The following is a 57,671-nucleotide window of genomic DNA, read 5'->3' on the forward strand; positions in this document are numbered from 1 at the left end:
TTCGTGAGTGAAAGTCACCTGCCGTCATATCTCAAAACTGACTTGCGAGTCACGTTTGAGATATTTGCTCTTTAAAAATCTGGATCAAGCTGAAAATTGAAACGACACATCTTAAATGGTGTGTTCGAGTCTCTCAAATTTTCGCAATCAGAAGTGAAACATCTTCGGTTGTGAGGTTAAGCGACTAAGCGTACACGGTGGATGCCCTGGCAGTCAGAGGCGATGAAGGACGTGCTAATCTGCGAAAAGCGCCGGCGAGGTGATATGAACCTTTGACCCGGCGATGTCCGAATGGGGAAACCCAGTGTGATTCGTCACACTATCGTTAACTGAATACATAGGTTAACGAGGCGAACCGGGGGAACTGAAACATCTAAGTACCCCGAGGAAAAGAAATCAACCGAGATTCCCCCAGTAGCGGCGAGCGAACGGGGAGCAGCCCCAGAGTCTGAATCAGCTTGTGTGTTAGTGGAAGCGTCTGGAAAGTCGCACGGTACAGGGTGACAGTCCCGTACACGAAAGCACACAGGTTGTGAACTCGAAGAGTAGGGCGGGACACGTGGTATCCTGTCTGAATATGGGGGGACCATCCTCCAAGGCTAAATACTCCTGACTGACCGATAGTGAACCAGTACCGTGAGGGAAAGGCGAAAAGAACCCCGGCGAGGGGAGTGAAAATAGAACCTGAAACCGTGTACGTACAAGCAGTGGGAGCACCTTCGTGGTGTGACTGCGTACCTTTTGTATAATGGGTCAGCGACTTATATTCTGTAGCAAGGTTAACCGTATAGGGGAGCCGAAGGGAAACCGAGTCTTAACTGGGCGTTAAGTTGCAGGGTATAGACCCGAAACCCGGTGATCTAGCCATGGGCAGGTTGAAGGTTGGGTAACACTAACTGGAGGACCGAACCGACTAATGTTGAAAAATTAGCGGATGACTTGTGGCTGGGGGTGAAAGGCCAATCAAACCGGGAGATAGCTGGTTCTCCCCGAAAGCTATTTAGGTAGCGCCTCGTGAACTCATCTTCGGGGGTAGAGCACTGTTTCGGCTAGGGGGCCATCCCGGCTTACCAACCCGATGCAAACTACGAATACCGAAGAATGTTATCACGGGAGACACACGGCGGGTGCTAACGTCCGTCGTGAAGAGGGAAACAACCCAGACCGCCAGCTAAGGTCCCAAAGTCATGGTTAAGTGGGAAACGATGTGGGAAGGCACAGACAGCCAGGATGTTGGCTTAGAAGCAGCCATCATTTAAAGAAAGCGTAATAGCTCACTGGTCGAGTCGGCCTGCGCGGAAGATGTAACGGGGCTAAACCATGCACCGAAGCTGCGGCAGCGACACTATGTGTTGTTGGGTAGGGGAGCGTTCTGTAAGCCGTTGAAGGTGGCCTGTGAGGGTTGCTGGAGGTATCAGAAGTGCGAATGCTGACATAAGTAACGATAAAGCGGGTGAAAAGCCCGCTCGCCGGAAGACCAAGGGTTCCTGTCCAACGTTAATCGGGGCAGGGTGAGTCGACCCCTAAGGCGAGGCCGAAAGGCGTAGTCGATGGGAAACAGGTTAATATTCCTGTACTTGGTGTTACTGCGAAGGGGGGACGGAGAAGGCTATGTTAGCCGGGCGACGGTTGTCCCGGTTTAAGCATGTAGGCGGAACGATTAGGTAAATCCGGTCGTTTATTAACGCTGAGGTGTGATGACGAGGCACTACGGTGCTGAAGTAACAAATGCCCTGCTTCCAGGAAAAGCCTCTAAGCATCAGGTAACATCAAATCGTACCCCAAACCGACACAGGTGGTCAGGTAGAGAATACCAAGGCGCTTGAGAGAACTCGGGTGAAGGAACTAGGCAAAATGGTGCCGTAACTTCGGGAGAAGGCACGCTGATATGTAGGTGAAGCCCCTGCGGGTGGAGCTGAAATCAGTCGAAGATACCAGCTGGCTGCAACTGTTTATTAAAAACACAGCACTGTGCAAACACGAAAGTGGACGTATACGGTGTGACGCCTGCCCGGTGCCGGAAGGTTAATTGATGGGGTTAGCGGCAACGCGAAGCTCTTGATCGAAGCCCCGGTAAACGGCGGCCGTAACTATAACGGTCCTAAGGTAGCGAAATTCCTTGTCGGGTAAGTTCCGACCTGCACGAATGGCGTAATGATGGCCAGGCTGTCTCCACCCGAGACTCAGTGAAATTGAACTCGCTGTGAAGATGCAGTGTACCCGCGGCAAGACGGAAAGACCCCGTGAACCTTTACTATAGCTTGACACTGAACACTGGTCCTTGATGTGTAGGATAGGTGGGAGGCTTTGAAGTGTGGACGCCAGTCTGCATGGAGCCGTCCTTGAAATACCACCCTTTAATGGCTGGTGTTCTAACGTAGACCCGTGATCCGGGTTGCGGACAGTGTCTGGTGGGTAGTTTGACTGGGGCGGTCTCCTCCCAAAGAGTAACGGAGGAGCACGAAGGTTAGCTAATCCTGGTCGGACATCAGGAGGTTAGTGCAATGGCATAAGCTAGCTTGACTGCGAGAGTGACGGCTCGAGCAGGTGCGAAAGCAGGTCATAGTGATCCGGTGGTTCTGAATGGAAGGGCCATCGCTCAACGGATAAAAGGTACTCCGGGGATAACAGGCTGATACCGCCCAAGAGTTCATATCGACGGCGGTGTTTGGCACCTCGATGTCGGCTCATCACATCCTGGGGCTGAAGTAGGTCCCAAGGGTATGGCTGTTCGCCATTTAAAGTGGTACGCGAGCTGGGTTTAGAACGTCGTGAGACAGTTCGGTCCCTATCTGCCGTGGGCGCTGGAGAATTGAGGGGGGCTGCTCCTAGTACGAGAGGACCGGAGTGGACGCATCACTGGTGTTCGGGTTGTCATGCCAATGGCACTGCCCGGTAGCTAAATGCGGAAAAGATAAGTGCTGAAAGCATCTAAGCACGAAACTTGCCCCGAGATGAGTTCTCCCTGAGACTTTAAGTCTCCTGAAGGAACGTTGAAGACGACGACGTTGATAGGTCGGGTGTGTAAGCGCAGCGATGCGTTGAGCTAACCGATACTAATGAACCGTGAGGCTTAACCTTACAACGCCGAAGATGTTTTGGCGAAGAGACAGATTTTCAGCCTGATACAGATTAACAGAATTTGCCTGGCGGCTTTAGCGCGGTGGTCCCACCTGACCCCATGCCGAACTCAGAAGTGAAACGCCGTAGCGCCGATGGTAGTGTGGGGTCTCCCCATGTGAGAGTAGGGAACTGCCAGGCATCAAACAAGTGAAGAGGCCATCCGGAAGGATGGCCTTTTTGCGTTTCTGCGCCAAAAAACGGTAGGCCGGGTAAGGCAAAGCCGCCACCCGGCAAGTCAGACCGCACTCCACGCCACAATAAACTGCGCAATCCCGTCCACATCATTTAAATCCAGCACCGGAACCTCAAGTTCCACTGCCACATCGCTGGCCACCGCAATCACATGCTCATCCAGCGTTAACTCGCTCAAATCATGCCCGGCATCGCTTCTGAAAAGTAGGATCTTAGGCACGGCCTCATGCTTAAATCCCTCAACCAGCACCAGATCCAGCGTGGAGTGATCCATCCGGCTAACGAGATAAGCGAGATTCAGCGGCGCCTCATCCGGCGTTTCTGTCATTAACGCCCAGCGCTGAGGACTTGCTACCATCGTTTGTGCTGCTCCGGCCTTACGCAGCTCATAGCTGTCTTTTCCGGGCGTATCAATGTCCATGTTGTGATGACTATGCTTAATCAAACCAGGGCGAAGCCCTCTGGCACAAAGCGCAGGAATGAGCTTTTTCAACAGCGTGGTTTTCCCGGTCCCACTCCAGGCGGAAATGGCTACAACAGGTATCATCTTTTCTCCTGCATCATCTGCAAATCTTCACTCGTATTTACGTTCACAAACGCTGATTTCACATCGCTAAAATCAACGGAATGGCCTCCAGACTCACGCATAAAGACCATCACTCTGCGCTCTCCCGCGGCCAGGTAGGCCTGCAGAGCAGGCGCTAGCGATCGATGCATCAACGCGATAGCAGGATGGTCACGCTCGCCGTCATGCACCCAAACCACAGGAGCCGTACCACGAAGCAGGAACAGACGCTCGACAAGACAGGACGGAATAAACGGGGTATCGCAGGGGCAGAAGATGAACCACTCTCCGTGCGACTGTTGCATGACTGAAAGCATACCGGCAAGCGGGCCCGGGTAATTCTCAAGGCTATCCTGATAAACGGCGTACCCGCTTTGCCGGTAAGTGTCGATATGTCTGTTCGCGCTGATGGCCATTGCCGTCACCTGGCCGGCGAGCGTATCGGCGACATGCTGCCACAAGGGTTTTCCATTAAGAAGCTGAAGCCCCTTATCTTTACCGCCCATTCGTGTTGCTCTGCCGCCTGCCAGAACGACCCCGATGATTTCCTGGCTAACATTCACGAATATCGCCTCTTTTATTGTGGGATTGACCCTGCTAACGTGTCACTCTAAATGAAAGGAGCACCACCATGAAATGTAAACGTCTGAATGAAGTTATTGAACTCCTCCAGCCCGCCTGGCAAAAAGAGCCAGAGCTCAATCTGATGCAATTTTTACAGAAACTGGCAAAAGAGTCAGGTTTTGACGGCGATCTGGCAAACCTTTCTGACGACATCCTGATCTACCACCTTAAAATGCGCGACTCCGCCAAAGATGCTGTTATTCCTGGTATTCAGAAAGATTATGAGGAAGATTTTAAGACCGCATTGCTGCGCGCCCGAGGCGTAATTAAAGAGTAAAAGCTTGTAAGCGGCGGCACCGAAATCGCCACAAGATGATATCCTGAATCATTCGTATAATTTCCGGATGATCGGATGAACGACCAGGCTTTTACTTTCCAGACATTACACCCGGACACCATTATGGATGCCCTGTTTGAACAGGGTATTCGGGTGGATTCCGGGCTAACACCGTTAAACAGCTACGAAAACCGCGTCTATCAATTTCAGGACGAGGATCGTCAGCGCTATGTCGTAAAATTCTATCGTCCTGAACGCTGGTCCGCTGAACAAATTCAGGAAGAGCATCAGTTCGCTCACGATCTGCTGGATGACGATGTCCCCGTTGCCGCACCGCTAAAATTCAATAACCAAACGCTCCTTACGCACGAAGGGTATTACTACGCAGTATTCCCAAGTCTGGGTGGCCGTCAGTTTGAAGCGGATAATATCGATCAGATGGAGTGGGTTGCCCGCTATCTTGGGCGTATACACCAGACGGGACGCAAAAAAGCCTTTATTGCCCGCCCGACTATGGGGATTCAGGAATACCTTCTTGAACCGCGCACATTATTCGAAACGTCTGCAATGATCCCCGCAGCGCTAAAGGATGATTTCCTCAACGCCACCGATAAGCTTATTGCTGCAGTGAAAACCTGCTGGCGCGATGATATTTCCGTCCTGCGCCTGCATGGCGATTGTCACGCCGGGAATATTCTCTGGCGTGACGGCCCGCTGTTTGTCGATCTCGATGATGCGCGTATGGGGCCAGCGGTTCAGGACCTGTGGATGCTGCTGAATGGCGACAAAGCCGAGCAACGCATGCAGCTTGAAACCATTATTGAAGCTTATGAAGAATTTAGCCCGTTTAATTCAGACGAAATTGCCCTGATTGAGCCTTTACGTGCGATGCGTTTTGTTTATTATCTCGCATGGTTAATCAGGCGTTGGGACGATCCGGCATTTCCTCGCAATTTCCCGTGGCTTACCGAAGAGGATTACTGGCGTAGCCAGATATCTACATTTACTGAGCAGGTTAAGGTTCTTCAGGAGCCCCCTCTGCAATTAACGCCGATGTATTAATGGACACACCCAGGAGAGAGTTAATCATGAAAAAAATTTGGCTGGCGCTGGCAGGTATGATTCTGGCATTTAGCGCTTCTGCTGCACAGTTTACCGACGGCAAACAGTACATCACGCTGGAGAAGCCGGTCGCTGGCGAGCCACAGGTTCTGGAGTTCTTCTCGTTCTATTGCCCACACTGTTACCAGTTCGAGCAGGTGCTGCATGTCTCTGACAACGTGAAGAAAAAGCTGCCGGAAGGCACAAAAATGACCAAGTACCACGTCGAGTTCCTGGGCCCATTGGGTAAAGACCTGACTCAGGCATGGGCGGTGGCGATGGCACTGGGCGTAGAAGATAAGATCACTTCGCCAATGTTTGAAGCCGTACAGAAAACCCAGACCGTTCAGACCACTGCGGATATCCGTAAAGTGTTCGTTGATGCCGGCGTGAAAGGTGAAGAGTACGATGCCGCATGGAACAGCTTCGTGGTGAAATCACTGGTTGCCCAGCAGGAAAAAGCGGCTGCTGACCTCCAGCTTCAGGGCGTTCCGGCGATGTTTGTTAACGGCAAATATCAGCTGAACATGCAGGGCATGGACACCAGCAGCATGGATATTTTCGTTCAGCAGTATGCAGATACCGTGAAATACCTGGTTGAGAAGAAGTAATTTCGTTGATGTAAAAACGCCGGTCACTGACCGGCGTTTTTGTATGAAGATTTTATCTTGTCTATCTGTTCGTCTTTCTCTTTCCAGAGCGTATTAAGCCACTGCTGGAAACGACGTTTGAAGTTCTTATCGTTTACGTAATCACCGTGCAGTTCAGCGTCAATCGGAACCAGGTCGACGTGCACGACAATACGCGTCAGTTTGCCGCTGAGCATATCGAAGAACGGCGTCTTATCGTTTTCCGGATAGCAGAGCGTGACGTTAAGAAGTTTATCGAACTGTGCTCCCAGCACGTTAAGCGCCATCGCAATCCCCGCTGCCTTTGGCGGCAACAGATGCTGATACGGAGAGCGAGTTTGCTGGCGCTTCTCTTCCGTAAACCGGGAGCCTTCAACAAAGTTCACGATGGTCGTTGGATGCGCACGAAACTTTTCACAGGAGCGGCGCGTGGTCTCCACATCCTTACCGCGACGTTCCGGATGACGAATCAAATAGCTGCGCGAATAGCGTTTCATAAACGGCATATCGAGCGCCCAGCAGGCCAGCCCGATAAAAGGCACCCAGGCGAGCTGTTGTTTCAGGAAATATTTGTTCATCGGGATGTGTTTGCGAAAAAGCACGCATAACACCACGATGTCCGCCCAGCTGTGGTGATTGCAGATCAGCAGGTACCAGTTCTTTTTGTTAAGGTTCTCCAGCCCTTTGACATCCCACTTCAGGTGCGAGTTAAGGCGCAACAGGATCGCCAGTCCTTCGCACCAGCAATACATCATGAAATTACAAAATGCGGACACGGCTCGCCACACCACGGATACAGGCAGCAGCAGTTTAATGATCCCGGCGAGAATGATCGGTACGGAACAGGCGATCGTCACCAGGATAGTTAAAATGATGCTTAGCAGTAATGTTATTGCAGCGAGAAATCTCGACATGATGAGCTTTTTCAGGTAGTTAGCTGTAAGTGAGCGACCGGCTAGTCGACGCTGGGCGCTGATTTTACCAGAAAACAGACAAATGAATGGCGCTTTCACAGGGTGATTTGGCGGCTTTTACCCCGGCGCAGAAGATTTCGCTGTCGTTCTGCGTAAATCAAGGCTTATATCCACATAGACTAAATTGCCATCAGTTGGCCATATAGAGGCGATCTCATAACATAACAATCTGATAATTAAGATCTAAATATTGCCTTATATGTATTTTTTACGTCTGTTATTCATATGAAGTGAAAATACTCACAAACTTATCCACAGTTTGATTTTTACGAGCGATCCTCACGATCGCAAAATCTTTTCCTGTATCGGGCCTGAATAACTGATGTTTTCATCCTTCTGTGGCATCCTTTACGCATAAATTGATTAAAGGCACGGACATTATGGTTCAGATCCCAGAAAACCCTCTTATTCTCGTCGATGGCTCTTCTTACCTGTATCGGGCGTACCATGCGTTTCCTCCTCTGACCAACAGCGCAGGGGAACCTACCGGCGCAATGTATGGCGTGCTGAATATGCTGCGCAGCCTGCTCCTTCAGTATCAGCCAACCCATGCGGCCGTCGTGTTTGATGCGAAAGGCAAAACGTTCCGCGACGAGTTGTTTGAACATTACAAATCCCACCGTCCGCCAATGCCTGACGATCTGCGTGCGCAGATAGAGCCGCTGCATGCGATGGTGAAAGCGATGGGTCTGCCGCTGCTGGCCGTTTCTGGGGTTGAAGCGGATGACGTCATCGGTACGCTGGCGCGTGAAGCCGAAAAGATGGGTCGTCCGGTACTGATTAGCACCGGTGATAAAGATATGGCGCAGCTGGTGACGCCAGGGATTACCCTGATTAACACTATGACCAACACCATTCTTGGGCCGGAAGAGGTGGTTGCAAAATATGGCGTGCCGCCAGAGTTGATTATCGATTTCCTCGCGTTGATGGGCGACTCCTCGGATAACATTCCTGGTGTCCCTGGCGTCGGTGAGAAAACCGCGCAGGCGCTGCTTCAGGGGCTGGGCGGGCTGGATACGCTCTACGCGGAATCAGACAAAATCGCCGGTCTCTCCTTCCGTGGTGCCAAAACCATGGCTGGGAAGCTGGAAGAGAACAAAGAGGTGGCTTATCTCTCTTATAAGCTGGCCACAATCAAAACCGATGTCGAGCTCGAACTGGGCTGTGAACAGCTGGAAGTGCAGCAGCCTTCTGCGGACGAGCTTCTAAGCCTGTTTAAGAAATACGAATTTAAGCGCTGGACCACTGACGTGGAAGCCGGTAAATGGCTGCAGGCAAAAGGGGCAAAACCTTCCACAAAGCCGAAGGAGACGATTGTCGTTGATGCAGAAGAGCAGGCGGAAGAAGAAGCCGTGGCGCTTTCCTTCGACAATTATGAAACTCTTCTTGAAGAGTCACAGCTCATTGCCTGGATCGAGAAACTGAAAAAGGCGCCGGTCTTTGCCTTTGACACCGAAACGGACAGTCTCGATAACATCTCTGCCAATATGGTAGGCCTGTCATTTGCGACAGAGCCAGGTCATGCGGCCTATGTTCCCGTGGCGCACGATTACCTGGACGCGCCGGAACAGATCTCCCGTGAACGCGTGCTTGAACTGCTGAAGCCGATTCTGGAAGATGAAAAGGCGCTCAAGGTTGGGCAAAACCTCAAGTACGACCGCGGCATTCTGCAAAACTACGGCATTGAACTGCGCGGGATCGCCTTCGACACCATGCTTGAATCTTACATTCTGGACAGCGTCGCGGGCCGCCATGATATGGATTCCTTATCTGACCGCTGGCTCAAGCATAAAACCATCACCTTCGAAGAGATTGCCGGCAAAGGGAAAAATCAGCTCACCTTTAACCAGATTGCTCTTGAAGAGGCAGGACGCTACGCGGCGGAAGACGCTGACGTTACGCTGCAGCTCCACCTGAAGATGTGGCCAAAACTGCAAAAGCACGAAGGTCCGCTGAATGTGTTCCAGCATATTGAGATGCCGCTGGTACCCGTGCTGTCCCGCATTGAACGCAACGGCGTGAAAATCGATCCAACGGTGCTGCATAACCACTCCGGGGAGCTGGCGCAGCGCCTGACCGAGCTGGAGCAAAAAGCGCATGAGCTTGCAGGCGAGCCGTTTAACCTCTCTTCACCGAAGCAGCTGCAAACCATTTTGTTTGAAAAGCAGGGCATCAAGCCGCTGAAGAAAACCCCTGGCGGTGCGCCTTCAACCTCTGAAGAGGTGCTGGAAGAGCTGGCGCTGGACTACCCGCTGCCAAAAGTGATTCTGCAGTACCGTGGTCTCGCGAAGCTGAAGTCTACCTACACTGATAAGCTTCCGCTGATGATCAACCCGAAAACGGGCCGCGTGCACACCTCATATCATCAGGCTGTCGCGGCGACCGGTCGTCTCTCGTCAACCGATCCCAACCTGCAGAACATCCCGGTACGTAACGAAGAGGGCCGCCGTATTCGCCAGGCTTTCATCGCACCAGAGGATTATCTGATTGTCTCTGCTGACTACTCGCAAATTGAGCTGCGCATTATGGCGCATCTGTCCCGCGACAAAGGCCTGCTGACCGCGTTTGCCGAAGGGAAGGATATCCACCGGGCAACCGCGGCGGAAGTCTTCGGCTTGCCGCTGGACAGCGTGACCAACGAACAGCGCCGCAGCGCTAAAGCGATCAACTTCGGTCTGATCTACGGCATGAGCGCGTTCGGCCTTTCACGCCAGCTCAATATTCCACGTAAAGAGTCGCAGAAGTATATGGATCTCTACTTCGAGCGCTACCCGGGCGTGCTGGAATATATGGAACGTACCCGCGCGCAGGCGAAAGAGAAAGGCTACGTTGAAACGCTGGACGGCCGCCGTCTCTACCTCCCGGACATCAAATCCAGCAACGCGGCGCGCCGCGCGGGCGCAGAGCGTGCCGCGATCAACGCCCCGATGCAGGGGACCGCGGCGGACATTATTAAGCGTGCAATGATCGCCGTGGATGCCTGGCTCGAGAAAGAGAAACCGCGTGTGAAAATGATCATGCAGGTACACGATGAACTGGTATTTGAAGTGCACAAGGACGACCTCGACGCCGTGTCGAAGAAGATCCACGAACTGATGGAAAGCAGCATGAAGCTGGACGTGCCGTTGCTGGTGGAAGTGGGAAGTGGTGAAAACTGGGATCAGGCTCACTAAGGGTTCTTCGCATAACGCGCTTTTTATGTAAGTTTGCAACATGGCAACGCGAGTTTTGTGACGATCATTAGAATTCCCTATGTAAAGAATGAAAAAAAACTACAAAAAGTGCTTTTTCTGCAACACAAAAAGGGGTAGAGTTATCGGCGTAGGGTACAGAGGTAAGATGTTCTATCTTTCAGACCTTTTACTTCACGTAATCGGATTTGGCTGAATATTTTAGCCGCCCCAGTCAGTAATGACTGGGGCGTTTTTTATTGCGGCAAAGAAATGTTCAGGCAAAAAAAAGCGCGGCCATTGCCGCGCTCGGTATTACTCTTCTTCCGCTTCCGTCGCGGGTTCCAGCTCGCTAAACCAGGTGTCGAGCTTCTGACGCAGCTTGTCCACGCCCTGCTTTTTCAGCGAGGAGAACGGCTCAACCTGCACATCGCCGTTGAACGCCAGCACCGCTTCGCGAACCATATTCACCTGCGCTTTACGCGCGCCGCTTGCCAGCTTATCGGCTTTCGTCAGCAGCACCAGCACGGCGATATCGCTTGCCACCGCCCAGTCGATCATCTGCTGATCGAGATCTTTCAGCGGGTGGCGAATATCCATCAATACCACCAGACCTTTCAGGCACATGCGTTTTTCGAGGTATTCACCCAGCGCACGCTGCCATTTGATTTTCATCTCTTCGGGTACCTGCGCATAACCGTACCCCGGTAAGTCGACCAGGCGTTTGCCCTCTGCGACTTCAAACAGGTTGATCAGCTGGGTACGGCCAGGTGTTTTTGAGGTACGCGCCAGGTTCTTCTGATTGGTCAGCGTATTCAGGGCGCTGGATTTCCCCGCATTAGAGCGGCCAGCAAAGGCCACTTCAATACCGGTATCAGAGGGGAGGTGGCGAATATCGGGCGCACTGGTGACAAAATGCGTCTGTTGGTAGTTCCAGGTAGTCACGTGGTCGTCTCCAAAAATCGTAATCTGAGGGGGATTATACCTGAATGCGGGCAAAAGACTTTTTTCATTGCACTCAGCCTGTAGGCTTAAGCCCTGGCCGCTGTGAGAGATTGGCTATACGTACTATGGGAGATTTCAGAGAAATCGCAGGAGCAAGAAAAAGGCAAACTGTTTTAAATCATCATCTTATTTCCAGGTAATTATCTGAAAATCCGTTTTTGTACCGTTTCGTTGCTTGTTAGTTTAAGCGAACACGGTAAAGTATGCGGCAAGGCGAGGAAGCCAACAGGATGATGACTTAAGGATAAGGGTCAGGAGCGCCAGGAGGCGAAGACGCAGGATTGTCAGGACGACCAGCGCCTGGAGGCGTTTTAACAGGAAATGGAACCGTATCACGGACGGTATTAGCCAAGGGATAAACAGGGTTTGTTGTTGGCAAACATGGAATGTCTGACCCGTTAAGGGTTGTGAGTCAGGAAAAAAGGCGACAGATTGCTCTGTCGCCTTTTTTCTTTGCTTGCTTTCTGCTAGATTTCGCCGCAATTCTATACTGAAGAAAACGACTTAAAGATAAAACATCATGAAAAAACCAACCTCCGCTGCGGGCGCGAAACGCCCTGCAAAAGCACGCCGCAAAACGCGCGAAGAACTGAACCAGGAAGCGCGCGACCGCAAACGCGACAAAAAACATCGCGGTCATGCTGCGGGTAGCCGTGCCAACGGTGGTGGTGCAGCGGGCGCTTCTGCAAAAAGCAAGCAGCAGAAAGATCCTCGTATCGGCAGTAAAACTCCCATTCCACTGGGCGTGACAGACACCCCGGTCACTAAGCAGCACAAACCAAAGAGCGAGAAACCTATGCTTTCACCGCAGGCTGAGCTGGATTTGCTGGAGAACGATGAGCGCCTGGACGCGCTGCTGGAACGTCTTGAAGAGGGTGAAACCCTGACCGCCGAAGAGCAGTCATGGGTGGATGCCAAACTGGATCGCATCGACGAGCTGATGCAGAAGCTGGGTCTGTCTTACGATGACGAAGACGACGAAGAAGAAGACGAAAAGCAGGAAGATATGATGCGTCTTCTGAAGGGTGGAAACTAACATTTGCACCCGGCAGGCTCGATAGTCCTGCTTATAACCCTTCCGGTTATATGTTATCTGGTGTGGTTATTCGTTAAACTACGGCGGTTGTCGCGGCGACAGAAGTGGCTGCGCACCCGAATGATGGCCCGCAATGGGGTCAGAACGGGCCGCCGTATACGAACGCGACACCAACGGAAGGAGTGAGCATGTCAGCACCAACTATCGACTGGGATTTGGCCCTAATCCAGAAATATAACTATTCCGGGCCGCGTTATACGTCATACCCCACCGCGCTGGAGTTCTCCGATGCCTTCGGCGAGGAGGATTTTCAGCAGGCTGTCGCGCGCTATCCTGAGCGTCCGCTGTCGCTCTATGTCCATATTCCGTTCTGCCACAAGCTTTGCTACTTCTGCGGCTGCAATAAAATCGTGACCCGCCAGCAGCATAAAGCCGACCAGTATCTTGACGCGCTCGAACAGGAAATTGTGCATCGCGCGCCGCTGTTTAAAGGCCGTCACGTCAGCCAGCTTCACTGGGGCGGCGGTACGCCAACCTATCTGAACAAAGCGCAGATAAGCCGCCTGATGACCCTGCTGCGCGGCAATTTCGGTTTTAACGACGATGCTGAAATCTCGATCGAAGTCGATCCGCGCGAAATTGAGCTGGATGTGCTGGATCACTTACGCGCAGAAGGCTTCAACCGCCTGAGCATGGGCGTGCAGGACTTCAATAAAGAGGTTCAGCGTCTGGTGAACCGCGAGCAGGACGAAGACTTTATTTTTGCCTTACTCAACCATGCGCGTGACATCGGTTTTACCTCGACCAACATCGACCTGATTTACGGTCTGCCAAAGCAGACGCCGGAAAGCTTCGCCTTTACGCTGAAGCGCGTGGCTGAACTCAGTCCGGACCGCCTGAGCGTCTTTAACTACGCGCATCTGCCGACGCTCTTTGCCGCCCAGCGCAAAATCAAAGATGCCGATCTGCCTTCTGCCCAGCAGAAGCTGGATATCCTGCAGGAAACCATCACCTCGCTGACCGAAACCGGCTATCAGTTTATCGGCATGGATCACTTTGCCCGTCCTGATGACGAGCTGGCCGTTGCTCAGCGCGAAGGGGTACTGCACCGCAACTTCCAGGGCTACACGACCCAGGGCGATACCGATCTGCTCGGCATGGGCGTCTCCGCCATCAGCATGATCGGCGACTGCTACGCGCAGAACCAGAAAGAGCTAAAGCTGTATTACCAGCAGGTGGATGAGACCGGCAACGCGCTGTGGCGCGGCATCGCATTAACCCGTGACGACTGCATCCGTCGCGATGTGATTAAGGCGCTTATCTGCAACTTCCGTCTCGATTTCAGGGACGTGGAAGCGCAGTGGGCGCTGAACTTCAGCGATTATTTCGCGGAAGATCTGAAGCTTCTGGCGCCGCTGGCGAAAGACGGGCTGGTGGATGTGTCGGAGGGCGCGATTGAGGTCACGCCGAAAGGGCGTCTGTTGATCCGCAATATCTGCATGTGCTTCGACGCATATCTGCGTCAGAAAGCGCGTATGCAGCAGTTCTCGCGGGTGATTTAAACGGTAATGCCGGGTAAGCGAAGCGCCACCCGGCTTTTCATCGCCAACTCGCTAGCTAAACAGCCCAACCAGCGCCGCACACAGCACCGCCGCAACGGCGGTTTGTGGCGTGTGGCTTTCAGCGGCTCCGCTAGAGAGCATATTCACGAATGTTTCCAGCATGATGTTCACCCCCAATTTCCGGGCACGATCATACAAAACTCATCGGAACAGTAAAGCGCAAAATAACGGCAATTTGCGCTCAATTAATAACCTTTACACAAGCGCGGATATTACTCCATTCCCAGCTCTTTCAGCTTGCGCGTCAGGGTATTGCGTCCCCATCCTAACAGGCGAGCGGCTTCCTGCTTATGACCCTGGGTATGACGAAGCGCGGTGGTCAACAGCGTACGCTCCATCTCAGGCTGAGCCTCAGACAGCAGGTTTTGATGACCGGAACGCAGCGCGCGGTCGGCCCACTGCGCCAGCAGCGTCGCCCAGCTGTCCGGCAGCGCGTGTCCGCTACTGCTTTCCGGCGCGGTCGCCTCAAACAGCTCGGCCGGTAAATCCTGAATCAGCACTTCCTGACCGGCAGCCATCACGGTTAACCAGCGGCAGGTGTTTTCCAGCTGACGCACGTTGCCCGGCCACGCCAGACGCGTCAGAGCGGCATCGGTTTCGGGATGAAGCTGCTTAGCTTCCACACCCAGCTCGCGGGCAGCCACCTGCAGGAAATGACGCGCCAGGCGGGGAATATCTTCCCGGCGTCCACGCAGCGGCGGCAGATGAACGCGAATGACATTCAGGCGATGGAATAAATCCTCACGGAATTTGCCTTCCTGCACGCGCTGCTCCAGGTTCTGGTGGGTCGCGGCGATAATACGCACGTCCACCTTCACCGGCGCATAACCGCCCACGCGGTAAAACTGCCCGTCGGCCAGCACGCGCAGCAGACGGGTCTGTACGTCCAGCGGCATATCGCCGATCTCATCCAGGAACAGCGTGCCGCCGTCAGCCTGTTCGAAGCGCCCCTGGCGAATGGTATTTGCGCCGGTAAACGCCCCTTTTTCGTGCCCGAAAAGCTCGGATTCAATCAAGTCCTTTGGGATCGCCGCCATATTCAGGGCGATAAACGGCGCTTTTGCCCGCGGGCTGTGGCGATGCAGGGCATGGGCCACAAGCTCTTTACCGGTCCCCGATTCGCCGTTGATCAAGACGCTGATGGAGGAGCGGGACAGACGGCCAATAATGCGAAACACGTCCTGCATCGCCGGCGCTTCGCCGATGATGTCGGTGGTTGGCCCAAAATCGGGCGCGTGGCGCGGCTGTTGCTGCTCCTGATAATGGCTAATCGCGCGCTCAACCAGCGCCACCGCTTCGTCGATATCAAACGGTTTGGGCAGATAATCGAATGCCCCTTGCTGGTAAGCGCTCACCGCGGCATCCAGATCGGAATGAGCCGTCATTATGATGACCGGAAGCATAGGGTGGCGTTGTTTGATCTGCTTTAACAGCGCCAGCCCGTCCATGCCCGGCATACGGATATCCGACAGCAGAACATCGGGCGTTTTAGTGGTGAGTGCGTCGAGCACTTCGCTGCCGCTCTCAAACGTCGTGCAGCTTAATCCAGCCCCTGTGAGCGCGCGTTCAAGCACCCAACGGATGGAGCTATCGTCATCGACTACCCAGACTATCCCTCGTTGCATAAACGTCACCTTTATTTTTTAATCGGCAGGAAAACCGAAAACTCGGTATGTCCCGGCCAACTGGTAAATTCAATTTTTCCAGAGTGTTGGTCGATCAAACTGCGGGCAATGGATAAGCCCAGGCCGGTTCCGCCTTCGCGGCCGCTGACCATCGGGTAGAACAGAGTGTCCTGAAGATGCGATGGAATACCGGGGCCGTTATCCTCGACGTCGATACGGGCCGCAAGCCGATAGCGCACGCCGTGTAACGTGAGCTGGAAGGCGGTTCGGGTGCGCAAAATAATCTCGCCCCCTTCCGGTCCCAGCGCCTGCAGGGCATTGCGCACTATATTCAACAGGACCTGCTCAATCTGATCCGGGTCATGGGCCAGTTCCGGCAGGCTTGGGTCGTAATCACGCACCAGCGTGACGTTCTCCGGCAGCTCCATCGAGACGAGCTTCACCACCCGCTCGGCCACTTTATGGATGCTTTCTGTGACGTGCATTCCCGGCTGCTGTGGCCCGAGAAGACGGTCAACCAGATTCCGCAGGCGGTCCGCCTGCTCGATGATGACGTTGGTATACTCCGCCAGCGCAGGGTCGGGCAGCGCCTTGGTCAGAAGCTGCGCCGCGCCGCGTAATCCGCCCAGCGGGTTTTTGATTTCATGCGCCAGGCCGCGCACCAGGTCTCGGGCGGCAATTTGCTGCGCATGCTGAAGCTGCTCCTGGCTCAGGCGACGCTGATTATCCATCGGCGCCATTTCCAGCAGGATCAAGCCTTCGGGAAGACGTTGCGCGGTCAGCGACAGAATGTGCGAGCGCCCGTCGATCACCAGCGTCACTTCGTTATCGGTGAAACCCTGGCCCGCCTGTAAACTTTCCTGCATCAGGCCAATATTCAGCGAAAAATAGCTCAGAAGTTCCGGAAGCGGGGTGCCGAACAGTTTGCGTGCGCTTTGGGCGAGCAGCTGCTGTGCCGCCGGGTTGGCGTAATGAACGGCCAGCTCGTCATCCACCAGCAAAATGCTGTTAATCAAAGAATTGAGGATCTGCCCAGCATCGGGCAGCGTGCCAGTTGCCATTCAGCAGTCTCCTGGAGTCGTTTGCACTAATTTAGTGCAGTATAGCGTTTTCGGCGTCAAAAGCGCGTGAGATCAGGTTGTTGGTGGAGAAAAAAGCCCATCCGGAGATGGGCTAAAAGTTTCCACGGCAACTACTCCCGGCGCTTGTCACGCCGGGTAAAACAACTTAATTAAACGCTGTAGTACAGTTCGAACTCAACCGGATGCGGCGTCATACGCACGCGGTCGTTCTCTTCAGTACGCAGGGCGATGTAAGCATCGATAGCGTCGTCAGTGAATACGCCACCTGCGGTCAGGAACTCGCGGTCTGCGTCCAGCGCCTGCAGGGCTTCTTCCAGAGAGCCAGCAACCTGTGGGATCTCTTTCGCTTCTTCTGGCGGCAGGTCGTACAGGTTTTTGTCCATCGCTTCGCCTGGGTGGATCTTGTTCTTGATACCGTCCAGACCGGCCATCAGCAGTGCTGCGAAGCACAGGTATGGGTTAGCCGCTGGATCCGGGAAGCGAACTTCGATACGACGGGCTTTAGGAGACGCCACCACCGGGATACGGATAGAAGCAGAACGGTTACGCGCAGAGTAGGCCAGCATCACTGGCGCTTCGTAGCCCGGGACCAGACGCTTGTAGGAGTTGGTGGTTGGGTTCGCCAGGGCGTTGATCGCTTTAGCGTGTTTGATTACGCCGCCAATGTAGTACAGCGCCTGCTCGGACAGACCGGCATATTTGTCACCAGAGAACAGGTTGGTACCGTTCTTGGACAGAGACATGTGGCAGTGCATACCGGAACCGTTGTCGCCAAACATTGGTTTTGGCATGAAAGTCGCAGTTTTACCGAAACGGTGCGCAACGTTGTGCACAACGTATTTGTAGATCTGAATTTCGTCCGCTTTTTTGGTCATGGTGTTGAAGCGGGTAGCCACTTCGTTCTGACCCGCAGTCGCCACTTCGTGGTGGTGAGCTTCAACAACCAGGCCCATCTCTTCCATCACCAGACACATGGTAGAACGAATGTCCTGTGCAGAGTCGACCGGAGGAACCGGGAAGTAACCGCCTTTCACGCCTGGACGGTGACCTTTGTTACCACCTTCGTATTTGGTGGAGGAGTTCCATGCGCCTTCGATGTCGTCGATAGCCACGTGGGAGCCAGAGATAGAGGCACCAAAACGGATGTCATCAAACAGGAAGAACTCTGGCTCTGGCCCGAACAGAACGGTGTCCGCGATGCCGGTAGAACGCAGGTACTCTTCAGCGCGTTTCGCGATAGAACGTGGGTCGCGGTCGTAGCCCTGCAGCGTGCCTGGCTCGAGGATGTCGCAACGGATGATCAGGGTAGGTTCTTCGAAGAACGGATCAATGACCGCAGTGGTTGCATCTGGCATCAGAACCATGTCGGATTCGTTAATGCCTTTCCAGCCACCAATGGAGGAGCCGTCAAACATTTTGCCTTCTTCAAAGAATTCGGCGTTCACCTGATGAGCAGGGATTGTGACGTGCTGTTCTTTACCTTTGGTGTCGGTGAAGCGGAGATCAACAAACTTCACTTCATGTTCGTTCAGCATCGTCAAAACGTGTTCAGCGGACATACTTAACTCTCCAGATTGGTCATTGTCGTCGTGGTAACGAGGTCTTCAGTTTCTGTTTGTACTGGCTGTTGCCATGTAATTTTTATAAAGCGAAATCTGTGCCAACTTTTAAAACACCCCAAAAAGGCGTTATCATGCGCACCATAGTGCAAAAGGGCTGCACCACAATGGTAATGTTGCACCAGTATAGTGCTTCAGTGTGAACACCGAGCACCATATTGGTGCAATTTTCGTTAAAGTGCCCTTTTTCGCTCCGTGAAAGCGATCACAAAGCATCTCTGCGATACTTGTTTGCGGAGGATGTTTGTGATCCTGTTTTGTAGTGCGATTAATCCGTGTACAATAACGCGCTATTTCTAATGCCTGAGGCAAAGTTGTGATCGAAAATTTGCGTAACATCGCCATCATCGCGCACGTTGACCATGGTAAAACTACCCTGGTTGATAAGCTGCTGCAGCAATCCGGTACGTTTGATGCACGTGCCGAAACTCAAGAGCGTGTGATGGACTCCAACGATTTGGAGAAAGAGCGTGGGATTACTATCCTCGCGAAAAACACCGCTATTAAATGGAATGACTACCGTATCAACATCGTTGATACCCCAGGGCACGCCGACTTCGGTGGTGAAGTTGAGCGCGTGATGTCCATGGTGGATTCCGTGCTGCTGGTGGTTGACGCATTTGACGGCCCAATGCCGCAAACGCGCTTCGTGACCAAAAAAGCATTTGCCCATGGCCTGAAACCAATTGTTGTTATCAACAAGGTTGACCGTCCTGGCGCACGTCCTGACTGGGTTGTTGATCAGGTATTCGACCTGTTCGTTAACCTCGACGCGACCGACGAACAGCTGGACTTCCCTATCATTTACGCTTCGGCGCTGAATGGTATCGCGGGTCTGGACCACGAAGATATGGCGGAAGACATGACCCCGCTGTATCAGGCGATTGTCGATCACGTACCGGCACCGGATGTTGATCTGGATGGTCCACTGCAGATGCAGATCTCCCAGCTGGACTACAACAACTACGTTGGCGTCATCGGTATCGGTCGTATCAAACGCGGTAAAGTGAAGCCAAACCAGCAGGTTACTATCATCGATAGCGAAGGCAAAACCCGCAACGGTAAAGTTGGCAAAGTGCTGACTCACCTGGGTCTGGAGCGTATCGACAGCGATCTGGCTGAAGCGGGCGACATCATCGCTATCACCGGTCTGGGCGAGCTGAACATCTCTGACACCATCTGCGACCCGCAGAATGTGGAAGCGCTGCCAGCCCTGTCTGTTGATGAACCAACCGTTACCATGTTCTTCAACGTCAACACCTCTCCGTTCTGTGGTAAAGAAGGTAAGTTCGTTACCTCTCGTCAGATCCTTGACCGCCTGAACAAAGAGCTGGTGCACAACGTTGCGCTGCGCGTTGAAGAAACCGAAGACGCTGATGCCTTCCGCGTTTCGGGTCGTGGTGAGCTGCACCTGTCTGTTCTGATCGAAAACATGCGTCGTGAAGGTTTCGAGATGGCGGTTTCCCGTCCGAAAGTTATCTTCCGCGAAATCGACGGCCGTAAACAAGAGCCGTTCGAAAACGTGACGCTGGACGTTGAAGAGCAGCACCAGGGTTCTGTGATGCAGGCGCTGGGCGAGCGTAAAGGCGACCTGAAAAACATGAATCCAGACGGCAAAGGCCGCGTACGTCTCGACTACGTGATCCCAAGCCGTGGCCTGATCGGCTTCCGTTCGGAGTTCATGACCATGACCTCTGGTACCGGTCTGCTGTACTCCACCTTCAGCCACTACGACGACGTGCGTCCGGGCGAAGTGGGCCAGCGTAACAACGGCGTACTGATCTCCAACGGTCAGGGTAAAGCGGTTGCGTTTGCGCTGTTCGGTCTGCAGGATCGCGGTAAGCTGTTCCTGGGTCACGGTGCTGAAGTTTACGAAGGCCAGATCATCGGTATTCACAGCCGTTCTAACGACCTGACCGTAAACTGCCTGACCGGTAAGAAACTGACCAACATGCGTGCGTCCGGTACTGACGAAGCAACGGTTCTGGTTCCACCGATCAAGATGACCCTGGAGCAGGCTCTGGAATTCATCGATGACGACGAACTGGTAGAAGTGACTCCGCTGTCTATCCGTATCCGTAAACGTCACCTGACCGAGAACGATCGTAAACGTGCTATGCGCGGTGCGAAAGAAGAGTAATTCGGTTATGCCGTAGGCCGGGTATGCGCATGCGCCACCCGGCAACGAAAAAGCCGCTGAGCGATCAGCGGCTTTTTTTATTAGAACGAATACCGTAGCCCTAAACGGATCCGGTACTGCTCCCGGTTGTAATCATTCCATCGGTCCAGCCACTGCAGTTCGAGGTACGGCAGCCAGTTTCTGTCGATCCTGTAACTGAATTTATTGGTAATTTCCCAGTGATGGTCTTTGCCATTTTTGCTGTGATAATCATTCACCCGCTGGAAAAAGTGCGGTTCAAAGGTGTAGAAAAATGCATCCGTTACTTTGAAATTCCAGTAGTTGGCAAATTCGTGCGTGTCGTTCTTATCCATCTGCCCGTTATAGTCCGGCGTATCGTAATTGTTATGGTTATAGCGATAGCGGAACGTCAGGTTGAACCAGTCCGTAAATTTATAATTGGTATCCAAATAAACCGCGCCACCCGAACCTGCGCTGCTGTCGTTAATCAACCCGCCGGGCTGGAAGGTGAGTTTATCGGTCGGCTTAAAGAGCGGATACCACCCCTCGATTTCGTTATAGCTGTGCTTAAGTTCATCCCATTTACCCACGTTATAGGCGTTGGTGAACATCAGTCCCGAGCCCATATCGAAGTTATAGCCCGCACGCAGGATTACCTCGTGCATCTCTGAGGCCGTATTGTAGGCTTCACGCGTTTCGACATAGGCTCCGGCAAATACCGGGCAGGACACAGACGACACGATCAGTACAGTGATGATTCTTTTCATAATTTGTCCATGTATCAGGTACAGAAAGGCCTCCCTCCTGATAAACAGGAAGGACATAGTGGCCGGATTTATTGTTATAAAGTGACTGCTGACGCTTTATTGTTGGTGGTTATCTCAGGGGTATTCGCGGTTTGTTTCTTCCGTTTTCCAATCTCCTCGATAATAAAGGCGAAGCGCGCTTCGTTGAGTTTATAAAACAGCCCCATGGTCACGGCAGCAACAATCGCCAGGCCGCACGGCCAGAGGAAAATCAGCTGACGCAACCCAAGCAGCGTGCCCGCGCTCTGCACGGCATGGGGAACGTAGCCAATCTGGGTCAGCATAATGCCAGGCAGGAAACCGGCGAGCGCGGCGGAGATTTTGCGCGAGAAGGTATAGCCGGTATACACCGACCCTTCGGCGCGAATGCCGGTTTTCCACTCGCCGTAATCGACGGTATCCGGCACCAGCGCCCAGTTCAGGCTGTTCACAAACGCCGTGCCGAAGAAGGCCATGCAGGAAAACAGCACGAACAGCAGGGAGCTGGTCCCCCAGAAGAAATTCAGCACGTCGCCCACCGCCCACAGCGCCAGCCCGCCCAGATAGACCGGTTTCTTGCCAAAGCGCTTTACCGCGCCGGGCACCAGAAACACGCCAATCAGAATGCAGCCCATGCTGAAAAAGCCCATCCACGACAGCAGATGCAGATCGTTCAGCACGTACTGGGTGTAATAGACCTGAATCGCCAGCTTGATGTTAAACGCGGCGAGAGTGCACAGGTTGGCGATGCACAGCACCAGCAGCGGTGGATTGCGGAAAATCGCGCAGAATGATTTCAGAATGCCGGGCTTATGGTGATCGGGTGTGAGCTCCACGTAGCGTTCTTTCACCCCGCTGTAGCACCACCACATGCAGAACAGGCCGCCGGTAACGAACACCAGCGCGGCCACCAGATAGCCGAGTGAGGGCTGGTGGACGAACAGCGCCTGAATGGGCATAAAGCCGACGGTGCAGAGCAACAGTCCTACCGTTGCGCCGCCCTGACGCCACGCCGCAAGCTGCGCGCGCTCGTTCGGGTTTTTGGTGATGGCCGGGATCATCGCACCGTAGGCGCAGTTCATCAGGCTATAGCAGAGGCCAAACATCATGAAGAGCACGGTGGCGAGGGCCGTTTTCACCGTCAGGCTAAAGTCGTTGGCCATAAACTGCGCCGTCGCCACCAGCGCCACCGGCACGGAGGCGTAAAGAATGAACGGCCTGAATTTTCCCCGCGCGCCGATGTTACGTCGGGAGTCCAGCAGCACCCCGGTCAGCATGTCGGTAAACGCGGTAAAAAACTTTGCCACCAGGAAAATAATGCCGCCATAGAACGCGGGCATGCCCAGTTCATCGGTGTAAAACTTCAGCAGATACAGCGTGCCAATACACAGCATCAGGTTCGAGCCAAAATCGCCCATCCCGTAGGCGCACTTCTCTCGCAGGCTCAATTTCAGGGTTAACGGATCAGTATTATGTGTCATGGTCGATCCTCAAAGCGCCCCGCAGGGCGCTCTATCACGTCATTATGCCGTACGTTTGCGCAGTTCGATCTCTTCGACGATGCGCACATACATCTTCTCGTTGAGGTTGTAGAAGCAGCCCATCGCCACGATGGTGATGACCGCCAGCAGGCTCGGGTAGATAAATATCAGCTGCCGCAGCCCTTCAACCGTGCCACTGGATTGCACCACGTTGGGTACATAGCCGATCTGCGTGAGCATGATCCCCGGGAAGAAGCCCGCCAGCGCCTGGGAGACCTTCCGGAAGAAGGTAAAACCGGTATACACCGTTCCTTCGGAGCGCACGCCGGTGCGCCACTCACCGTACTCCACGGTATCGGACACCAGCGCCCAGTTCAGGCTGTTCACGAACGCGGAGCCGAAAAAGGCCAGGCAGGAGAACGCCACAAAGCTCACCGAGCCGCCGCCGAAGAAGTAGTTGAGCAGATCGCCCGCCACCCAAATCGTCAGCCCGCTGATGTAGACCTTTTTCTTGCCGAAGCGCCGCACCGCGCCGGGCATCATAAAGACGCCGATAAAAATACAGCCCATGCTGAAGAAGCCCATGTACGACAGCAGGATCGGGTCGTTCAGCACGTACTGCGTGTAGTAGACCTGAATGGCGAGTTTGACGTTAAAGGCGCCCAGCGTGCACAGGTTGGCGATGCACAGGATAAACAGCGGACGGTTCCCGGCGATGGCGCGAAACGACTGCAGCAGCCCCGGCTTTTGCGCCGGGTTAGCGGGCTGCGCCTCGACGTAGCGTTCGGTCACCCCCTTGTAGCACCACCACATAAAAAACAGTCCGAACAGCGAGAAGAGGGTGGCGGCAAAGATATAGCCAAGCTGGTCATTGCCTTCAATCAGGTTCATCACCGGAACAAAACCCACGGTACAGAGTAGCAGGCCCAGCGTAGCGCCGCCCTGACGCCAGGCGGCCAGCGAGGCGCGCTCGTCCGGGTTTTTGGTAATGGCGGGCACCATCGCGCCGTAGGAGCAGTTCATCATGCTGAAGAACAGGCCGTACAGCATGAACAGCACCGTCGCCATCACCGTTTTACCGGTGATTTCAAACGGCGTGCCGACGAAGTTGGCAATCGCCAGCAGCGTCACCGGGAACGCCGCGTACAGTACGAACGGGCGGAATTTCCCTTTCGGGCCGATCCTGCGCCGGGAGTCGAGCATGATCCCGGTGCCCATATCGGTGAAGGCGGTAAAGAACTTCGCAATCAGGAAGATAATTCCGCCGTAGGTGCCCGGCAGCCCCAGCACGTCGGTGTAAAACTTCAGCAGATAAAGCGTGCCGATATCCAGCAGGATGTTTGAGCCGAGATCGCCCATCCCGTAGGCGAGTTTTTCTTTAAACGGCAGGCGTAGGGTTGCCGGATCGGAAGTATGTTGACTCATTATTGTTCTCCGTCTGCCCGCAGGTGGCCCCGCGGGCGAGCCTTATCAGATATGACGTAAGGTGCTAAACAGATCTGCCCATTCGCTGTGCTGGCGGTAGAAGACCGGCGGCTTGCCGAGCGGGGCATCTACGGTCACGTCACCGCCCCGGCAGATTTCCCCGGTCCACGCATTCACCCAGCTGTCCTGCGGCAGATAGAGCGACCAGTCGCGGCGCCCCTCTTCATGAACCGGCGCCACCAGCAGGTCGCGGCCAAACAGGTACTGGTATTTCAGCGTGTAGGCGCGCGCGTCGTCCTCGTAGTGCAGGAACAGCGGACGCATCACCGGCAGGCCGCTTTTCGCGTTCTGCGCGACCGCGGCTTTGATGTACGGCTTCAGGGTGGTGAAGACGGTTGTCATGCGCGCGAAGTGCGCGATGGTTTCCGCGTCGCCGTCGAACTGCCAGTTATCGCCTGGACGGTTGCCCTCATGGGTACGCATCATCGGCGTAAAGGCGCTGAAGTCGCACCAGCGCAGCAGCAGCTCTTTGCTGCGCTTCATCTCGAACAGGGTCGTATAGCCGCCGATGTCGCTGTGGTGCAGGCCGTGCCCGGTCATCGCCAGCGACAGCGCCGCAGGGATGACGGACGCCAGACCGTCGTCCAGGCTCCAGTCGACGTTCTGATCTCCCGCCCACATCATTACCGAGTGCTTCTGGCTACCGGTGTAGCCCGCGCGCATGAAGAACAGGATCTCGCCGAGCTTGCCGGTCTCCTGAAGCGCCTCGTAGTTACATTTGGCCCACAGGGCAGGCCAGGCGTTATGCATGATCTCCGCGCTCACGCCGTTATGCAGGAAGGTGTCGGTCGGCAGGTACTCCCCGAAATCGGCCATCCAGCCGCCGCAGCCCAGTTCGATCAGGTTCTTTTTAATGACCTCTTTGTACCAGTCGTAGGCTGCCGGGTTGGTCAGGTCGATAACGCCCGCGTAGAACTCGCCGAACTCGACGTGGTAGTCCTCGCCGTTGGCGTTTTTGGTCAGATAGCCGCGCTTCGACGCCTCTTCGCAGAGATCTTTATCGCTGGCGACGTACGGGTTGATATAGGAGAGGAACTGCACGCCTTCCTCTTTCCACTTCGCAATCCGCGCATCAAGCTGCGGATAGAGCGCGCTGTTCCACTTCCAGTTCCACATCACGCGCTTGCCGAAGGAGGTCATGCGAATGCCGGACCAGTCCTGCGCCCAGATGCCGTTGACCTTCACGCCGCCCTCGCGCATGGCGTCGAGCTTCTGCTGGCACACCTCGGTGCCGCCCTGAATGCCCAGCGTCACGCCGTCGTACACCCAGTCCGGCAGCTCCGGCTGACGCCCCAGCAGGCCGGTCAGTTTTTCCAGTAGATCGACGTACGTTTCCGCACATTCGAAGCGCAGCGTGGCGTTATCTTCCCAGAACGCCAGCTCGTGGAAGTCCGGCGCGCTGAAGTCAAAGTTCATATAGCAGCTGTTATCCACGTGGCAGTAGTACTTCTGGGTGCTCACGAAGGTAGGCTGCGGGAAGAAGGTCCAGTAGTAGTCGCCGCCCGCGTTCTCTTTGCAGTCGGCCTGCCAGGTGACGTAGGTTTGCTTATTGCGGCCCACGCCCTGCTCGCTGGTCCACAGCGGGAACGGCTTGCCGCGCAAATCGAAATACGAGAACTGCTCGCCGCAGCCGTAAATATGATCGTCTGGCTGCGCCGCCAGCCGCAGCCAGATGCGGTTATGGCTGGCGGCGTCATTTTTCAGCTTCAGCTCCAGACGGCCTTCCGCATCCACGCCCACCAGCAGCGTCGCGCTTACCGCATCGCCGCGGGTAAAGCGGATCGCCCAGCCCGCGTTTTGCTGCGTGACGGTCGCGTCCGTCAGGGCAATCTTTTCGTTGAGCTTGTCTTTGATGCTGAAGTTGCCGCGAAACATCTCGATATCCGCCTCGCCTGCGCCAATCCACAGGCAAGGGGCATCCGCGGTGTGGGATAAAATCAGACGGTCCTGCCAGCGCAGGGTGAAGCCACTTTCGTTATTTTTCAGGTCAATATTGTGTAGGGTACGCATAAACACTCCGTCTTAATTATTTGGCCTGGCTATCCAGTAATCCGGCGGCGACGGCAGGGGCTAAGCCCGGGGCCAGCGGCAGGCGGGGGATCACCAGGCAGTGCAGCAGGTGGTAAATATCCTGCTTGCCGTCCCAGACTTTGGTGGTCACTTCGTTGTTGGTGTCCAGCTCCTGCCACCACGAACCGTTTTCGTAGTCCATCAGGTACTTGATGCAGTAATCCCACCACTTCTGATACCAGGCTTCGTACTGCGCTTCGCCGGTCACGGTATAGAGGGCATAGGCCGTGCCCATCGCCTCGACGATTGGCCAGCGCACGCGTTCACGCACAATAGGCTTGCCGTCCCAGCCCACGGAGTAGACAAATCCATCGGCCCCGTCGGGTGCCCAGGCGTCGCGGATGGTGGCGTGGAACAGGCCTTTTGCATCTTCCAGCAGCCACTCCGGCGGGGTCTCAAAGCGCGCTTCCAGCGCGGCGCGCAGGTGCAGCATCAGGCGGCCCCACTCGATCCAGTGCCCCGGCGTGCCGCCGTAGGCGCGGAAGCGGTGAGCAGGGTTATCGATGTTGTAATCGCGGATCGGGTTCCAGTCGGTGTCGAAATGCTCGTTAACGCGGTACTCACCTTTGCGCGCCACGTCATGAATAATTACCGACGCGATGCGCAGGGCGCGGTCGAGCCATTTACGGTCGTGGGTCACGTCATAAACGATCAGGAAGGCTTCCACGGCGTGCATGTTGGCGTTACCGCCGCGATAGTCTTCCGTTTTGCTGAAGGCTTCATCCCAGGACTCCAGGCACATCTGCTCCTGTTCGCTCCAGAAGTAACGCTCAATCACCTCGATGGCATCGTCCAGCAGCTTACGTGCCTGCGGGTGACCCGTGGTCACGGCGCTCGCCGCGCCCAGCAGAACGAAGAAATGCTGATAGCCCTGCTTGGACGCATCAATCACGCCTTCATCGTTTACGCAGGCGTACCAGCCGCCGTGCTGCTTGTCGCGCAGCGTACCGTTGAGGGCGTTAATGCCGTGCTCAACCAGGGCATACGCGCCGGGACGGCCCATGTTTGCCGCCACCGCGTACACGTGCAGCATGCGGGCGGTGATCCACAGATGGGTGCCCATATCGCTGCGCACCTGGCCGTTATTGCCCAGCCAGCCAAAGCCGGTCGGCACGGCGGCGTTTTTACCGAAATCGAGAATGCGGTCGGTCTCTTGTTCGAGCCAGCGGTTATGGCTCAGGGTGTTAAACCATTTCATGTTCGGATCCTTTCTTAACGGCGAGCCATCATTTCGTCGACGATCTCACCCAGACGCTGAAGTTTGGGGACGGAAATATCACGCAGCATCAGCTCGGTGTCCGGCAGGCCAATCACAGAGGACCAGACGGCGCGACCGGCTAAAAAGCCCGATGCCCCCGCCTGCATGGCGACGCTTACGGCGCGCGGGAAGAGCTTATCGTCCACGCCGGAGGAGAGGATCACCCACGGCATGGCGATGTTCTCGTTCAGCTTTTGCGAGGCCGCCAGCAGCGCCTGCTGCGTGCCCTTGCCGAACAGCGGCATCTCCACCTTGTAAAGGTCGGCACCGCTGTCGCCCAGCTCTTTGGCCGCGTCGATAATCGCCTGTTCGCGGTTAAATTCGGCTCCGCGACGCGGCGGACGCACCACCGGCTCGATAATGCTCAGCAGCCCGTTGTCGTGGCAGAGCGTATTGAACGCTTTCACCATCTCCAGGCGCTGCAGCGGATCTTCATCGCTGCGCCACAGCACCAGCAGCTTCAGTGCTTTGCCGCCATCGCGTTTGACCGCTTGCGCGTCGACGTTCTTGTCGATCGCCACGCTGTCGACCGGAATACCGTTCCCCGGAATAAACTCGTCGGCGGCCACAATCATCGCGCAGCTTTTGGCCACGGCCTGCTGCTCGACAATCTGGCGATAGCAGAACTGCTGGTCGACGAGAATGGCAGAGGCGTACGGCGACAGAATTTTTGCCGCGTTGACCTTAAAATCGGTCAGGTTCTGGTCGGTTACCGGCACCGGCGCGCCTGCGGCAGCAAACATCAGGCGCATCGCTTCGCGCTGATCCACGGCCAGCATTGCAAAACCGCCGGAAGGTCGGGTGATATCTTTCAGGGTGTACATCGTCATTCCTCAGTCCTTTCGTATCAGTGTGATTTTTTCAGCCCGGCAGATGCGCGAACCTGTTCAAGAATGGCCGTCCAGTCCTCGCGCCCGCGCCCGGCGGCGCGAGCCTGGTTGTAAACTTCGCGGGAGGCCGCGCCCAGCGGCATCGGAACGTGGAGCTGGTTGGCCACGTCGAGGGCGATCCCCAGATCCTTATGCGCAAGGTCGATCATGAAGGCGGGAGAAAGATCCCCTTTCAGCACCTTGTTCGGCCAGGATGTCGTGAAGTGGCCTTTACCCGCAGGCGTACCGCTCATGACCTTGAGCGCCACGTCAAAGGAGAGGCCAAGCGCTTCGCATAGCACGGCGGCCTCGGCGGAAAGGGCGTTCAGGGCAATACTCATGTAGTTATTGATAAGCTTCACGCGGATGCCCATGCCTGGCCCGCCGGCGTTAATCAGCTCATTGCCCATCGCCATTAAGACCGGGGTGGCGCGCTCAACCTGCTGCGCCGTGCCGCCTGCCAGCAGGAGCAGCGTGCCGGCGATGGCATGGTCAGAGGTGCGCCCGACAGGCACGTCCATCAGGCTGAAGCCACGCTCAGCCATGTCGCGGATCAGCGCGTCGGTTTGCAGCGGGTGAATGGTGGACATATCAATGACCAGCGCGTCGCGGGATAACCCTTCGCACACGCCGTGCTCGCCGAACAGGACGCTGCGTACCAGGTCGCCGTTTGGCAGCATGGTGATCACGAATTCCGCGTCCGTTGCTGCCTGCGCGGGCGTTGCCGCCGCCCGAGCGCCGCTCTCTGCCAGCGCCTGAACCGCCTGCGGGTTTACGTCAAAGACGTTAAGCTGGTGACCTTGTTTCAACAGATTCTTCGCCATTGGCGCGCCCATCTGCCCTAAGCCGATAAATGCGATTGCTGACATGCCTTTCTCCTGTCACATCGTGTCAATTTTTGCGCGTTTATGTTGTCTGTTTTTGATCGTATTTGTAATTTATAGTCAAAAAATTGACACGGGTCACTTTTTAAACATTTGATGAAATTAAAATGAAGGCATCAGAAATCGCAGAAGGAATCACCATGACTCGCATCGTTTGTGTCGGCATTACCGTGCTGGATCGCATCTGGTATCTCGATGATTTACCAAAGGAAGGTGGGAAATATGTCGCAAAGGACTATACGGAGGTGGGCGGCGGCCCGGCGGCAACGGCGGCAGTGGCGGCGGCGAAACTGGGCGCGGAAGTGGATTTTATTGGCCGGGTGGGTGATGACGATACCGGCAGACGGCTGCTCGCGGAGCTGGAATCCCTGGGGGTGAAGACCCGCTACACGCGCGTGTTTAAGGGTGCCCGATCGTCACAATCGGCGGTGCTGGTGGACGCAGGTGGGGAAAGAGTGATTGCCAACTACCCCAGCCCCGATCTCCCTGCGGCGGCAGACTGGCTGCATGAAATCGACTTCTCTCAGTGGGATATTGTCTTAGCCGATGTGCGCTGGCATGACGGGGCAAAACAGGCGTTTACCCTGGCCCGTCAGCAGGGCGTTCCGACGTTGCTGGATGCGGATGTCACCCCGCAGGACATCGCGGAGCTGATCGCCTTAAGCGATCACGCGGCCTTCTCCGCGCCAGGGCTGCGGCGCCTTACGCAGCGGGACGAAAAAGAAAATGCCCTGAGAAAAGCACAAACGCTCACAAATGGACATGTGTATGTTACGCAGGGGCGAGACGGGTGCTTCTGGCTGGAAAACGGCGCATTGTGTCATCAGCCCGGCTTTGAGGTGAACGTGGTGGATACCACGGGGGCGGGCGACGTGTTCCACGGTGCGCTGGCGGTCAGCCTGGGGCAGCAATGGCCCGCCGCAGACGCCGTGCGTTTTGCCAGCGCCGTCGCAGCGCTGAAATGCACAAAGCCCGGTGGACGCGCGGGTATACCCGACTGTGATCAAACCCGCTCTTTTTTGTCACTTTTTGTATAAAATGCGGGGCGTGATGGTTTTCAGAGGACAGCCCATGAGCCTTACCGAACTGACCGGCAACCCGCGTCACGATCAGCTGCTGACGCTGATTGCCGATCGCGGCTATATGAACATTGATGAACTGGCGCAGCTGCTGGATGTCTCCACGCAAACCGTGCGCCGGGATATCCGTAAGCTCAGCGAGCAGGGGCTGATCACGCGTCATCATGGCGGGGCGGGCAGGGCATCCAGCGTGGTGAACACGGCGTTCGAGCAGCGTGAAGTCTCGCTTACCGAAGAGAAGCGGGCGATTGCCGAAGCCATTGCGGACTATATTCCCGATGGCTCGACTATTTTCATCACCATCGGCACGACCGTAGAGCACGTTGCCCGGGCGCTGCTCAACCATAACCACCTGCGCATTATCACCAACAGCCTGCGGGTGGCGCATATTCTGTATAAGAATCCGCGCTTTGAAGTGATGGTGCCTGGCGGCACGCTGCGCCCGCACAATGGCGGGATTATCGGGCCTGCGGCAACGGCGTTTGTGTCTGGTTTTCGGGCGGATTATCTCGTGACCAGCGTGGGGGCAATTGAGCACGACGGCGCGATGATGGAGTTTGACGTCAATGAAGCCAGCGTGGTGAAAACCATGATCGCCCACGCTCGCCACATTCTGCTCGCAGCCGATCATACGAAATTTACCGCATCCGCTGCGGTAGAGATTGGCAACGTGGCGCAGGCCACGGCACTCTTCACCGATGAGATGCCTGGCTCGGCTCTGCAAACTCACCTGAAATCCAGTAAGGTTGAAATCATCCTGGCCAGTACCAGCGATGATATTGCCTGAAGCAAAAAAAGCCGCTGAGCAAACAGCGGCTTAAATATTGTTATTTAAAGCTGTATTTCACCCCTAACATCCCCTGCGTATCGCTGTAGCCTTTATCGCCTATCTGCTGAGCCACGTTGCCCCATACGCTAAGCTGCGGCGTAATCTGCCCCTCTACGCCGGTCTTGAGTTCACCGATATTGCGCGTACCACGCATCTCATTGCTGACGTCATCCATGCGGATACGCGTGGTCTGGGTGTTGTGGATCCAGTTCGCTTCGATAAACGGCTGGAAGGTCCGTGATTTACCGTCGTCAATCGCGTTATGTCCGCTGATGTAGGCCTTCACGCCGAGACGTGTCATCAGGTTGCCCTGAGTCTCGTCTTTCACCCGCGTGCCGTTGCGCTCGCGATGATCGTCAGCCTGCACGTCCATCCAAACGGCCTGCGCTTTCGGCTGGATCCAGTAGCTGTTGCGGTCGCTTTCGCCCACCTTAACGCTATAGCCCGCTTCAACAGAGGCGGTCACGCCGCTGGAACGATAACTCTCAGTGGCCTGATCCTGTCCCATTACCTTATTGTCGAACCAGTTATACAGCACCCAGCTATCAACGTAGGTGCCACTTTTATCCGCCTCGTTTGCGTACCAGGTACCATACAGACCGACGCTATAGCCATTCACTTCACCGCGTGAGCGGTAGCCGGTCAGGCTGGAAGCGCTCCGGCTCTGGCTGTTGCCGTAGCCTGCCATCAGGCCAAGATGCCAACGGTCCAGGCCATCGGTGCTCCACTGGGCGACATCGCCACCCAGCTGCAGCACGTAGCGATTGGCGGTCGTTTTTAGCTGGCCGCTGCCGTCGTTAAAACGCGTATGACCGCCGACGTTACGCATCCACAGGCTCGTCACTTTCTGCTCGCCCGTAAGGATGTCGGTGTACTGCGTTTCACCCAGACGATCGTGCAGACGGGTCATAAACAGCGTATTGGCCGCATAGCTGTTTGCCAGATAGCTGCCAAATTCCGGGCGATACTGGTGCTCGCTTTTCGGTGGTGCGGCTGGGGGGACCGGCTCTTGCGGCGGGATCACCGGGTCAACGGGCGGATCTACCGGGTCCACCGGGTCCACTGGGTCAACAGGTGGATCTACGGGGTCGACCGGTGGGTCTACAGGATCAACGGGCTCGACCAGGCTGGTCAAAAACCAGTTTTTACCTTTTTGCACCACGTTATAGTCATAGCCCCCCGCCACGATACGGCTGGCCTTCTCAAACGTCCCCTCAGAGTTGCCGCCAACGCTGACAATTTCAATCCCTTCTACGGTTTGCGCGCCGGCACCGCCAATGTTGTTCACTTCCACCCCGGTATGACCGGAGGTGTTGCCTTCAACGATCAGTTTGTCCGTTTCCGAAGTGTCGTCAAACAGCACGGTATTGAAAACCAGCTTGCCGCCGTTGCCGATAAAATCATCCTTGATGGTCAGCGTTTGCCACGCCGCGTCCTCTGCATGCTGGAAATTAATCGTGCCGCCCGCATTCAGCGTCAGGCTGGTCAGCGTGGAGCTGTCGCGCAGATTCCAGACGGCATCATTCATCGTCAGTGCGATAGTACCGGTACCCGCGGCGTTGCTCTCAATGAAGGACGCTCCGTTCCACAGGGAGTTGTCATCCATAGTCAGCGTAATGGTACTGTTTTGTGCCGGAAGCGCGCTGGTGGCCGCGACGCCGCCTGCGGAAAGGATATCGCCGTTGAGGATGAACTTGCCTCCTGCGGACGCATCAATCACCCCGCCGTTACTGGCGTTCAGGGCATAGCTACCGCTGTCGCGCTGGCCTGCGGTGGTAATGGTTGCACCACCCGCGAGCGCTATCACGCCGCGCGACCAGGCATACATCCCGTGCGGCGCCTGCGCGGAGCTGCTGGTTTTCTCGCTGCTGTTTACCGCAATGGTGACGTTCTCTCCCAGATTCACCGCACCGGTGTAAGCGTAGACGCCATGCGCACTGGCACCGTTGGTCGTGATGGTGGCGCCTTCATCAAGGGTGATGGTTGACGAGCCGGTGGAATAAACCCCGGAGGCACTGGCCGCGTCGGTGGTAATCGTCGCGCTTTTGCCTAGCTCAATTTTTGACGCAGAGCCCGTGTACAGGCCATAGGCCGATGTGCCGTACGTTTCGATGGTCGCCTCATCGCCCAGCCGGACGTAAGAGCCGCTCTGGTTGGTACGAATGCCCTCAGCGTAAGTCCCGCGCGTCACAATATGCGCACGATCGCCGACGATAACGTTATTTTTTGCCTTCGACGCATCATTCAGTGCATAAGCGCTAATCCCGCGCCCGGTGCTGCCCGTGGTTTCGATATAGAGATCGTCACCCACATAAATATTGGCGGAGCCGAGAGAACCCTGACTGAAGGAGCTGTACCCGGCATTGATGCCGTCACCGCTTTGGCCATTAACGTAGATGTGGGTGCGGTCGCCGGTAATGATAAATACCGGGTTGGCCGGCGTGTTCATCCCGTGGGTACGAATACCGTCGACGTCTTTACCATTATTGGCAGCCACTTTTGACTGGGTGCGAATAGTCAGATCGTCACCAAAAACCACGCCCGGGCTGCCGGACGTGGAGTTCTGAATAACGGTAACGGAATGCTCAAAGGCTTCCGCCCCAGGCCCTTCGAGGGTGATCCCATCTCCGTAAATCGGGATATTCCCCGGGCTGTACTGGTAGACATAGTTAGGATCGCCGGTATTTTTGCTAAAGTTCGCGTTTGCCGTTGCAGGTATCAGCGCCTGTATTTCTGCAGGCAAATCCGTTACCGCTCCGGAGGCAGGTAAATTAGCAAAATCTATTACCGCTGCATGTGCGGTAAATAGCGCTGACGTTAACGCCAGCGAAATCGCAGCGGCGACTGGTGAGTGTTTCATTAAATATGGCATGACTGCCCCCTTTCTTTCAGGCGTAGAACATCCTCCACACCATTAAATGTGGGTAGGTAAACAGGTTGAAATTACAAAATAGAAACGAGAATTTTATGAATACTGGTGCCTAACTTCCTCTCAAGTCGTATTTTATGAACATAAATTTTTTTAACATCTATGCCGTCTGATTTTATAATCTCCTGGAGGCACGCACCTGACAAAAATCTGTTCAGTAACGTAAATTCAACAGCGTTCAACATGCTGCCGCGTCTGCTATTTAACCGTCTCCCGGAGAAAAGATGGCTGATTTTTTCCTTTAATATAATGTCGTTATCATTCGAATAAATAATTCCCTTTATTTCACTGCGCTGCATGAAAAAATAATTGGCCAATGCTTCCAGCTTGCGGTCTGTGATAATCACGATGTTCATGTTAGTTCTCACCAGACGTTCAATCCATTGCGGATCGGCAAGTACGCGCAGGTTGCAAAACGAAAAGTCTACAAATATAAAGCCGCGTAATAAGTGATTCTTGTTTCCTTGCAATATTTTATTTTCTACTGCAATCTGCAGGAAATGGTTACCACCAGGCCAAACTGCGAATGAGGCATTTCCACAATATTGTGAACGTACTGCGTTATCTGGAAATAACTGACAGGACAATTCACAGCTCATACAGCGGACAACCTTATGCGACGATGTCATCATCCAGTCCACTCCTGTCTTATTTTCACTGTCAATATTTCACTGCCATCCAAATGTGTCAATCTTGAAACATATCCCGTGCCCCTCTCTTGTTTATGATAAATAGTGATGAAGAATATAAATTCCTGGTGATGTCTATTTTTTCAGGCCGTAGCCATAGCGAAAGGACATACTTTGGCCATCGTATTCCAGGACTATTCTTCAGCCCCTTAAGATTATTCGACAAAAAAAATCCCGGAGGACGATTTACGAAATAGCACTAATAGCTAAAGATTCGTTTCTTAAATCGGCCGTAACGACAGTCTTTTCGCGACTTGGGGCTCAATATAATGAGTGGGCCGGGCGAAGTGTAATGAAATCTCATTATGTCGTTTTAGATGAGAGAAACCTAAGAAAACTGTCTTTTAACTGATTGAAAAACAATGTGTTATTCTTAATCTTAGTTGAGATGGTATCGCGTCCTGATCCTTCTGACCTATACTGTTGTTAAATATACGTATATCTTTCTGGTGTATATAGTTAAGGGTTGTTATTGCTGAGGAAAGGAAAATTGTATCTTATTAACAAATTGGTCGAGTATGATCCAGAAAACAAAAACCTGGTAAATCATATTACCGGGCGCTCGATACAATTGCAGCTTCCTGCCAACCTCTGTTTTCTTTATCTCATCACCCATCCCGGAGAAATAATTTCGCAAAACCAGTTAATGGTGGTGGGATGGGGGGAGCGCAATGACGTCACTACGCCGAATACCTTTTACCAGGCTATTTTGACATTACGCAATGCCCTCGCTGAGGTGGGCTTACCGCGCGATACGGTAAAAACGATTTCGCGTCGCGGGCTTATGCTTTCCGAGGCTACCGAGGTTGAGTTATTTGTTCCAACCGCTGAGCCAGTCATAGCCAATAAAGACGTGCTCGTTGCCAATGGCGCCGCAAGGCAGAGGCCAGCCTGGCTGATAATAACGACCGCAACGCTTTTGTTGATCGCGCTTATCAACGGGGGAATATTATATAAAAAGCACCAGAACATGCCGTTTAGTCACTACATTCCCCTTTCAACGGGCAGCACGACCCAGGCCTGCCAACTTTTTTATGCACCTAACGAACATATTCAGGATCATTACGTGCGCCTGCTAAACAATAATCCCGGTCTGTGTGCCGAAAAACGATACGTTTTTCTCGTCGGCTATAGTAAAACGGAGCGAATCGCGGCGTTTGTCTGTAATAACGATGCGCGAAGGGACGCGACGGCGTTATGTACCACCCATTATTTTTGGGCGCACGAAAAATGATGACTCTCCGGAACCGTATCATTTTGCTGGCGGCACTTCTGGCGGCCGCTGCCACCAGTGGCTGGTTAGCTTATTCGCATTTATCGAGTACGCCGATACGCTGTACGGGAGATGTGGAATGGACGATTGGTAAAAACCGATTTGTGGGTACGGTTTCCTGGCGGATGCAGCATCGGGAGGGGTCTACGGTTATTAACGGTAAATTATTTGGTCAGACGGTTACTGAAGTTAATCGTACCATCTATTTTCACTACAGTGACCATGAGAACGCGCGCGTGTTAAATAACAATCGTATTGTTAAAACCTTTGCCGATAATGCGGATGAGGCTGATATCAACGCAACGCTACCGGGTTTTTACCGCACGCCGGGTAGAGAGCTGAGCCTGATGCTCGATGAGTATCGGGGGGCCTGGATTTTTGCCGCGTCAAACGTCCCTTCGCTTTACTGTCGTAAAAACGCGCCGTAAAAATCGATCGCACACCTTAGACCGCATCCATAGTCAAATCTCTTTATTCCCGCTACAGTTACCTCTCCACGGCGAGCAGGAGATAAACATGCTTTATATCTTTGATTTAGGAAACGTCATCGTCGATATCGATTTTAATCGCGTGTTGGGTGCATGGAGTGATTTTAGCCGCGTGCCGCTGGCGACCTTAAAGCAGAACTTCGCGATGGGCGAGACCTTCCACCAGCATGAGCGCGGTGAAATCAGCGATGAAGCATTCGCTGAACGTTTCTGCCAGGAGATGGGGCTTTCGTTAAGCTATGAACAGTTTTCCCACGGCTGGCAGGCGGTATTTGTGGCGGTTCGCCCTGAGGTGATCGACATCATGCACAAACTGCGCGAGCAGGGGCATCGGGTCGTTGTGCTGTCAAACACCAACCGTCTGCACACCACGTTCTGGCCTGAGGAGTACCCTGAAGTTAAGGCGGCGGCGGATAAGATCTACCTCTCGCAGGAGATGGGGATGCGTAAGCCTGAAGCGCGAATTTATCAGGCTGTTCTGCAGGCAGAGGGATTCACCGCGGCCGATGCGGTCTTTTTCGACGACAACGCCGATAATATAGAGGGAGCTAACCAGTTGGGTATTACGTCAATTCTGGTGACCGGAAAAGAGACGATACCAGACTACTTTGCGAAGCAGCTATGCTAAAAACCGTTCATCAAAAAGCCACGCACCATACTCGCCCGCTGCGAGCCTGGCTGAAACTGCTCTGGCACCGGATTGATGAGGATAATATGACCACGCTGGCGGGTAACCTCGCCTACGTGTCGTTGCTCTCATTAGTGCCTCTGGTGGCAGTCATCTTTGCCCTGTTTTCCGCCTTTCCGATGTTTGCGGACGTCAGCCTGCAGCTTCGTCATTTTGTCTTCGCGAATTTCATTCCGGCAACCGGGGATGTCATCCAGAACTACATTGAGCAGTTTGTTGCTAACTCCAGCAAGATGACGGCAGTGGGGGCATGTGGTCTTATTATCACCGCGCTGCTGTTGATGTACGCCATCGATAACGCGCTGAACACGATCTGGCGGAGTAAAAAAGCGCGGCCAAAGGTCTATTCCTTTGCCGTGTACTGGATGATCCTCACGCTGGGGCCGCTGCTGGCCGGGGCGAGCCTCGCGATCAGTTCGTATCTGCTCTCCCTGCGCTGGGCGAGCGATTTAAACGGCGTGATTGATAATGTGCTTCGCATCTTTCCGTTGATCCTGTCGTGGCTCTCGTTCTGGCTGCTCTATAGCGTGGTGCCGACCACGCGCGTGCCTAACCGCGATGCGGTCGTGGGGGCGCTGGTGGCGGCGTTGCTCTTTGAGCTCGGTAAGAAAGGGTTTGCCCTTTACATCACCATGTTTCCGTCCTATCAGCTGATTTACGGCGTGCTGGCGGTGATCCCCATTTTGTTTGTCTGGGTCTACTGGACCTGGTGTATCGTCTTGCTTGGTGCTGAAATAACTGTCACTCTCGGTGTATACCGCGAACTTAAAAAAGCAGCAGAAGCTGAAAAACAACAAGAAGCAGACCAACCATGATTGCATTGATACAGCGCGTAACCCGTGCCAGCGTCACCGTGGAGGGAGAGGTGACGGGTGAAATTGGCCCAGGACTTTTGGTGTTGTTAGGTGTCGAAAAGGATGATGACGAACAAAAAGCCAACCGCTTGTGTGAGCGCGTGCTGGGCTACCGTATTTTCAGCGATGCGGAAGGCAAGATGAACCTGAACGTCCAGCAGGCGGGCGGCAGCGTGCTGGTGGTTTCCCAGTTTACGCTGGCAGCGGATACCGAGCGCGGCATGCGCCCGAGTTTCTCGAAAGGCGCCGCGCCGGATCGTGCAGAAGCGCTTTACGAGTACTTTGTTGAGCGTTGTCGCCAGCAGGAAATGAATACGCAAACCGGACGATTCGCTGCAGATATGCAGGTATCGCTGGTGAACGATGGCCCCGTCACATTCTGGCTCCAGGTATGAGCATACTTACGGCATGGCCGCGGGTAACAAGAGAGAGTACAGCTATGTATCACCTTCGAGTACCGCAAACGGAAGAAGAGTTAGAAGCCTATTACCAGTTCCGCTGGGAAATGCTACGCAAGCCATTACATCAGCCAAAAGGCTCTGAGCGCGACGCCTGGGACGCGATGGCCCACCATCAGATGGTGATGGACGAAGAGGGCAACCTTGTGGCCGTCGGGCGTTTGTATATCAACGCCGATAACGAAGCTTCTATTCGCTTTATGGCGGTTCATCCCTCCGTGCAGGACAAAGGTCTGGGGACGCTAATGGCGATGACCCTGGAATCCGTCGCTCGCCAGGAAGGCGTTAAGCGCGTCACCTGTAGCGCCCGCGAAGATGCCGTAGAATTCTTCGCTAAACTCGGTTTTGTGAATCAGGGTGAAATCACAACCCCGCAAACCACCCCGATTCGTCATTTTTTGATGATCAAACCCATCGCCACGCTGGACGATATTCTGCATCGCGCCGACTGGTGCGGACAGCTGCAGCAGGCCTGGTATCAGCACATTCCGCTCAGCGAAAAAATGGGCGTACGCATTCAGCAGTACACCGGACAAAAATTTATTACCACCATGCCGGAAACCGGCAACCAGAATCCGCACCACACCCTGTTTGCCGGAAGTCTTTTCTCGCTGGCCACGCTCACCGGCTGGGGGCTTATCTGGCTGATGCTGCGCGAGCGCCATCTGGGCGGGACCATCATTCTGGCCGATGCCCACATTCGCTATAGCGCGCCGATAAGCGGCAAGCCGACCGCCGTGGCCGATCTGGGATCACTGGGTGGCGATCTTGACCGTCTGGCACGCGGTCGCAAGGCGCGCGTACAAATGCAGGTCGAACTGTTTGGCGATAAAACGCCGGGCGCGGTGTTTGAAGGCACCTACATTGTTCTTCCGGCGAAGCCTTTTGGCGCGTATGAAGAGGGCGGGAACGAGGAGGAGTAATCTCCTGTTTACGCTCCCCGGGCGTGCTGAATCCGCCCGGCGATATCCCGCATAATATCTCGTGCTGATTGGCTAATTCCACCAAGCTGGAAGAAGCCATGTATTACTCCCAGCCATCGCTGAGCGGTACACGTCACTCCTTGCTCCGTGAGGCGTTGAAACAGCGCCTCTCCTTCATCGCATAACGGATCGTACTCAGCGGTAACGATATGGACAGCTGGCAGGCCGCTGAAGTCTTCTCGCCACAGCGGGCTAACCTCAGGATGCTTACGGTCGGCTCCAGCCAGATATATTTCATAGCCGCTCAGCAGGGTATCGCGAGTAATTACGTAATCCATGCCGTTGAGGGTATAGCTTTCAAAACTGGCCGTGGCGTCGAGCATGGGGTAGATAAGAATAAGCTGTACAGGCTGCCAGAGCCCTTTAGCCTTAAGCCGCAGCGCCGTTACCAGCGCCAGATGTCCCCCCGCGCTGTCTCCGCAAAAGGTGATCCGGTTTTTATCCACGCCCAGTTTATCCGCATATTGCCAGACCAGATCTGCACCTCTTTCCGCATCGTCATGTGCGGCGGGGAAGGTATGCTCCGGCGCCAGCCTGTATTGAATCGCAACCACCCGGCAATTGCCGTAGCAGGCTAACTGACGGAGCTGGTTGTCATGGGTATCAAAGCCGCCGCTGATAAAGCATCCGCCGTGGTAGTAGATGGCAGCAGGCAATAGTTCAGGCGCATTGAGAGGTGAAAATACCCGAATGGTAAGACCCTCAAGAACAAGCGTCTCCACCTGAACGCGCGTTTCGGTCTCCCCGGCAAGCCCTGTGCTGGCAATATAGCCTGCTCGTCGCACCTCAATGCTCTGGCGACGTGACGAGGGCCGCCCTGCAGCGATAAATCCCTGAACCAGCTGTGCAATACCCTTTTCCAGCGCCATGAATAATCCCTTTTACTGTATGGATGAACAGTTTTATAGCCTGGTTTGATTCAAAAGAAAACAAGAATAGTGTTGAGGGCAACAACCTGGAAAGCGGCTCGCAAAGGCGGTAACGCGTCTCTCAACGAGAATGGAGAGTATCTGGCATGAAAGGCGGCGGGTATTGCTGTCGAATTACAGGCCGGGCAAGCACGCGCCGCCCGGCACTGTCACAGGGAATTACTCCCCTTCGCCCGGGAACAGGAACGGGTTAATCGAGCTGCGGGCAAAGCCCTCCTGCTCCATCTTCGCGTCCAGAATCAGCGAGGCGAGATCGTCGGCCACCGCTTCGACTTTCGGGTCCTTTTCCTGATAGAGAATCTTCAGGTAGGTGCCGCAGTCGCCGCAGCTTTCGGCTTTCACCGCCGCGTCTTCGTTTTCCAGCGACCAGTAGTTCAGATCGCGGGTCTGCTCGCAGTTGCTGCACTTGATGCGCACCACGTGCCACTCGGTTTCACACAGGTTGCAGTGCAGGTAGCGCAGCCCCTGAGTGGTGCCGATTTGCACCATGCTGGAGACCGGCATTGAGCCACACACCGGGCAGAACTGACGCGCCTCGCCGTATTCGGCGCGAGCTTTGCCCGGGATCAGGCTTGCCATTTGTGCCCAGTAGAGCGACAGCGCAGCCCAGATAAACGGCGCTTTATCGCTGCTGACCAGCGAGAAGTCGGACGCGAACAGCGCGCTCGCCATCTCTTCAAGCTCTTGTTCGGACGCTTTTTCCAGATTCTCAATGACCGCCAGCGCGGTTCCGCTCATTTCCGGCTTCAGCTCGGCAATCAGCGAATGCAGCAGCTTTTGCCAGTGCTTGTCGCGCGGCAGGACGTGAATGTCCAGCGGCGGCTTGCCCTGCGCGTTGGCTTCTTTGATCCGCGTGGTCAGGTCCATTTGCAGCGGGTGGTCGTACAGCACCACTTCCTGCGCGTGGGCGACCAGCGCGGCAAAGCGCAGAAAATCACCCAGCGGGTTGTTCTCTGCCAGCTCGCGCAGACGCTCTGCGCGGCGGTTGTAGAGGTTCTTGAGTCTGGGGAATAACAACGGCGGAATATAATCCGCCGTGCGTTTCTCGCTCGACCCCAGCTCATCTTGCGGGATTATGCGAATACTCATTCAGATGACTTTTCCTGTTTCTGGCGGACTTCACGGTACCAGCGCGGGTGATGTTTCTTCGCCCACGTGCTGGTGACCCATCCCTCCACCATCGCGGTAATGGTGCCTTTCACCCAGAGGGCGGCGTAGATATGCACCATGATAACCACAATTAACGCCACTGCGGCAAATGAATGCAGCATTAACGCAAATCGGATCACCGGGATTGAGAAAGCAGGCGCAAAGTACGGACGCCAGATGATCACGCCGCTCACCAGCAACAGGACCAGGAAGATAATCGCCGCCCAGAATACGCATTTCTGGCCGAAGTTATAACGCCCGGTGTCACCCACTTCCTCGTTGACGACGATCTTACGAATATTCTTCGCCCAAAAGATATCATCCCGATTGATTAGGTTATGGTGCCAGTAGCGGAAAAACATGATGATGAACGACGCGAACATGATGACGCCCACAAACGGGTGCAGGATGCGCGCCAGCTGTGGTGTCCCCATGATCTGCATCAGCCAGTTGAAGGACGGGAAGAAGAACCCCAGCCCGCTTATCGCCGCCAGCATGAAGCAGAAGGCGGTGACCCAGTGGTTGATGCGTTCCGGCGCGGTGTAGCGCACGATGGTGTCACGTTTTCTCATTTGCGCACCTCGTCTTTCTCTTCATGCAGGTTGTCGTCTTCCTCTTCCGCGCGGTTCGGACCGACGCCGACGTAGTGGAAGATGCTCGCTGCGAAGGTGGCAGCAAAGCCCACCGCTGCCAGCGGTTTCCAGATGCCTTTCCAGAACTTCACGGTAGCGCTGATTTCCGGGTTCTCCGGCAGACCGTGGTACAGGTTCGGCTTGTCGGCGTGGTGCAGCACGTACATTACGTGCGTACCGCCAACACCGGCCGGATCGTACAGGCCCGCGTTGTCGTAACCACGGGTTTTCAGCTCGCCCACGCGCTCTGCCGCCAGCGTTTTCATATCCTCTTTAGAACCAAAGTGGATGGCGCCGGTTGGGCAGGTCTTCACGCAGGCAGGCTCCTGGCCGACGGTAACGCGGTCCACGCACAGGGTGCATTTGTAGACGCGGTTGTCTTCCGGGTTCAGGCGCGGTACGTCGAACGGACAGCCCGCGATGCAGTAGCCGCAGCCAATGCACTGCTCGGACTGGAAGTCGACGATGCCGTTGGCATACTGAATGATAGCCCCTTCTGACGGACATGCCTTCAGGCAGCCCGGATCCGCGCAGTGCATACAGCCGTCTTTGCGGATAAGCCATTCCAGCTTGTCGTTCTGCTCCACTTCCGAGAAACGCATCACCGTCCAGGACTTGGCGGTCAGGTCCGCCGGGTTGTCGTACACCCCGACGTTGTGGCCCACTTCGTCACGCAGGTCGTTCCACTCAGAGCAGGCCACCTGACAGGCTTTACAGCCGATACAGGTGGTCACGTCGATAAGCTTCGCCACTTCCTGCTGGTGGTCCCGCGCCTGAGGCGCGGGCGTGAAACCGTTAGTCGCGGAACGACGGATAATGTCTTGAGATTGATAAGCCATAAGTCGTCTCCGTTACACCTTTTCCACGTTCACGAGGAAGGCCTTAAACTCCGGCGTCTGCGTGTTCGCATCACCGACGAACGGCGTCAGAGTGTTCGCAATGAACCCTTTCTTCGCCACGCCCTCATAACCCCAGTGAATCGGAATACCGATGGTATCCACCTGCTGACCGTGAACGTTCAGCGTGCGAATACGCTTGGTCACCACCGCCTTGGCCTTAATGTAGCCGCGGTTAGAGGAGACCTTCACGGTATCGCCATGGGCAATGCCGAGCTTGTTCGCCAGCTTCTCGCCGATCTCCACAAACTGTTCCGGCTGCGCGATGGCGTTAAGCAGCGCGTGTTTGGTCCAGTAGTGGAAGTGCTCGGTCAGACGGTAAGTGGTGCCCACGTACGGGAACTTGTCCTTTTTACCCAGCGCGTCGAAATCGCTCTTGAAGATACGGGCTGCCGGGTTAGAAACCACGTTCGGGTGCAGCGGGTTGGTGCCCAGCGGCGTCTCAAACGGCTCGTAGTGTTCCGGGAACGGACCTTCCGCCATCTTATCGATAGCGAACAGACGCCCCATCCCTTCAGGCTGCATGATAAACGGTCCGACGTCGCTGCCTGGTGCGGCAGTGCTGTAGTCCGGAATATCCACGCCGCCCCATTTCGCACCGTCCCACTTCAGCAGCTGACGCTTCGGATCCCACGGGTTGCCCTGCGGGTCAGCGGACGCGCGGTTATAGAGGATACGGCGGTTGAGCGGCCATGCCCATGCCCAGCCCAGCGTATTGCCCAGACCCGACGGGTCGGCGTTATCGCGGTTGGCCATCTGGTTGCCTTTCGGCGTCCAGCTACCGGCAAAGATCCAGCAGCCGCTGGAGGTGGTGCCGTCGTCACGCAGGTGCGCGAAGGTACTGAGCTGATCGCCTTTCTTCGCCAGCACGGTGCCGGTGGCCGGGTCGATAACGTCCGCCAGCGCCTTACCGTTGCTCTCCATCGCCACTTCTTCCGGCGCTGGGTTTTCCGGCGTCGAGTAGTTCCAGGTCATGTTCAGCACAGGCTCAGGGTTCGCGCCGCCTTCAGCCGCATACATCTTACGCAGGCGTAAGAAGATACCGGCCAGGATCTCGCCGTCGTTCATGGCGATGCCCGGGGCGTCCGCGCCTTTCCAGTGCCACTGCAGCCAGCGCCCGGAGTTGACGATAGAGCCGTTCTCTTCCGCAAAGCAGGTCGATGGCAGACGGAACACTTCGGTCTGAATCTTCGACGGATCGACGTCGTTCGATTCACCGTGGTTCTGCCAGAAGGTCGAGGTTTCGGTATTGAGCGGGTCAATCGTCACCAGGAACTTCAGCTTCGACAGCGACTCAACAACCTTGTTCTTGTTCGGGAACGAGGCAACCGGGTTAAAGCCCTGGCACAGATAGCCGTTCACTTTGCCCTGGTGCATCATCTCGAAATACTGCAGAACGTCGTAGCCTTTGTCCCACTTCGGCAGCCAGTCAAAGCCCCAGCTGTTTTCCGCCGTCGCTTTGTCGCCGAAGAAGGCTTTCATCATTGAGACGAAGAACTTCGGATAGTTGCCCCAGTAGTTCACCTGGCCTTCAAGCAGCGGTTTAGGCGTGCTGGCCGTCAGGTAGGTTTGCAGGTCGGTCTGTTTCTCGCTTGGCAGGTTCATGTAGCCCGGCAGGCTCTGAGACAGCAGGCCGAGGTCGGTCAGACCCTGAATGTTAGAGTGACCACGCAGGGCGTTCACGCCGCCGCCTGCCATCCCCATGTTGCCGAGCAGCAGCTGCACCATCGCCATGGTGCGGATGTTCTGCGCGCCGATGGAGTGCTGCGTCCAGCCGAGGGCGTACAGGAACGACGCGGTTTTGTCTTTCGCGCTGGTTTCGGCGATCAGCTCGCACACCTTCAGGAAGTCCGCCCTCGGCGTACCGCAGATGTTTTCGACAACCTCCGGCGTGTAGCGGGAGACGTGCTCTTTCAGCAGGTTCCACACGCAGCGCGGGTGTTGCAACGTGGTGTCACGCTTCGCAAAACCTTTCTCATCCAGCTCGTAGTTCCAGCTGGTTTTGTCGTACTTGCGTTTTTCGGCGTCGTAACCGCTAAACAGACCATCTTCGAAGTGGTAATCCTCACGCACGATCAGGCTGGCGTTGGTATAGGCTTCGGTGTATTCGCGGTTGTATTTTTCGTTGGTCATCAGGTACAGCAGTACGCCTGACAGGAAAGTAATGTCAGTACCTGAACGAATAGGGGTGTAGAAATCCGCCACTGACGCAGTACGCGTGAAGCGGGGATCGATCACAATCAGTTTCGCACCGTTGTGGATTTTGGCTTCCATCGCCCAGCGGAACCCGACAGGGTGCGCTTCAGCGGCGTTACCGCCCATCACCACAATGAGGTTGGCGTTCTTGATGTCGACCCAGTGGTTGGTCATCGCACCGCGACCAAATGTTGGAGCAAGACTTGCTACCGTTGGTCCGTGTCAGACACGCGCCTGGTTGTCGACCGCGAGCATACCGAGTGCGCGCGTAAATTTCTGGGTTAAATAACCGGTTTCGTTGCTGGAGGCAGAGGCACACAGCATCCCGGTGGAGAGCCAGCGGTTGACCGTGACGCCGTCGGCGTTTTTCTCAACAAAGTTGGCATCGCGGTCTTCTTTAATCAGTTTAGCGATGCGGTCAAACGCCTCTTCCCAGCTGATTTGCTGCCATTTGTCGGAACCCGGCGCGCGGTATTCAGGGAATTTCAGGCGGCTTTCGGAGTGGATAAAGTCCACCAGACCGGCCCCTTTCGGGCACAATGCGCCGCGGTTAACCGGGTGATCCGGGTCGCCTTCGATATGGAAAATAGACGCTTTGGCGTTTTTAGCACCGTCGCCGAGGCTATACATCAACAGCCCGCAACCGACAGAGCAGTACGTACAGGTATTACGGGTTTCACGGGTGCGCAGCAGTTTATACTGCCGCGTTTCCGCCAGCGCTACGCCGGGTGCAAAGCCCAGTGCCGCTGCCGTGGTGCCTGCCATACCGCCAGCGCAGATCTTAAAGAACTGCCTTCTGCTGACCTGCATGGGTCACTCCTTGTTTCGACATTGCTTACATATGTAGTTTTGACTTCGCGGTTGAAGAATGACCGCAAAGGAAAAAATTTGCGTTAATCCCTCAATTCCACGAGGGATATCATCAGAATACCACATTGTCGGTACAGCTGTTCTAATGGCGTTAATACAAAGTGAACGTATTATCACCATGTTGATTATAAAGTGTGATATTGATCACGTTAACAGCTCTGCATGTTAAAGCGGTGTAGCCGGTGGCAGGTTGCACCCCTGCTAAATGAGTAGGAGAATGGTTGTCGAAAAGTTGATCCATACTATGCGTACAGCCTGTGGTTTATGCTGCAATAGCACGCTCGCTTCCGTGGTTGTTCAGGAATACCGCTGTGTCTAAACAAAACCGTGATCCCCACTCGTCACCCCTGCCTGCCGGCATTGTGGAACTGTCGGTACACCGACCGCCCCACATAACCGATGCCATACCCGATTTTCTGGCCGAAGAAGTGCCCGTTGCGCTCGTTTACAACGGCATATCGCATGTGGTGATGATGGCGTCTCCGAAAGATCTTGAGCTGTTCGCCATCGGTTTTTCCCTCTCGGAAGGCATCATTGAGCATCCGCAAGATATCTATGGCATGGACGTGGTGCAGGCCTGCAACGGCCTGGAAGTGCAAATCGAGCTCTCCAGCCGCCGCTTTATGGGGCTGAAAGAGCGTCGACGCGCGCTGGCCGGGCGTACCGGCTGCGGCGTGTGTGGCGTTGAGCAGCTCAACGATATTGGCAAACCTGTTTCACCACTGCCGTTTACTCAGACCTTTAATCTGGCGCACCTCGATCCTGCGCTTGAGCACCTTAACGATGTACAGCCTATCGGCCAGCTCAGCGGCTGCACGCACGCGGCGGCGTGGGTATTGCCGTCGGGAGAGATTGCCGGTGGGCATGAAGACGTGGGCCGCCACGTGGCGCTGGATAAGCTGCTCGGTCGTCGTGCGCGTGAAAGTGAGGTTTGGCAGCAGGGCGCCGCGCTCGTTTCCAGCCGCGCCAGCTATGAGATGGTGCAAAAATCGGCGATGTGCGGGGTGGAGATCCTGTTTGCCGTGTCGGCGGCAACGACGCTGGCGGTGGAGGTGGCCGAGCGCTGCAACCTGACGCTGGTGGGCTTTTGCAAGCCGGGAAGGGCAACCATTTATACCCATCCACAGCGATTAATAGTTAATCAGTAATTTTGAATAATAATAGCAAATCCTTCCGCTTTTAGTTGTTCGCGATGAGGTCTAGTATTTATCTCATCAAGGCACGGTGCCTTACCTAAACAACTTAATGAAAGGGTTTATATTATGAAAAGCATCAAAACTTTTGTCGCTGTAATCGCTCTGGCTACTTCTTTTGGTTCTTTCGCTGCGCAGACCGTAACCGCAACCGCCTCTACCATTGATGGTGCAGAAGCGAAAATCGCGGCTCAGGCTCAGGAAGCGGGCGCGTCTTCGTACAAAATTACCCAGGCATTCACCGGTAACCGCGTACACATGACTGCTGAACTGAACAAATAAGCGAGTCACACCGTCGAAAGAGCGCCCCCGGGGCGCTTTTTTAGTTTATGCCCGCCACGCGCAGCAATGCCGTCACCACTGCCGCGGCCACAATGACCACGATTAACGGCATTTTCCGCCAGGCCAAAAATACCGCAAACGCCACGCCCAGCACGCGCGCCATGCCCGCGAAGTGGTCTCCCTCATAAAAGGTGGTCGCCAGCGCCACGGAGAACAGCAATACCGTTGCCGCATCTGACAGCAGCGCCTGAGAACGCTCCGACAACGCCAGCCGGTTGCCGAGTTTGGCGCCGCCAAGGCGCATTAAATAGGTTCCGGCAGAAAGAATGGCGATGCCGAGAATAAAGACCGTCATGTTTTCCATTATTTTTTCCTCGCGGCAAGACCGAGTAAAGAGAGCAGTACCGGTAATCCCACCGGGGCAAACGGTACGGCGGCCAGCGATAACACGGCGCCGCTGCAGGCGCGGATCAGCGTGGTACGGTTTTTAAATGCGGGAACCACTAATGCCAGCAGAATGGCCGGAAATACCGCATCCAGCCCGATGGTCTCCGGGTCGGGCAACAGTTTGCCGACCATAGCCCCCAGCAGTGCGCCAAGCGGCCAGACGATGGCGACGCCTAAGCCGCACAGCCAGTAGGCGGCTTTACGCTGCTCGGCGGTTTTTTGCGACAGGCCAAACACCACGCTTTCATCGTTCATGATGTGGCAGCCCAGCAGGCTCAGACCGCGCTTGCCCACCAGCTCTCGCACCGTCACGCCAAACGGCACGTGGCGCGCGTTGACCAGCAAACCTGCCGCCGCGGCCGCCAGCGGATTGCCGCCGCTCGCCACGATGCCGATAAACATGAACTCAGACGCGCCCGCCAGCACGGTAATGGAGAGCACAAACGGCACCCAGACCGGGAAACCGTAGGCCATCGCCAGCGAGCCGTAGGACATCCCGACCACGCCCACCGCGAGGCAGACCAGAATGATTGCTTTTAAGGTGTCGCCTTTCAGACAAGAGAGATGATGCTTCATACAATTTTAGCCATATCGAACGTGTATCCATTATAATGAACGCAACGAAACTGATTTTCAAGACGAACGATTTGTTCGTTTTATAGAACGCGAGGCCGTTATATGACGCAGCCGATCAGCCTGATCGCCAAAAGTCTGGTGCGAGAACGCCTGCGAACCGGGCTTTCACTGGCGGAAATTGCCCGCCGTGCCGGGATCGCAAAATCTACGCTTTCCCAGCTGGAGTCCGGCAACGGTAACCCTAGCCTGGAAACGCTGTGGTCGCTCTGCGTGGCGCTGGATATTCCTTTCGCCCGCTTGCTTGAGCCGCAGCTACCGACCACGCAGGTGATACGCCGTGGTGAAGGGACGAAAGTGGTCGCCGGAGAGGCTAATTATGAAGCCATTTTGCTGGCAGCATGCCCTCCCGGCGCGCGCCGCGATGTCTATCTTCTGATGACCCAACCGGGCGCAGACCGTCTTTCTCAGCCGCATCCGCCGGGCTCGGTGGAACATATTATTGTGACGCAGGGGCGGGCGCTGGTCGGCCTGCTCGACGCGGCGGAAGAGCTCGGCGCAGGGGATTACATTTGTTATCCCGCCGACCAGCCGCACATCTTCAAGGCCCTGGAGCCAGACACTTACGCGCTGCTGGTGGCGGAACAAAACTAACAGAGATACGGAAACTCATGTCGCTTAAAGCCATTGCCAAAGAACTGGGGCTGTCAGTCACCACCGTCAGCCGCGCCCTCAACGGATATGACGACGTTTCTCACGAGACGCGCGCACGCGTGGAAGCGGAGGCCCAGCGACGCGGCTATCGGCCTAACACCTTCGCCCGTCGTCTGAAGATGGGCAAAATCGACGCCGTTGGGCTGGTGTTCCCGGTCCATCCTGTTCCGCTCAATAACAGCGTATTTATGGACATGGTCGGCGAAATTAGCCACGAACTGGCGCGACATGAAATCGACCTGCTGCTCATCGCAGACGACGATCTGGCGGATAAGCACAGCTATATGCGCATGGTGCAAAGCCGCCGCGTGGATGCGCTGATCGTGGCACACACGCTGGATCGCGATCCCCGTCTTGAGCAACTGCAGGCGGCCGGTTTTCCTTTCCTGGCGCTCGGGCGCAGCCAGCTGCCGCAGCCGTACGCGTGGTTCGACTTCGACAACTATGCCGGTACGTACAATGCGACCCGCTGGCTGATCGGAAAAGGCCATCAGCGCATTGCCCTGCTGGGCGAAAGCAACAATCAGGCATTCATCACCCAGCGCCGTCAGGGCTATCTGGACGCGTTGCGGGAAGCCGGGCTTTCCAGCGAATGGCTGCGCGCCATGCCCCCTTCACGCCGGGTGGGGTATGCCACCACGAAAGAGCTTCTCTCGCTGTCGCAGCCGCCCACGGCCATCATTACCGACTGCAACACTCATGGCGACGGCGCGGCGATGGCGCTGGCGGAGCTGGGCCGCCTGACCGGCGAGAACGCCGTTGCGCTGGTGGTTTATGACGGGCTTCCGCAGGACAGCATCGTCGATGCTGACGTGGCGGCAGTGATCCAGTCCACCCGTCAGGGCGTCGGGAAACAGATTGCCGATATGGTTCGCCAGCTGATCAACGGCGAGGCGATTGAGCAGCTCCAGGTGCTCTGGCAGCCCGAATTCTCTCCCGGCCAGACGGCCTGAATCTCTCCATTTTCTAAACCCGATCACAAATCCGAAACGTTTTGGTTTGTATCCGAAACGTTTCGGATCAAAACTCAAGGCATCCCATGACAGGAGATGTCTGATGCAAGATTCCATTTTACGACTCGAAAGCGCGACGGTGGATGTGGTGATAAAAACGCACCCGTTCGCCGAAATTATTTACTGGGGGCCGCATCTTCAGCACTTTTCGCCGCAGAATGCTGAAACCCTTTCCCGGCCAGTTGCCAACGGCAGGCTGGATGTTGATTCTCCAGTCACGCTGATGGCCGAGCTGGGGCACGGCCTGTTTGGGTCACCCGGTATTGAAGGGCATCGTCTGGGCCTGGACGGTTCACCTCTCTTTAGCACCACAGACGTCCAGCAGCAGGGGCAAACCCTGACGATTACGGCAGAAGATGAACATGCGGGCCTGCGGCTGACCAGCGAGCTGGCGCTGGACGCCAGCGGCGTGCTGGCGGTGCGTCACGGCTTAACCAACCTGAAAGCGCAGGCGTGGCAGGTGGACCGTTTTGCCATAACGCTACCCGTGGCCGAACGCGCGCGGGAGGTGATGGCCTTCCATGGACGCTGGATCCGGGAATTTCAGCCGCACCGCGTGACGCTTGAGCACGACAGCTTTGTGATTGAAAACCGCCGGGGTAAAACCTCTCATGAACACTTCCCGGCGCTGATTGCCGGTACGCCGTCATTCAGCGAAATGCACGGCGACGTCTGGGGCGTGCATCTGGGCTGGAGCGGCAACCACCGCCTGCGTGCGGAAGCCAAAACCGACGGCCGCCGCTATCTGCAGGCTGAAGCCCTCTACCTGCCGGGCGAAATGGCGATTGAGGAGGGCGGCACGCTCTGGACGCCGCGCCTGTATGCAAGCTACTCCGCGCAGGGCCTGAACGGCATGAGCCAGCAGTTTCACCATTACCTTCGCGACAACGTTATCCGCTTCCCCGAAAACAAACCGCGCCCGGTCCACCTCAATACCTGGGAAGGCATCTACTTTAACCACGACCCGGATTACATCATGCGCATGGCCGACGAGGCGGCCGCGCTGGGCGTGGAGCGCTTTATCATCGACGACGGCTGGTTCAAAGGTCGCAACGACGACTACGCCGCGCTGGGTGACTGGTATCTGGACGAGAAGAAGTACCCGAACGGCCTCACGCCGGTCATCAGCCATGTGAAACAGCTCGGCATGGCGTTTGGCATCTGGGTTGAGCCGGAGATGATTAACCCGGATTCCGATCTTTATCGTGCGCATCCCGACTGGGTGCTGGCGTTGCCCGGCTACAGGCAACATACCGGGCGGCACCAGCTGGTGCTTAACCTGAACATTCCGCAGGCGTTTGATTACCTGGTGGAGCGCATGAGCTGGCTTCTGGGTGAACATGAGGTCGACTACGTGAAGTGGGACATGAACCGTGAGCTGGTACAGCCGGGTCACGACGGGAAGGCCGCCGCCGACGCGCAAACCCGCCAGTTTTATCGCCTGCTGGACGTGCTGGGCAAGCGTTTCCCGCACGTCGAATTTGAATCCTGCTCCTCCGGCGGGGGGCGAATTGATTATGAAGTGCTGACGCGCTGCCACCGCTTCTGGGCCTCGGACAACAACGATGCGCTGGAGCGCAACGCTATCCAGCGCGGCATGAGCTACTTCTTCCCGCCGGAGGTGATGGGGGCGCATATCGGTCATCATAAATGTCACGCCACCTTCCGCCAGCACAGCATTGAATTCCGCGGTCTGACGGCCCTGTTTGGCCATATGGGGCTGGAACTGGATCCCCTCACCGTTGATGAGCAGGAGCGCGAAGGTTATCGCCGTTACGCCGCGCTGTATAAGCAGTGGCGCGAGGTTATCCATCAGGGCACCCACTGGCGCGTGGATATGCCGGATGCCACTACGCTGGCACAGGGTATTGTGAGCGAAGATAAAACGCAGGGACTGTTTATCGTGAGCCAGCTCGCCATGCCGGACTACACGTTGATGATGCCGCTGCGCATGCCGGGGCTTGAGGCCTGCGCGCAGTATCGTATTTCGCTGCTCGATCACCCTGAGATTCGCATCACCGGTGAGGGAGGCCATACCATGCGCAAGCTGCCGGCATGGATGGAAACGCCGCAAACGGCGAGCGGTGAGTGGCTGATGCAGGCGGGCATTGCGCTGCCGATTCTCGATCCGGAAAGCGCCATCCTGATTGGCGTGGAACGCGTGTAAAGGTGACGGGCCGGGAAACTGGCCCTCCGTTGAGGATAAAAATAATGAACACAACAACCTGTACCCACAAAGACAACCCTAATTTCTGGATTTTCGGGCTGTTCTTCTTTCTCTACTTTTTCATCATGGCCACCTGCTTTCCGTTCCTGCCGATCTGGCTGTCGGATATCATCGGCCTCAATAAAACCCATACCGGCATCGTCTTCTCCTGCATCTCACTCTCGGCCATTGCCTTCCAGCCGGTGCTTGGGGTGATCTCGGATAAACTGGGGCTGAAAAAACACCTGCTGTGGATCATCTCCGTGCTGCTGTTCCTGTTTGCCCCTTTCTTCCTCTACGTCTTTGCGCCGTTACTGAAAGCCAACATCTGGCTGGGCGCGCTGAGCGGCGGCATTTATATCGGCTTTGTCTTTTCGGCGGGCTCAGGAGCCATTGAGGCCTACATTGAACGCGTGAGCCGTAACAGTTTCTTTGAGTACGGCAAGGCGCGCATGTTTGGCTGCCTCGGCTGGGGGCTGTGCGCCTCCACGGGCGGGATCCTGTTCGGCATCGATCCGTCGTATGTTTTCTGGATGGGTTCGGCGGCGGCGCTGCTGTTGATGCTGTTGCTGGTGGTCGCAAAGCCAAGACCCAATCAGACGGCGCAGGTGATGAATGCGCTGGGTGCCAACCAGCCGCAGATCACTGCGAAAACGGTCTTTAGCCTGTTCCGTCAGCGCAGAATGTGGATGTTTATTCTGTACGTGATTGGCGTGGCCTGCGTCTACGACGTCTTCGACCAGCAGTTTGCTACCTTCTTCAAAACGTTCTTCGCCACGCCGCAGGAGGGCACTCGCGCCTTTGGTTTTGCGACCACTGCCGGGGAAATCTGCAATGCGATCATCATGTTTTGTTCACCGTGGATCATTAACCGCATCGGCGCGAAAAACACGCTGCTGATCGCCGGGGTGATTATGGCGACGCGCATTATCGGCTCGTCGTTTGCCACCACCGCCGTAGAAGTGATTGCCCTGAAGATGCTGCACGCGCTGGAGGTGCCGTTCCTGCTGGTAGGGGCCTTCAAGTACATCACCGGGGTGTTTGATACGCGTCTTTCGGCGACTATCTATCTGATTGGCTTCCAGTTTGCCAAACAGTCGGCGGCAATCTTCCTCTCCGCGTTTGCCGGGAATATGTATGACCGGATCGGTTTCCAGGAGACATACCTGATGCTGGGCTGTTTCGTGCTGGCGATTACGGTGGTGTCGGCGTTTACGCTCAGCAGCAGGGAGGAGATTGCGGCAGGCAATAAGGCGCTAGAAGTCCATTAACGCCCTGAACCCACTCACTATTCCGGCGTTGGTCAAAAAATGAATAACCTTATAAAAACTACGGCATTGATAATCATTTTCAATATCATTTAATTAACTATAATGAACCAACTGCTTACGCGGCATTAACAGCTGTGCCGCCCGACAATAATGGAGAGGATTATGAGTTATACACTGCCATCCCTGCCGTATGCCTACGACGCACTGGAACCGCATTTCGACAAGCAGACGATGGAAATCCATCACACTAAACACCACCAGACCTACGTGAACAACGCGAACGCCGCGCTGGAAAGCCTGCCTGAGTTCGCTAACCTGCCTGTTGAAGAGCTGATCACCAAGCTGGACCAGCTGCCAGCGGACAAGAAAACCGTGCTGCGCAACAACGCGGGCGGTCACGCTAACCACAGCCTGTTCTGGAAAGGCCTGAAAACCGGTACCACCCTGCAGGGCGATCTGAAAGCGGCTATCGAGCGCGACTTCGGTTCCGTTGATAACTTCAAAGCGGAGTTCGAGAAAGCCGCTGCAACCCGTTTCGGCTCCGGCTGGGCGTGGCTGGTACTGAAAGGTGACAAACTGGCCGTGGTTTCTACCGCGAACCAGGACTCCCCGCTGATGGGTGAAGCGATCTCTGGCGCATCCGGCTTCCCAATCCTGGGTCTGGACGTGTGGGAACACGCTTACTACCTGAAATTCCAGAACCGTCGCCCGGACTACATTAAAGCGTTCTGGGACGTGGTGAACTGGGACGAAGCAGCAGCGCGTTTCGCCGCTAAAAAATAAGGTTGCATTGACGCCTGTGAGAAGCGAGTCTGATGGCTCGCTTTTTTTGTATCTGCGTAATGGAGGCAGCGATGCATTATCCGGTGAATGTATTTACAGGCAAGGTAAGGGAGTACGACGGCAGCCGCCCGAGCGCCATCGCCAAAATTCAGGTCGACGGTGAGCTGACGTTAACCGACCTCGGGCTTGCGGGCGACGAGCAGGCCGAAAAGAAGATCCACGGCGGGCCGGAGCGCGCGCTGTGCCACTATCCGCGCGAGCACTATCAGCACTGGAAGGCGGAGTTCCCCGAGCAGGCGGATCTCTTCGTTGCTCCCGCGTTTGGTGAAAATCTCTCCACTGAAGGGCTCACCGAAAAGAACGTGTTTATTGGTGATATCTACCGCTGGGGCGATGCCCTGATTCAGGTGACGCAGCCGCGCTCGCCGTGCTTCAAGCTCAACTACCATTTCGGCATTCATGACATGTCGGCTCAGATGCAAAGCGCGGGTAAAACCGGCTGGCTGTACCGGGTGGTGCTGGCTGGGCAGGTTTCAGCGGATGCGCCGCTTGAGCTGGTATCACGCCTGAGTGAGGTGTCTGTTTACGACGCCTGCGCCATTGCGTGGCATATGCCGTTTGATGACGAGCAGTATCATCGCCTGCTGTCGGCGGCGGGGCTGTCGACCAGCTGGACAAGAACGATGCAGAAACGGCGTTTAAGCAGCAAGATAGAGGATAATTCCCGGAGATTGTGGGGTAAATAGACCTCCGTAAAAAGTAGGCCGGGTAAGGCGAAGCCGCCACCCGGCACTAACAGCTACGAACGCTTATACAACGGTAGCCACAGCGTTAACCGCAGCCCACCCAGCGGGCTGTCGTCGGCTTTCACCCAGCCGCGGTGCTGCTGCATGGCGGTTTCCACAATCGCCAGCCCCAGTCCCGTACCGCCCGATTCCCGGTCGCGCGCCTCGTCGGTGCGGTAGAACGGACGGAAGATCTGCTCGCGGTCTTCCGGGCTGACGCCAGGACCGTCGTCGTCGACGATGACGGTGATCCCGTCTTTATCCACCGAGAACGCCACCTCAATCTTCGTGTGCGAGTAGCGCAGGGCGTTACGCACGATATTTTCCAGCGCGCTTTCCAGCGCGTTGGGGTTACCGTACAGCGGCCATGGACCCGGCGGGAAGTTAACGGTGAAGGATTTGCCCATCTGCTCCGCTTCGAACGCCGCGTTATCCAGCACTTCATGCCACAGATGATTGGCTTTCACCGTTTCGCTCACCAGCGCGTTTTTCTGCTGATTGCGCGACATGACCAGCAGATCGTTGATCATGCTGTCCAGACGATGCGCTTCGGTTTCGATGCGCTCCAGCTCTTTGCTTTCTCCGCTGCGGCGACGCAGCAGGGCGGTACCCAGCTGTAAGCGCGTGAGCGGGGTACGCAGTTCGTGCGAGATATCCGACAGCAGGCGCTGCTGGGCCGTCATCATGCGATCGAGCGCGCTCACCATCTGGTTAAAACTGGTCCCGGCGGCCAGGAACTCCTGCGGTCCGGACTCCAGTTCCGGGTGCTGCCTCAGGTTGCCCTGCGCCACTTCGTCGGCGGCGTTTTTCAGCTTACGTGCGGGTTTTGCCAGGCTCCACGCCAGCCATAACAGCAGCGGCGAGCTGACCAGCATCGTGACAATCAGCAGCAGGAGAGGGCGGTCAAACAGCAGGTTGATAAAATCGGACTGGGAGCTGCTCGCGGGGCGAATCAGGTAGAGCTGATAGTTATCCTCGCCATCTCTGACGGAGAACGGCCCCACCATCTCTACGCGGCCATATTTTTTCTTCTGGGGGTGATCGGCATTATCTGCCTGGCCAATGAAGTTGCGGATGATCTGCATTTCATTGCGATCGGCGCCAATCACGCGGCCTTCGCTGGTCACCAGCAGCAGGCGTTGTCCGGGCGGCGCCCACTTGTCGATAGCGCGAAATAGCCTGCGCCACCACATCAAATCGTTTGGCGGATCGTTTGCCAGCTCGGCTTCCACGTGTTGCTCGATCATCACGCCCTGACGTTGCTCGCTGTCGAGAAGCTCCGTCATCTGGCGTGAGTCGAGTTTTGGCAACATCAGTACGAGCATTAAAACCAGTGCCAGCGTCAACCAGAAGATGGCGAAGATGCGGGCGGTTAAGCTTCCTATCATGAAGCGGAAACCATCAGATAACCGCGACCACGCAGGGTTTTAAACCATGGGTGACCGTCTTTACGCTCCGGCAGCTTACGGCGCAGGTTAGAGATGTGCATGTCGATGGCGCGGTCAAACGGGGTAAGACGCTTGCCCAGCACTTCCTGACTTAAATGTTCACGCGATACCACCTGGCCGAGGTGCTGTGCCAGCAGATACAGCAGGGTGAACTCGGTGCCGGTGAGTTCGAGCGTCTGGCCATCAAAGCTCGCTTCCTGTCGGCCCGGATTCAGGCTCAGGGAGTCGACTTCAAGGGTCGGTGAACTGTTGTCCGTATTTTGCTGCTGCTCGCTCCAGTGGGAACGACGCAGGATCGCGCGAATACGGGCGACCAGTTCGCGGTCGTTAAACGGCTTCGGTAAATAGTCATCCGCGCCCAGCTCAAGGCCGAGTACGCGGTCGAGTTCGCTGCCGCG

49 protein-coding genes and 2 rRNA genes (1 of these 51 running past the window's edge) are annotated in these 57,671 nt (G+C 55.6%); 25 read left to right on the forward strand and 26 right to left on the reverse strand.

The genetic code is table 11. The features are described 5' to 3' along the window. Nucleotides 1-174 precede the first annotated feature (174 nt). A 23S ribosomal RNA gene (locus tag PI91_RS05485) occupies nucleotides 175-3,081 on the forward strand. Nucleotides 3,082-3,145: 64 nt separating this feature from the next. Further along, nucleotides 3,146-3,261: ribosomal RNA gene (rrf, locus tag PI91_RS05490) — 5S ribosomal RNA — on the forward strand. A 97-nt stretch (nucleotides 3,262-3,358) separates the two neighbouring features. Here rrf and mobB read toward each other — a convergent pair. Then, nucleotides 3,359-3,862, reverse strand: coding sequence for a molybdopterin-guanine dinucleotide biosynthesis protein MobB (mobB, locus tag PI91_RS05495; protein ID WP_032654253.1), 504 nt, complete (start codon nucleotides 3,860-3,862; stop codon nucleotides 3,359-3,361). Further along, on the reverse strand, nucleotides 3,859-4,443 hold the full coding sequence (mobA, locus tag PI91_RS05500; protein ID WP_023293674.1) for a molybdenum cofactor guanylyltransferase MobA: 585 nt from the start codon (nucleotides 4,441-4,443) through the stop codon (nucleotides 3,859-3,861). Before mobA ends, mobB begins: the two co-directional genes overlap by 4 nt. Nucleotides 4,444-4,511: 68 nt before the next feature. On the opposite strand from mobA, the gene PI91_RS05505 reads away from it, so the two are divergent. The 3 genes from PI91_RS05505 to dsbA all read left to right on the forward strand — a co-directional run bounded on the left by PI91_RS05505 (nucleotide 4,512) and on the right by dsbA (nucleotide 6,493). Continuing rightward, the gene (locus PI91_RS05505; RefSeq protein ID WP_039265608.1) at nucleotides 4,512-4,781 is read left to right on the forward strand and encodes a YihD family protein; all 270 of its coding nucleotides are present in this window, start codon (nucleotides 4,512-4,514) and stop codon (nucleotides 4,779-4,781) included. Between the two features lie 75 nt (nucleotides 4,782-4,856). Then, complete coding sequence (locus tag PI91_RS05510; protein ID WP_039265609.1) at nucleotides 4,857-5,843, forward strand: serine/threonine protein kinase; 987 nt, start codon at nucleotides 4,857-4,859, stop codon at nucleotides 5,841-5,843. Between the two features lie 26 nt (nucleotides 5,844-5,869). Next, nucleotides 5,870-6,493 carry a thiol:disulfide interchange protein DsbA gene (gene dsbA / locus PI91_RS05515; RefSeq protein ID WP_008501864.1) on the forward strand — a complete coding sequence of 208 codons (624 nt, stop codon included), beginning with the start codon at nucleotides 5,870-5,872 and terminating at the stop codon, nucleotides 6,491-6,493. Between the two features lie 23 nt (nucleotides 6,494-6,516). Here the strand turns inward: dsbA and PI91_RS05520 are convergent, their stop codons facing one another. Further along, nucleotides 6,517-7,425 carry an acyltransferase gene (locus PI91_RS05520; protein ID WP_039265610.1) on the reverse strand — a complete coding sequence of 303 codons (909 nt, stop codon included), beginning with the start codon at nucleotides 7,423-7,425 and terminating at the stop codon, nucleotides 6,517-6,519. 440 nt (nucleotides 7,426-7,865) lie between these two features. Between PI91_RS05520 and polA the strand changes: the two genes are divergently transcribed. After that, complete coding sequence (gene polA / locus PI91_RS05525) at nucleotides 7,866-10,658, forward strand: DNA polymerase I (RefSeq protein ID WP_039265612.1); 2,793 nt, start codon at nucleotides 7,866-7,868, stop codon at nucleotides 10,656-10,658. 312 nt (nucleotides 10,659-10,970) lie between these two features. On the opposite strand, the gene yihA is transcribed toward polA, so the two are convergent. Further along, a complete protein-coding gene (gene yihA, locus PI91_RS05530; RefSeq protein ID WP_008501861.1) occupies nucleotides 10,971-11,600 on the reverse strand; it encodes a ribosome biogenesis GTP-binding protein YihA/YsxC in 630 nt (209 codons plus the stop codon). Nucleotides 11,601-12,180: 580 nt separating this feature from the next. Here yihA and yihI point away from each other — a divergent pair. After that, a complete protein-coding gene (gene yihI / locus PI91_RS05535; RefSeq protein WP_008501860.1) occupies nucleotides 12,181-12,696 on the forward strand; it encodes a Der GTPase-activating protein YihI in 516 nt (171 codons plus the stop codon). 188 nt (nucleotides 12,697-12,884) lie between these two features. Then, nucleotides 12,885-14,258, forward strand: coding sequence for an oxygen-independent coproporphyrinogen III oxidase (gene hemN / locus PI91_RS05540; protein WP_039265613.1), 1,374 nt, complete (start codon nucleotides 12,885-12,887; stop codon nucleotides 14,256-14,258). Between the two features lie 51 nt (nucleotides 14,259-14,309). Here hemN and PI91_RS25585 read toward each other — a convergent pair whose 3' ends face one another. From PI91_RS25585 to glnA, 4 genes are all read right to left on the reverse strand, one after another. Further along, nucleotides 14,310-14,420, reverse strand: coding sequence for a YshB family small membrane protein (locus tag PI91_RS25585; RefSeq protein WP_032622955.1), 111 nt, complete (start codon nucleotides 14,418-14,420; stop codon nucleotides 14,310-14,312). A 110-nt stretch (nucleotides 14,421-14,530) separates the two neighbouring features. Next, nucleotides 14,531-15,943 (reverse strand): nitrogen regulation protein NR(I), encoded by a 1,413-nt coding sequence (gene glnG, locus PI91_RS05550; protein WP_039265614.1) that lies wholly within the window; start codon nucleotides 15,941-15,943, stop codon nucleotides 14,531-14,533. Between the two features lie 11 nt (nucleotides 15,944-15,954). Further along, nucleotides 15,955-17,004, reverse strand: coding sequence for a nitrogen regulation protein NR(II) (glnL, locus tag PI91_RS05555; RefSeq protein ID WP_008501857.1), 1,050 nt, complete (start codon nucleotides 17,002-17,004; stop codon nucleotides 15,955-15,957). Between the two features lie 170 nt (nucleotides 17,005-17,174). Next, nucleotides 17,175-18,584: a glutamate--ammonia ligase gene (gene glnA / locus PI91_RS05560; RefSeq protein ID WP_008501856.1), complete on the reverse strand. Its 1,410-nt coding sequence runs from the start codon at nucleotides 18,582-18,584 to the stop codon at nucleotides 17,175-17,177. Nucleotides 18,585-18,960: 376 nt separating this feature from the next. Here glnA and typA point away from each other — a divergent pair, with 376 nt between their 5' ends. Next, nucleotides 18,961-20,784, forward strand: coding sequence for a ribosome-dependent GTPase TypA (gene typA, locus PI91_RS05565; protein ID WP_008501854.1), 1,824 nt, complete (start codon nucleotides 18,961-18,963; stop codon nucleotides 20,782-20,784). Nucleotides 20,785-20,864: 80 nt separating this feature from the next. Here the strand turns inward: typA and ompL are convergent, their stop codons facing one another. From ompL to yihU, 7 genes are all read right to left on the reverse strand, one after another. Beyond that, a complete protein-coding gene (gene ompL, locus PI91_RS05570; protein ID WP_039265615.1) occupies nucleotides 20,865-21,551 on the reverse strand; it encodes a porin OmpL in 687 nt (228 codons plus the stop codon). Between the two features lie 74 nt (nucleotides 21,552-21,625). Continuing rightward, complete coding sequence (locus PI91_RS05575) at nucleotides 21,626-23,050, reverse strand: MFS transporter (RefSeq protein ID WP_039265616.1); 1,425 nt, start codon at nucleotides 23,048-23,050, stop codon at nucleotides 21,626-21,628. 42 nt (nucleotides 23,051-23,092) lie between these two features. Next, nucleotides 23,093-24,475: an MFS transporter gene (locus PI91_RS05580; RefSeq protein WP_039265617.1), complete on the reverse strand. Its 1,383-nt coding sequence runs from the start codon at nucleotides 24,473-24,475 to the stop codon at nucleotides 23,093-23,095. 45 nt (nucleotides 24,476-24,520) lie between these two features. Continuing rightward, nucleotides 24,521-26,545 (reverse strand): alpha-glucosidase, encoded by a 2,025-nt coding sequence (locus PI91_RS05585; protein ID WP_039265619.1) that lies wholly within the window; start codon nucleotides 26,543-26,545, stop codon nucleotides 24,521-24,523. A 16-nt stretch (nucleotides 26,546-26,561) separates the two neighbouring features. Next, nucleotides 26,562-27,803 carry a sulfoquinovose isomerase gene (gene yihS / locus PI91_RS05590; protein WP_039265620.1) on the reverse strand — a complete coding sequence of 414 codons (1,242 nt, stop codon included), beginning with the start codon at nucleotides 27,801-27,803 and terminating at the stop codon, nucleotides 26,562-26,564. Between the two features lie 14 nt (nucleotides 27,804-27,817). Continuing rightward, nucleotides 27,818-28,693 carry a sulfofructosephosphate aldolase gene (gene yihT / locus PI91_RS05595; RefSeq protein WP_039265622.1) on the reverse strand — a complete coding sequence of 292 codons (876 nt, stop codon included), beginning with the start codon at nucleotides 28,691-28,693 and terminating at the stop codon, nucleotides 27,818-27,820. 17 nt (nucleotides 28,694-28,710) lie between these two features. Beyond that, nucleotides 28,711-29,601: a sulfolactaldehyde 3-reductase gene (yihU, locus tag PI91_RS05600; protein ID WP_039265623.1), complete on the reverse strand. Its 891-nt coding sequence runs from the start codon at nucleotides 29,599-29,601 to the stop codon at nucleotides 28,711-28,713. A 155-nt stretch (nucleotides 29,602-29,756) separates the two neighbouring features. On the opposite strand from yihU, the gene PI91_RS05605 reads away from it, so the two are divergent. Both PI91_RS05605 and PI91_RS05610 read left to right on the forward strand, forming a co-directional pair. Next, nucleotides 29,757-30,653: a sugar kinase gene (locus PI91_RS05605; protein ID WP_039265624.1), complete on the forward strand. Its 897-nt coding sequence runs from the start codon at nucleotides 29,757-29,759 to the stop codon at nucleotides 30,651-30,653. Nucleotides 30,654-30,687: 34 nt separating this feature from the next. Further along, nucleotides 30,688-31,482, forward strand: coding sequence for a DeoR/GlpR family DNA-binding transcription regulator (locus PI91_RS05610; RefSeq protein WP_021242785.1), 795 nt, complete (start codon nucleotides 30,688-30,690; stop codon nucleotides 31,480-31,482). A 40-nt stretch (nucleotides 31,483-31,522) separates the two neighbouring features. Here PI91_RS05610 and PI91_RS05615 read toward each other — a convergent pair whose 3' ends face one another. Together PI91_RS05615 and PI91_RS05620 are read right to left on the reverse strand one after the other, a co-directional pair. Beyond that, a complete protein-coding gene (locus tag PI91_RS05615; RefSeq protein WP_039265625.1) occupies nucleotides 31,523-34,396 on the reverse strand; it encodes an autotransporter outer membrane beta-barrel domain-containing protein in 2,874 nt (957 codons plus the stop codon). Nucleotides 34,397-34,467: 71 nt separating this feature from the next. Further along, on the reverse strand, nucleotides 34,468-35,085 hold the full coding sequence (locus tag PI91_RS05620) for a hypothetical protein (protein WP_023326338.1): 618 nt from the start codon (nucleotides 35,083-35,085) through the stop codon (nucleotides 34,468-34,470). A 547-nt stretch (nucleotides 35,086-35,632) separates the two neighbouring features. On the opposite strand from PI91_RS05620, the gene PI91_RS05625 reads away from it, so the two are divergent. The 6 genes from PI91_RS05625 (at nucleotide 35,633) to fabY (ending at nucleotide 39,826) form a co-directional block, all read left to right on the forward strand. Beyond that, the gene (locus PI91_RS05625) at nucleotides 35,633-36,376 is read left to right on the forward strand and encodes a winged helix-turn-helix domain-containing protein (RefSeq protein WP_039265626.1); all 744 of its coding nucleotides are present in this window, start codon (nucleotides 35,633-35,635) and stop codon (nucleotides 36,374-36,376) included. After that, nucleotides 36,340-36,843: a hypothetical protein gene (locus tag PI91_RS05630; RefSeq protein WP_232764390.1), complete on the forward strand. Its 504-nt coding sequence runs from the start codon at nucleotides 36,340-36,342 to the stop codon at nucleotides 36,841-36,843. Before PI91_RS05625 ends, PI91_RS05630 begins: the two co-directional genes overlap by 37 nt. A gap of 88 nt (nucleotides 36,844-36,931) precedes the next feature. Further along, nucleotides 36,932-37,531, forward strand: a complete 600-nt coding sequence (yihX, locus tag PI91_RS05635; RefSeq protein ID WP_008501839.1) for a glucose-1-phosphatase — start codon at nucleotides 36,932-36,934, stop codon at nucleotides 37,529-37,531. Then, nucleotides 37,525-38,406, forward strand: coding sequence for a virulence factor BrkB family protein (locus tag PI91_RS05640; protein WP_039265628.1), 882 nt, complete (start codon nucleotides 37,525-37,527; stop codon nucleotides 38,404-38,406). The genes yihX and PI91_RS05640 overlap by 7 nt, the downstream gene beginning before the upstream one ends. Then, nucleotides 38,403-38,840 (forward strand): D-aminoacyl-tRNA deacylase, encoded by a 438-nt coding sequence (gene dtd / locus PI91_RS05645; protein ID WP_008501836.1) that lies wholly within the window; start codon nucleotides 38,403-38,405, stop codon nucleotides 38,838-38,840. Before PI91_RS05640 ends, dtd begins: the two co-directional genes overlap by 4 nt. A 44-nt stretch (nucleotides 38,841-38,884) precedes the next feature. After that, the gene (gene fabY / locus PI91_RS05650; RefSeq protein ID WP_023326334.1) at nucleotides 38,885-39,826 is read left to right on the forward strand and encodes a fatty acid biosynthesis protein FabY; all 942 of its coding nucleotides are present in this window, start codon (nucleotides 38,885-38,887) and stop codon (nucleotides 39,824-39,826) included. An 8-nt stretch (nucleotides 39,827-39,834) separates the two neighbouring features. Here fabY and PI91_RS05655 read toward each other — a convergent pair whose 3' ends face one another. The 5 genes from PI91_RS05655 to fdnG all read right to left on the reverse strand — a co-directional run bounded on the left by PI91_RS05655 (nucleotide 39,835) and on the right by fdnG (nucleotide 46,498). Then, nucleotides 39,835-40,755: an alpha/beta hydrolase gene (locus PI91_RS05655; RefSeq protein WP_039265629.1), complete on the reverse strand. Its 921-nt coding sequence runs from the start codon at nucleotides 40,753-40,755 to the stop codon at nucleotides 39,835-39,837. A gap of 219 nt (nucleotides 40,756-40,974) precedes the next feature. Then, nucleotides 40,975-41,904, reverse strand: coding sequence for a formate dehydrogenase accessory protein FdhE (gene fdhE, locus PI91_RS05660; RefSeq protein WP_039265630.1), 930 nt, complete (start codon nucleotides 41,902-41,904; stop codon nucleotides 40,975-40,977). Further along, complete coding sequence (gene fdoI, locus PI91_RS05665) at nucleotides 41,901-42,536, reverse strand: formate dehydrogenase cytochrome b556 subunit (protein ID WP_008501832.1); 636 nt, start codon at nucleotides 42,534-42,536, stop codon at nucleotides 41,901-41,903. The genes fdhE and fdoI overlap by 4 nt, the downstream gene beginning before the upstream one ends. After that, nucleotides 42,533-43,435 carry a formate dehydrogenase subunit beta gene (fdxH, locus tag PI91_RS05670; RefSeq protein ID WP_008501831.1) on the reverse strand — a complete coding sequence of 301 codons (903 nt, stop codon included), beginning with the start codon at nucleotides 43,433-43,435 and terminating at the stop codon, nucleotides 42,533-42,535. Before fdxH ends, fdoI begins: the two co-directional genes overlap by 4 nt. A gap of 12 nt (nucleotides 43,436-43,447) precedes the next feature. Then, the gene (gene fdnG, locus PI91_RS05675) at nucleotides 43,448-46,498 is read right to left on the reverse strand and encodes a formate dehydrogenase-N subunit alpha (protein WP_113771491.1); all 3,051 of its coding nucleotides are present in this window, start codon (nucleotides 46,496-46,498) and stop codon (nucleotides 43,448-43,450) included. Between the two features lie 371 nt (nucleotides 46,499-46,869). Here fdnG and fdhD point away from each other — a divergent pair, with 371 nt between their 5' ends. Beyond that, nucleotides 46,870-47,706 carry a formate dehydrogenase accessory sulfurtransferase FdhD gene (gene fdhD, locus PI91_RS05685; RefSeq protein ID WP_023326326.1) on the forward strand — a complete coding sequence of 279 codons (837 nt, stop codon included), beginning with the start codon at nucleotides 46,870-46,872 and terminating at the stop codon, nucleotides 47,704-47,706. Nucleotides 47,707-47,820: 114 nt separating this feature from the next. Further along, the gene (locus tag PI91_RS05690) at nucleotides 47,821-48,033 is read left to right on the forward strand and encodes a DUF1471 domain-containing protein (RefSeq protein ID WP_008501827.1); all 213 of its coding nucleotides are present in this window, start codon (nucleotides 47,821-47,823) and stop codon (nucleotides 48,031-48,033) included. Between the two features lie 40 nt (nucleotides 48,034-48,073). On the opposite strand, the gene PI91_RS05695 is transcribed toward PI91_RS05690, so the two are convergent. Next, entirely contained in the window at nucleotides 48,074-48,397 is a 324-nt protein-coding gene (locus PI91_RS05695) for an AzlD domain-containing protein (RefSeq protein ID WP_021242796.1), read from the reverse strand. Beyond that, nucleotides 48,397-49,056 carry an AzlC family ABC transporter permease gene (locus tag PI91_RS05700; protein WP_039265633.1) on the reverse strand — a complete coding sequence of 220 codons (660 nt, stop codon included), beginning with the start codon at nucleotides 49,054-49,056 and terminating at the stop codon, nucleotides 48,397-48,399. Before PI91_RS05700 ends, PI91_RS05695 begins: the two co-directional genes overlap by 1 nt. Before the next feature lie 102 nt (nucleotides 49,057-49,158). Here PI91_RS05700 and PI91_RS05705 point away from each other — a divergent pair, with 102 nt between their 5' ends. The 6 genes from PI91_RS05705 (at nucleotide 49,159) to yiiM (ending at nucleotide 55,786) form a co-directional block, all read left to right on the forward strand. Beyond that, complete coding sequence (locus PI91_RS05705) at nucleotides 49,159-49,707, forward strand: helix-turn-helix domain-containing protein (protein WP_021242797.1); 549 nt, start codon at nucleotides 49,159-49,161, stop codon at nucleotides 49,705-49,707. Nucleotides 49,708-49,724: 17 nt separating this feature from the next. After that, nucleotides 49,725-50,720, forward strand: coding sequence for a LacI family DNA-binding transcriptional regulator (locus tag PI91_RS05710; protein ID WP_032675660.1), 996 nt, complete (start codon nucleotides 49,725-49,727; stop codon nucleotides 50,718-50,720). Between the two features lie 103 nt (nucleotides 50,721-50,823). Next, nucleotides 50,824-52,947: an alpha-galactosidase gene (locus PI91_RS05715; RefSeq protein ID WP_039265635.1), complete on the forward strand. Its 2,124-nt coding sequence runs from the start codon at nucleotides 50,824-50,826 to the stop codon at nucleotides 52,945-52,947. 44 nt (nucleotides 52,948-52,991) lie between these two features. Then, nucleotides 52,992-54,257 (forward strand): MFS transporter, encoded by a 1,266-nt coding sequence (locus PI91_RS05720; RefSeq protein ID WP_023326324.1) that lies wholly within the window; start codon nucleotides 52,992-52,994, stop codon nucleotides 54,255-54,257. A gap of 162 nt (nucleotides 54,258-54,419) precedes the next feature. After that, nucleotides 54,420-55,040, forward strand: a complete 621-nt coding sequence (gene sodA, locus PI91_RS05725; RefSeq protein WP_003861999.1) for a superoxide dismutase [Mn] — start codon at nucleotides 54,420-54,422, stop codon at nucleotides 55,038-55,040. A gap of 71 nt (nucleotides 55,041-55,111) precedes the next feature. Beyond that, nucleotides 55,112-55,786, forward strand: a complete 675-nt coding sequence (yiiM, locus tag PI91_RS05730; RefSeq protein ID WP_008501820.1) for a 6-hydroxyaminopurine reductase — start codon at nucleotides 55,112-55,114, stop codon at nucleotides 55,784-55,786. A 53-nt stretch (nucleotides 55,787-55,839) separates the two neighbouring features. On the opposite strand, the gene cpxA is transcribed toward yiiM, so the two are convergent. Then, nucleotides 55,840-57,213 (reverse strand): envelope stress sensor histidine kinase CpxA, encoded by a 1,374-nt coding sequence (cpxA, locus tag PI91_RS05735; protein ID WP_003862003.1) that lies wholly within the window; start codon nucleotides 57,211-57,213, stop codon nucleotides 55,840-55,842. Next, nucleotides 57,210-57,671, reverse strand: the 3' portion of a protein-coding gene (gene cpxR / locus PI91_RS05740; protein WP_006179159.1) for an envelope stress response regulator transcription factor CpxR. 237 nt of this gene lie beyond the right edge of the window; the window shows 462 of its 699 coding nt (coding positions 238-699); its start codon lies beyond the right edge, outside the window; it ends in the stop codon at nucleotides 57,210-57,212. Before cpxR ends, cpxA begins: the two co-directional genes overlap by 4 nt.

The sequence above is a fragment of the Enterobacter sp. FB genome (assembly GCF_000805795.1).
Classification (GTDB): Bacteria; Pseudomonadota; Gammaproteobacteria; order Enterobacterales; family Enterobacteriaceae; genus Enterobacter; species Enterobacter roggenkampii.

Coding starts and splice junctions, on each gene's coding strand:
- PI91_RS05690 (WP_008501827.1), top strand. CDS start 47,821: ATGAAAAGCATCAAAACTTTTGTCGCTGTAATCGCTCTGGCTACTTCT.
- dsbA (WP_008501864.1), top strand. CDS start 5,870: ATGAAAAAAATTTGGCTGGCGCTGGCAGGTATGATTCTGGCATTTAGC.
- PI91_RS05620 (WP_023326338.1), bottom strand. CDS start 35,085: ATGATGACATCGTCGCATAAGGTTGTCCGCTGTATGAGCTGTGAATTG.
- PI91_RS05580 (WP_039265617.1), bottom strand. CDS start 24,475: ATGAGTCAACATACTTCCGATCCGGCAACCCTACGCCTGCCGTTTAAA.
- yihU (WP_039265623.1), bottom strand. CDS start 29,601: ATGTCAGCAATCGCATTTATCGGCTTAGGGCAGATGGGCGCGCCAATG.
- PI91_RS05605 (WP_039265624.1), top strand. CDS start 29,757: ATGACTCGCATCGTTTGTGTCGGCATTACCGTGCTGGATCGCATCTGG.
- yiiM (WP_008501820.1), top strand. CDS start 55,112: ATGCATTATCCGGTGAATGTATTTACAGGCAAGGTAAGGGAGTACGAC.
- PI91_RS05720 (WP_023326324.1), top strand. CDS start 52,992: ATGAACACAACAACCTGTACCCACAAAGACAACCCTAATTTCTGGATT.
- PI91_RS25585 (WP_032622955.1), bottom strand. CDS start 14,420: ATGCTGGAAACATTCGTGAATATGCTCTCTAGCGGAGCCGCTGAAAGC.
- PI91_RS05710 (WP_032675660.1), top strand. CDS start 49,725: ATGTCGCTTAAAGCCATTGCCAAAGAACTGGGGCTGTCAGTCACCACC.
- hemN (WP_039265613.1), top strand. CDS start 12,885: ATGTCAGCACCAACTATCGACTGGGATTTGGCCCTAATCCAGAAATAT.
- PI91_RS05615 (WP_039265625.1), bottom strand. CDS start 34,396: ATGCCATATTTAATGAAACACTCACCAGTCGCCGCTGCGATTTCGCTG.
- dtd (WP_008501836.1), top strand. CDS start 38,403: ATGATTGCATTGATACAGCGCGTAACCCGTGCCAGCGTCACCGTGGAG.
- mobB (WP_032654253.1), bottom strand. CDS start 3,862: ATGATACCTGTTGTAGCCATTTCCGCCTGGAGTGGGACCGGGAAAACC.
- polA (WP_039265612.1), top strand. CDS start 7,866: ATGGTTCAGATCCCAGAAAACCCTCTTATTCTCGTCGATGGCTCTTCT.
- glnA (WP_008501856.1), bottom strand. CDS start 18,584: ATGTCCGCTGAACACGTTTTGACGATGCTGAACGAACATGAAGTGAAG.
- yihX (WP_008501839.1), top strand. CDS start 36,932: ATGCTTTATATCTTTGATTTAGGAAACGTCATCGTCGATATCGATTTT.
- ompL (WP_039265615.1), bottom strand. CDS start 21,551: ATGAAAAGAATCATCACTGTACTGATCGTGTCGTCTGTGTCCTGCCCG.
- PI91_RS05510 (WP_039265609.1), top strand. CDS start 4,857: ATGAACGACCAGGCTTTTACTTTCCAGACATTACACCCGGACACCATT.
- yihS (WP_039265620.1), bottom strand. CDS start 27,803: ATGAAATGGTTTAACACCCTGAGCCATAACCGCTGGCTCGAACAAGAG.
- yihT (WP_039265622.1), bottom strand. CDS start 28,693: ATGACGATGTACACCCTGAAAGATATCACCCGACCTTCCGGCGGTTTT.
- glnG (WP_039265614.1), bottom strand. CDS start 15,943: ATGCAACGAGGGATAGTCTGGGTAGTCGATGACGATAGCTCCATCCGT.
- yihI (WP_008501860.1), top strand. CDS start 12,181: ATGAAAAAACCAACCTCCGCTGCGGGCGCGAAACGCCCTGCAAAAGCA.
- PI91_RS05700 (WP_039265633.1), bottom strand. CDS start 49,056: ATGAAGCATCATCTCTCTTGTCTGAAAGGCGACACCTTAAAAGCAATC.
- fdoI (WP_008501832.1), bottom strand. CDS start 42,536: ATGAGAAAACGTGACACCATCGTGCGCTACACCGCGCCGGAACGCATC.
- PI91_RS05630 (WP_232764390.1), top strand. CDS start 36,340: ATGTACCACCCATTATTTTTGGGCGCACGAAAAATGATGACTCTCCGG.
- PI91_RS05695 (WP_021242796.1), bottom strand. CDS start 48,397: ATGGAAAACATGACGGTCTTTATTCTCGGCATCGCCATTCTTTCTGCC.
- sodA (WP_003861999.1), top strand. CDS start 54,420: ATGAGTTATACACTGCCATCCCTGCCGTATGCCTACGACGCACTGGAA.
- PI91_RS05640 (WP_039265628.1), top strand. CDS start 37,525: ATGCTAAAAACCGTTCATCAAAAAGCCACGCACCATACTCGCCCGCTG.
- PI91_RS05705 (WP_021242797.1), top strand. CDS start 49,159: ATGACGCAGCCGATCAGCCTGATCGCCAAAAGTCTGGTGCGAGAACGC.
- cpxA (WP_003862003.1), bottom strand. CDS start 57,213: ATGATAGGAAGCTTAACCGCCCGCATCTTCGCCATCTTCTGGTTGACG.
- PI91_RS05505 (WP_039265608.1), top strand. CDS start 4,512: ATGAAATGTAAACGTCTGAATGAAGTTATTGAACTCCTCCAGCCCGCC.
- PI91_RS05610 (WP_021242785.1), top strand. CDS start 30,688: ATGAGCCTTACCGAACTGACCGGCAACCCGCGTCACGATCAGCTGCTG.
- PI91_RS05585 (WP_039265619.1), bottom strand. CDS start 26,545: ATGCGTACCCTACACAATATTGACCTGAAAAATAACGAAAGTGGCTTC.
- fdhE (WP_039265630.1), bottom strand. CDS start 41,904: ATGAGTATTCGCATAATCCCGCAAGATGAGCTGGGGTCGAGCGAGAAA.
- PI91_RS05655 (WP_039265629.1), bottom strand. CDS start 40,755: ATGGCGCTGGAAAAGGGTATTGCACAGCTGGTTCAGGGATTTATCGCT.
- fabY (WP_023326334.1), top strand. CDS start 38,885: ATGTATCACCTTCGAGTACCGCAAACGGAAGAAGAGTTAGAAGCCTAT.
- glnL (WP_008501857.1), bottom strand. CDS start 17,004: ATGGCAACTGGCACGCTGCCCGATGCTGGGCAGATCCTCAATTCTTTG.
- PI91_RS05715 (WP_039265635.1), top strand. CDS start 50,824: ATGCAAGATTCCATTTTACGACTCGAAAGCGCGACGGTGGATGTGGTG.
- PI91_RS05575 (WP_039265616.1), bottom strand. CDS start 23,050: ATGACACATAATACTGATCCGTTAACCCTGAAATTGAGCCTGCGAGAG.
- PI91_RS05520 (WP_039265610.1), bottom strand. CDS start 7,425: ATGTCGAGATTTCTCGCTGCAATAACATTACTGCTAAGCATCATTTTA.
- fdxH (WP_008501831.1), bottom strand. CDS start 43,435: ATGGCTTATCAATCTCAAGACATTATCCGTCGTTCCGCGACTAACGGT.